This is a genomic window from Pedobacter suwonensis (assembly GCF_900111825.1).
Taxonomy (GTDB): domain Bacteria; phylum Bacteroidota; class Bacteroidia; order Sphingobacteriales; family Sphingobacteriaceae; genus Pedobacter; species Pedobacter suwonensis.
On sequence record NZ_FOJM01000013.1, the window covers coordinates 57672 to 115342 of the forward strand.

Annotated in this window: 37 protein-coding genes (1 of these 37 only partly in view); 29 read left to right on the top strand and 8 right to left on the bottom strand. The window is 41.9% G+C overall.

The window, feature by feature from the left end; genetic code table 11:
* Nucleotides 1–260 precede the first annotated feature (260 nt).
* The gene (locus BM107_RS16770; protein WP_090985437.1) at nucleotides 261–767 is read right to left on the bottom strand and encodes a tetratricopeptide repeat protein; all 507 of its coding nucleotides are present in this window, start codon (nucleotides 765–767) and stop codon (nucleotides 261–263) included.
* A 120-nt stretch (nucleotides 768–887) separates the two neighbouring features.
* Here BM107_RS16770 and BM107_RS16775 point away from each other — a divergent pair, with 120 nt between their 5' ends.
* On the top strand, nucleotides 888–1910 hold the full coding sequence (locus BM107_RS16775; RefSeq protein ID WP_090985439.1) for an LLM class flavin-dependent oxidoreductase: 1023 nt from the start codon (nucleotides 888–890) through the stop codon (nucleotides 1908–1910).
* 275 nt (nucleotides 1911–2185) lie between these two features.
* Here BM107_RS16775 and BM107_RS16780 read toward each other — a convergent pair whose 3' ends face one another.
* Entirely contained in the window at nucleotides 2186–3133 is a 948-nt protein-coding gene (locus tag BM107_RS16780; protein ID WP_090985441.1) for an EamA family transporter, read from the bottom strand.
* A gap of 563 nt (nucleotides 3134–3696) precedes the next feature.
* Between BM107_RS16780 and BM107_RS16785 the strand changes: the two genes are divergently transcribed.
* Both BM107_RS16785 and BM107_RS16790 read left to right on the top strand, forming a co-directional pair.
* Nucleotides 3697–4059 carry a response regulator transcription factor gene (locus BM107_RS16785; RefSeq protein ID WP_090985444.1) on the top strand — a complete coding sequence of 121 codons (363 nt, stop codon included), beginning with the start codon at nucleotides 3697–3699 and terminating at the stop codon, nucleotides 4057–4059.
* Nucleotides 4060–4267: 208 nt separating this feature from the next.
* The gene (locus tag BM107_RS16790; protein ID WP_090985446.1) at nucleotides 4268–5353 is read left to right on the top strand and encodes a PAS domain-containing sensor histidine kinase; all 1086 of its coding nucleotides are present in this window, start codon (nucleotides 4268–4270) and stop codon (nucleotides 5351–5353) included.
* A 242-nt stretch (nucleotides 5354–5595) separates the two neighbouring features.
* Here BM107_RS16790 and BM107_RS16795 read toward each other — a convergent pair whose 3' ends face one another.
* Together BM107_RS16795 and BM107_RS16800 are read right to left on the bottom strand one after the other, a co-directional pair.
* Nucleotides 5596–6042: a hypothetical protein gene (locus BM107_RS16795; RefSeq protein ID WP_090985448.1), complete on the bottom strand. Its 447-nt coding sequence runs from the start codon at nucleotides 6040–6042 to the stop codon at nucleotides 5596–5598.
* Nucleotides 6043–6187: 145 nt separating this feature from the next.
* Complete coding sequence (locus BM107_RS16800) at nucleotides 6188–7525, bottom strand: gliding motility protein GldB-related protein (RefSeq protein ID WP_090985450.1); 1338 nt, start codon at nucleotides 7523–7525, stop codon at nucleotides 6188–6190.
* 241 nt (nucleotides 7526–7766) lie between these two features.
* Between BM107_RS16800 and BM107_RS16805 the strand changes: the two genes are divergently transcribed.
* Together BM107_RS16805 and BM107_RS16810 are read left to right on the top strand one after the other, a co-directional pair.
* Complete coding sequence (locus tag BM107_RS16805; protein ID WP_090985452.1) at nucleotides 7767–8957, top strand: aspartyl protease family protein; 1191 nt, start codon at nucleotides 7767–7769, stop codon at nucleotides 8955–8957.
* Nucleotides 8958–9224: 267 nt separating this feature from the next.
* Nucleotides 9225–10754 carry a DEAD/DEAH box helicase gene (locus tag BM107_RS16810; RefSeq protein ID WP_090985454.1) on the top strand — a complete coding sequence of 510 codons (1530 nt, stop codon included), beginning with the start codon at nucleotides 9225–9227 and terminating at the stop codon, nucleotides 10752–10754.
* A 409-nt stretch (nucleotides 10755–11163) separates the two neighbouring features.
* Here BM107_RS16810 and BM107_RS16815 read toward each other — a convergent pair whose 3' ends face one another.
* Nucleotides 11164–12438 carry a PepSY-associated TM helix domain-containing protein gene (locus BM107_RS16815; protein ID WP_090985456.1) on the bottom strand — a complete coding sequence of 425 codons (1275 nt, stop codon included), beginning with the start codon at nucleotides 12436–12438 and terminating at the stop codon, nucleotides 11164–11166.
* Between the two features lie 27 nt (nucleotides 12439–12465).
* Complete coding sequence (locus BM107_RS16820) at nucleotides 12466–14955, bottom strand: TonB-dependent receptor (RefSeq protein ID WP_090985458.1); 2490 nt, start codon at nucleotides 14953–14955, stop codon at nucleotides 12466–12468.
* Between the two features lie 421 nt (nucleotides 14956–15376).
* Here BM107_RS16820 and BM107_RS16825 point away from each other — a divergent pair, with 421 nt between their 5' ends.
* From BM107_RS16825 to BM107_RS16945, 23 genes are all read left to right on the top strand, one after another.
* Nucleotides 15377–17551: an alpha-galactosidase gene (locus BM107_RS16825; RefSeq protein ID WP_244278841.1), complete on the top strand. Its 2175-nt coding sequence runs from the start codon at nucleotides 15377–15379 to the stop codon at nucleotides 17549–17551.
* Between the two features lie 4 nt (nucleotides 17552–17555).
* Complete coding sequence (locus BM107_RS16830) at nucleotides 17556–19556, top strand: glycoside hydrolase family 97 protein (protein WP_090985460.1); 2001 nt, start codon at nucleotides 17556–17558, stop codon at nucleotides 19554–19556.
* A gap of 5 nt (nucleotides 19557–19561) precedes the next feature.
* The gene (locus BM107_RS16835) at nucleotides 19562–21352 is read left to right on the top strand and encodes a glycoside hydrolase family 2 protein (RefSeq protein WP_090985462.1); all 1791 of its coding nucleotides are present in this window, start codon (nucleotides 19562–19564) and stop codon (nucleotides 21350–21352) included.
* Between the two features lie 5 nt (nucleotides 21353–21357).
* A complete protein-coding gene (locus BM107_RS16840) occupies nucleotides 21358–22539 on the top strand; it encodes a glycoside hydrolase family 88 protein (protein WP_090985465.1) in 1182 nt (393 codons plus the stop codon).
* A gap of 406 nt (nucleotides 22540–22945) precedes the next feature.
* On the top strand, nucleotides 22946–27043 hold the full coding sequence (locus BM107_RS16845; protein WP_208864401.1) for a hybrid sensor histidine kinase/response regulator transcription factor: 4098 nt from the start codon (nucleotides 22946–22948) through the stop codon (nucleotides 27041–27043).
* A 65-nt stretch (nucleotides 27044–27108) separates the two neighbouring features.
* Nucleotides 27109–28221: an alginate lyase family protein gene (locus BM107_RS16850; protein ID WP_208864402.1), complete on the top strand. Its 1113-nt coding sequence runs from the start codon at nucleotides 27109–27111 to the stop codon at nucleotides 28219–28221.
* A gap of 10 nt (nucleotides 28222–28231) precedes the next feature.
* Nucleotides 28232–29095, top strand: coding sequence for a glycoside hydrolase family 16 protein (locus BM107_RS16855; protein WP_090985469.1), 864 nt, complete (start codon nucleotides 28232–28234; stop codon nucleotides 29093–29095).
* Between the two features lie 11 nt (nucleotides 29096–29106).
* Entirely contained in the window at nucleotides 29107–30249 is a 1143-nt protein-coding gene (locus BM107_RS16860; protein WP_090985471.1) for a glycoside hydrolase family 88/105 protein, read from the top strand.
* A 6-nt stretch (nucleotides 30250–30255) separates the two neighbouring features.
* Complete coding sequence (locus BM107_RS16865; RefSeq protein ID WP_244278842.1) at nucleotides 30256–31194, top strand: DUF4886 domain-containing protein; 939 nt, start codon at nucleotides 30256–30258, stop codon at nucleotides 31192–31194.
* 482 nt (nucleotides 31195–31676) lie between these two features.
* Complete coding sequence (locus tag BM107_RS16870; RefSeq protein ID WP_090985473.1) at nucleotides 31677–34847, top strand: SusC/RagA family TonB-linked outer membrane protein; 3171 nt, start codon at nucleotides 31677–31679, stop codon at nucleotides 34845–34847.
* 15 nt (nucleotides 34848–34862) lie between these two features.
* The gene (locus BM107_RS16875; protein ID WP_208864403.1) at nucleotides 34863–36536 is read left to right on the top strand and encodes a RagB/SusD family nutrient uptake outer membrane protein; all 1674 of its coding nucleotides are present in this window, start codon (nucleotides 34863–34865) and stop codon (nucleotides 36534–36536) included.
* 35 nt (nucleotides 36537–36571) lie between these two features.
* Nucleotides 36572–39394: a SusC/RagA family TonB-linked outer membrane protein gene (locus tag BM107_RS16880; RefSeq protein WP_090985475.1), complete on the top strand. Its 2823-nt coding sequence runs from the start codon at nucleotides 36572–36574 to the stop codon at nucleotides 39392–39394.
* A 12-nt stretch (nucleotides 39395–39406) separates the two neighbouring features.
* Nucleotides 39407–41062: a RagB/SusD family nutrient uptake outer membrane protein gene (locus BM107_RS16885; protein ID WP_208864404.1), complete on the top strand. Its 1656-nt coding sequence runs from the start codon at nucleotides 39407–39409 to the stop codon at nucleotides 41060–41062.
* Entirely contained in the window at nucleotides 41062–42336 is a 1275-nt protein-coding gene (locus tag BM107_RS16890) for a glucuronyl esterase domain-containing protein (protein WP_208864405.1), read from the top strand. Before BM107_RS16885 ends, BM107_RS16890 begins: the two co-directional genes overlap by 1 nt.
* Nucleotides 42337–42491: 155 nt before the next feature.
* Nucleotides 42492–44474 (top strand): fascin domain-containing protein, encoded by a 1983-nt coding sequence (locus tag BM107_RS16895; protein WP_208864406.1) that lies wholly within the window; start codon nucleotides 42492–42494, stop codon nucleotides 44472–44474.
* Between the two features lie 490 nt (nucleotides 44475–44964).
* Nucleotides 44965–45516 carry a hypothetical protein gene (locus tag BM107_RS16910; protein WP_090985481.1) on the top strand — a complete coding sequence of 184 codons (552 nt, stop codon included), beginning with the start codon at nucleotides 44965–44967 and terminating at the stop codon, nucleotides 45514–45516.
* 724 nt (nucleotides 45517–46240) lie between these two features.
* On the top strand, nucleotides 46241–47488 hold the full coding sequence (locus BM107_RS16915; protein WP_090985483.1) for an efflux RND transporter periplasmic adaptor subunit: 1248 nt from the start codon (nucleotides 46241–46243) through the stop codon (nucleotides 47486–47488).
* A 1-nt stretch (nucleotide 47489) separates the two neighbouring features.
* Nucleotides 47490–48950, top strand: a complete 1461-nt coding sequence (locus tag BM107_RS16920) for a TolC family protein (protein ID WP_090985484.1) — start codon at nucleotides 47490–47492, stop codon at nucleotides 48948–48950.
* Nucleotides 48951–48973: 23 nt separating this feature from the next.
* Nucleotides 48974–49642: an ABC transporter ATP-binding protein gene (locus tag BM107_RS16925; protein WP_450091366.1), complete on the top strand. Its 669-nt coding sequence runs from the start codon at nucleotides 48974–48976 to the stop codon at nucleotides 49640–49642.
* 8 nt (nucleotides 49643–49650) lie between these two features.
* The gene (locus tag BM107_RS16930) at nucleotides 49651–50880 is read left to right on the top strand and encodes an ABC transporter permease (protein WP_090985485.1); all 1230 of its coding nucleotides are present in this window, start codon (nucleotides 49651–49653) and stop codon (nucleotides 50878–50880) included.
* A gap of 18 nt (nucleotides 50881–50898) precedes the next feature.
* Nucleotides 50899–52080, top strand: coding sequence for an ABC transporter permease (locus BM107_RS16935; protein ID WP_090985487.1), 1182 nt, complete (start codon nucleotides 50899–50901; stop codon nucleotides 52078–52080).
* Between the two features lie 16 nt (nucleotides 52081–52096).
* A complete protein-coding gene (locus tag BM107_RS16940) occupies nucleotides 52097–53470 on the top strand; it encodes a sigma-54-dependent transcriptional regulator (protein ID WP_090985660.1) in 1374 nt (457 codons plus the stop codon).
* A complete protein-coding gene (locus BM107_RS16945; protein ID WP_090985489.1) occupies nucleotides 53454–54719 on the top strand; it encodes a sensor histidine kinase in 1266 nt (421 codons plus the stop codon). Before BM107_RS16940 ends, BM107_RS16945 begins: the two co-directional genes overlap by 17 nt.
* 235 nt (nucleotides 54720–54954) lie before the next feature.
* On the opposite strand, the gene BM107_RS16950 is transcribed toward BM107_RS16945, so the two are convergent.
* Together BM107_RS16950 and BM107_RS16955 are read right to left on the bottom strand one after the other, a co-directional pair.
* Complete coding sequence (locus BM107_RS16950) at nucleotides 54955–55542, bottom strand: arylesterase (RefSeq protein ID WP_090985491.1); 588 nt, start codon at nucleotides 55540–55542, stop codon at nucleotides 54955–54957.
* Nucleotides 55543–56523, bottom strand: coding sequence for an SDR family oxidoreductase (locus BM107_RS16955; protein ID WP_090985493.1), 981 nt, complete (start codon nucleotides 56521–56523; stop codon nucleotides 55543–55545).
* Between the two features lie 466 nt (nucleotides 56524–56989).
* On the opposite strand from BM107_RS16955, the gene BM107_RS16960 reads away from it, so the two are divergent.
* A protein-coding gene (locus BM107_RS16960; RefSeq protein ID WP_090985495.1) for a lipase family protein crosses the window boundary here: on the top strand, nucleotides 56990–57671 show its 5' portion. It continues 692 nt past the right edge of the window; only the first 682 of its 1374 coding nucleotides appear in the window; the start codon lies at nucleotides 56990–56992; the stop codon falls past the right edge of the window.

Sequence of the window (57671 nt, forward strand, 5' to 3'; positions counted from 1 at the left end):
CCGCTTATGGTTATGTTTTTATTCCTGTGAAATTACGATAAAGACAGCTATTGGATAATCAATGATAACAAGAAGAATTAGGAGATCTTCAAACTTAAGGCGCTATTATCCACCAGCGATGGCAGAAAAAAATAATTTAGGGTACGAGAGAAGCATTTTGAACAAATCCGGACATTTGAGCTATTAAAAAATCAGTTTTAAATATTGTTGGTTTAGGGCTATTAGCCCTATTCATATCGGACTGACCTTATTGCTTTTTGTTAAGCCTGGGTTTGTGCGTTTTGCTTAGGCTTTTTCGTCGCAGCAGTTGTGCTTTTTGATGATTTGCTTACAGGCTTTTTTGACGAAGTTTTCTTCTTTCGGGCATTTTTGACCCGGTATTCAAGTAAGTAGAGCCTGGTCTGCCATTTTTCGATGGTGGTATCTATGTTTTTTGGAAAGCCTGTTGATTCTAGCAGACCAAGTACATGCGCCAGCTCACGTGTGCTCTCTGCTTTGGCCTTGTTTTCTTTCATCCAGTCTTGTTGTTTGGTTTCGTAGGCTTTCCGGTATTCGGCTATGGCCTTTTGAATGAGCTTGATCTCATCCTCTTTTGATTTAGCTTTGCGCAACAATACCATCTGCCTGTTCCATGCATGGGAATTGGTTGGATCTGTCCGTGAAGCTTGCTGGTAGCGTTTTAGTGCGGCAGCGCTATCGCCCGCTCTTTCCAGTTCGAACCCAGCATCCAACTGCTCCTTTGACTGTATCTGTTTTCGTCTAGACATAACTGATTTGGGAACAATTAGCCAGGGCTATTGTTTGATAAAAGACAGTAGCGGTTATGACTACATGATGACCCTCTGGCAATGAGCGTAATGCTAACTTTGAATTTAGCAATTAATGAAATGAAGAAAATCGGATTTTTATCTTTCGGGCATTGGTCCGAACATCCCTCATATCAGGCGCGTACCGCCAGTGATACTTTGCTGCAGTCTATCGATTTGGCTGTTGCGGCCGAAGAGATCGGGCTCGACGGCGCGTATTTCAGGGTACACCATTTTGCGAGGCAATTGGCATCGCCCTTTCCGCTGCTTTCGGCAATTGGTGCAAAAACTTCAAAGATCGAAATCGGAACGGGGGTTATCGATATGCGCTATGAAAACCCTTTATATATGGTTGAGGATGCGGGTGCGGCCGACCTGATCTCTGGTGGCAGGTTACAACTGGGCATCAGCCGGGGTTCGCCCGAGCAGGTGATTGAAGGCTGGCGGTATTTCGGTTTTTCACCAAAGGATGGCGAGAACGATGCGGATATGGGCAGGCAAAAGGCTTTGGAGTTTCTGGAAAGACTGAATGGCGAAGGTTTCGCAAGGCCGAATCCAAATCCAATGTTTCCCAATCCTCCGGGACTGTTGAGGTTAGAACCCTATTCTGAGGGGCTGCGCGAACGCATCTGGTGGGGAGCGGCTTCCAATGCCACTGCGGTGTGGGCGGCGGAGCAGGGCATGTACCTGCAGAGTTCTACATTGAAGTTTGATGAAAATGGCAAGCCCTTCAGCGTTCAGCAGGCTGAGCAGATCAGGTTGTATAAGGAAGCCTGGAAAAGGGCTGGACATGACCGCAAGCCAAGGGTGTCTGTCAGCCGTTCTATATTTGCATTGATGAACGATCAGGACAGGTATTATTTCGGACAGCAGGGGAAGGCGGCAGATAGTTTTGGTTATATTGAGCCCACTCAACGGGCAGTTTTCGGCAGGGGATATGCCGCTGAACCCGATCAGCTGATAAAGGAACTGGCAGCAGATGAGGCAATACAGGAAGCAGATACGGTATTATTGACCATTCCAAACACGCTGGGTGTAGATTACAACATTCATATTTTATCTGCCATTCTGGAGCATGTTGCGCCAGGACTTGGTTGGAGATAGCCGAAATTGATCTTTTTTTAAATCACAGCAAACATATTGGCGACAATGATGTTTATATAATGAGAGCGTTAATTTAGATAAGCGGGAAGAGCCTTGGTTTTTTCCGCTTTCTTGTTTTTGTATGATATACAAACGATTTAAGGAGTCAAATTTTTGGAGATAATGATGGCCATCAAAGGTGGAGCAATTAATTTAAACGATTAAAGGCTACCCTACGGAAGTTGTATATATGGCCGGCCTGCTTGATGCGGTTACATCTAAAAGCAGCAATATCTTTATGCCTCTGAGTAGCCTGAATCTTTGCCAAAAGAAGGCTGATCTCTGCCATGCATCTGCTTTTGCTTATTTTTTAAAAGGTAATGCGCATTAAAAACGATAACCGATAGGAAGATAATACTGTAGGCCGCCATTTGTAAGGGACTGATAGGCTCAAGATATACCAGAGCTGCTATAGCAAATGCAATAATGGGGTTGATGTTAAGCAACATGCCCACTGTTGATGAATTTAAACCCTTTAAGGCATACAAATTCAGAAATAATGGAATTACTGTAAAGCCAAGTGCTATCACTTCTATCAGTACCCAAAATGTCGTCGTGCCAGGTATACGCCCGCTGTAAGCAGGGTAAAAGGGAAGCAGCAGCAAGGCAGAAAGCACGATATGAAAGGTGAGGGTGATGAACTTATCAAACCCAATATTTTTACGCTGGCTTACCAGGTACGCGGCATAACTTGACCCAATAATGATACCATAAACCATATCCATAATATTGGCATAGGATAGGAGTAAACATCCAATTATACTCAATGCAACAGCCGCCCATTGTATCTTATTGAGCTTTTCGTGCAAAAGCCAGTAAGCAAGCAATGTCGTAATAATCGGGCACACAAGATAGGCAAGTGAGGTGGCCTTAATGCTTACGTGGTTGAGCACGTAAATAAATGAGAACCAGTTGATATTTAAAAGAATACTTCCACCTACATTCAGTAAAAGCATATTTCGTTTTTGTTTAGCAGGTAAGGCTTTAATATCTGAGAAAGCTTTAAGCAAATCGGCACGCTTAAATAAGGCGGTAATGAAAACCATTAATATGGCGCAGCTAAAAATGCGGTAAAATAAAATATCTACCGAAGCATATCCGCTCAGCGGTTTTAAAACTAAGCTAAAAAAGCCCCAGGTCGCATACGCGAATATAGCAGCAAGGTAATATTTTGCGGTTTTCAATTTGTCAGAATGTTGATCTTATAATATCCATAAACATGTAAAGCACATTTATGACATGAAATACAAATTAACATATATTTATTGATCTTTTAACTGCCTATTGTATCATACCCGACGTTCGGCTTTACGGGACTTGCCATCCCGGCAGATGCAGATGATGCCCCGGCAAGCATTAAAAAATATATTAAGTTGGTTTGGTACTAAATGATCATTTTTTTAAGATCTACCGTTCGCTCAACCTGCTCAACAAGAAATTGATATGGTGGAAGAAATGAGCTACCAGTTTGTTGTTGACAGTTGGATAAGCTTGCGGGAAATCTTAACAGACTACTGGTTGCACAATTCATCAGATACCCGGCAGATTTGAAGTAATGTCAATAAGGAGCAACAGTGGACCGGGAAGGCGGCAGCTCTATTAAAAACATACACTGAAGAGATTCTCAACAGATTGGTAGAAAAATCAAAACTTTCAACGCTGTTATACGTTAACAAACGCAGATACTACTATCGCCATCGAAAATCGATCGCTGTGACCGTATTGGAATCACTTAAAATCGATACCTATGGAAAAACACATACTCATCATTGAAGATGATCAAGAAATCAGTGAATTATTTCAAATGATCTTTGAAGCGGTAGGTTATCATACTACTGTACTAAACATTGCACCTAATCCCGAATTTATCGATAAGGGAGGCTTTCATTTGATTGTAATGGATATCAGGCTCATCGGATCACGATATAATGGTAATGAATTATGCAGATTGTTCAAATCGAGCTATCCTAACAATAAAACACCTGTTTTATTGATGTCGGCTGAGTCTAACGGAGATATTTTAGCGCAGGAATGCGGAGCAGACGGCTTTATGGGTAAACCTTTTGATGTTGATAATCTGCTGACACGTGCTTTTGAAATGATGGCTTAGCGTTTATGGTTTTACAACGAGTCATGATCGCCCTGTAAAACCGGTCTTTTATTGAGCCAATCAGTTACCGTTAAGAAACATCGCAGCATCATTTCTTTATACAGATCAATACAATAAAATTAATCAAGATATATCATTTCACATACACCGCTGTGGAAATTCACATTATTTATGTTAATTTTGCTAAAAATATTCGCAAAGAGATCGTATGAGTTCGAAACTTCCTAACGCTGATCAAACGTTTAATATCTCTGACGAGCATCTTGATATTGCACTTGAACAGGTTTCCATGGGTTTTTGGAGAGTCAACCTGGTTAACAGCAACTTTATGGCCTGCACCCCGCAGTGCAAAAAGAATTTTGGCTGGGATCCGTCCAAAGCATTTAGTTATGCTGACATGCTAAGTTGTATACTTCCTGAAGATCTGCCGGAAATGCAGGCCAAGGTTTCAGCTGCGATAGAACATCAACAGCTTTATAAGGCTCAGTACCGGGTAAAACATCCGGATGGCAGTATCCACTGGATAGACGCAAATGGTAAAGTGTTGTACAAAAACGGCATCCCCTATGAGCTATTGGGAACAACGCTGGACATTACCGAAAAGAAAGATCTAGAAGTACTGCGCGATGAACTTTTGAATGTGGCCATGCATGAACTGAAAACGCCACTGTCGGCTGTAATGGCATCTTTACAATTGCTTGAGCGTATGTTGCAGCCGCGGAGTGAGGAAAAAGCCCTGAATATTGTGACCAGGGCGCTGGGATCAACCGAAAGGATTAATCGTCTTTTAGGCGAGATGGCCCTACCGGTAAATGCAAAGTTAAAAGAAATCAGCCTGGCAAAAACAACGTTTGATATTCGCAGACTTGCCGATGAGATTGCAGACAATGCCAGGGTTATTCATGCCCTTGCGAAGATCGAAGTGCGGGCAGATGCGGATGAAATTTTGGTACATGGCGATCGTCATCGGATTGCCCAAGTCATCACCAATCTGATCAACAATGGAATCAAGTATTCTGAAAATGATCCAAATCTCGAAATTACCATTACATCAGATCATGATCAGGTCAACTTCAGCGTCAGGGATTATGGAATCGGGATAGCGCCGGGAGATCGTAAGAAAATATTTCAAAAATTTTACAGGGCCAATACGAAGTTGCAGGTGGATGGCCTGGGAATAGGATTGTATCTGTGTGCAGAGGTGATTCTTCGCCATGGGGGCAGCATTCAGGTTGCAGATATCGAGCAGACGGGCACAACGGTTATATTCTCTATACCAACAGGCAATATTTAACAGCACTTTTAGGGCTGTCTACCTTATTATAATATCCTTGAAAGATAGCCAACTAAATTTCACATTTCAGGAGATGGGTAAGTTAACGTAAACACTAATACAACTGAACATCACGAGCGGAACTCATGCTGAACTTAGCACGAGTTAACATCTGACATTTACTTTGCTTTCTCTTAATGATTGTTTTCGAACATGATTGATATGCTAATCATTAAAGGATAAGCAGATCAGTTCTCGACTTATTACTGATCAAACTCAAAATCCATTTCTTTTCCGGATATAAGGTTATACACTACATTCCCATTGTTAATAATATAAAAAATATCCATATGCCCTCGTTTATACCGGATATACGCAACCAGGTTTTTGTTTTGTCCATCGAAAGTATTAATACCCCCTCCATCTTTTTTATTTGGAAGATCTAAATCGCGGTAAACATAAACGGAATAGAAATCATAGTCTGGTAAAATCGCAGAATTGATTTTCCTATTGACTTTATCCCCAAGCAGTGCATAGGTTGATTTTTTATAGAAAAAGTTTCCCCTGATATAAAAATAGTCAATGCGATTGTTATTCGTTCCTGATTTAAATTGTTGAACATCTGGATTTAAGGGCTTGAGCTCAAAATTTTGCTGTTTGCTGTTGTTGCAGGCGGTGAGTACCAAAAGTAAAATAATCAAATGTTTCATGGTCCGTTTAATTCGTATTGGTCTTTACAATCCTGCCTTGGTCTCAGGTAATATTACTGAACAATATCTTTCTCTTGTAAACCGTTATTTCCGGTTTTAAAAATGAGGATTGACGCGTTATTGATGACAGAGCAAGCTTTACAGCTTATCGAAATTTTAAATCATATTCACTTTTGTTCAAAAAGACAAGCGGATTATCGGTCTCAATCATTTCTTTAATGGCCATCTTTTTATCGTCAGACTTGTGATAAAAAGATTCCGCTATTTTATATCCGATCCTATAACCCAGATCGCCAGGCCTATTCTTGCTACTTGCCGCATTGAATAACCAATTCTGGAGATTTTTGGTGCAGAGTTCGCTCTTCATTTCCTGCCACAGTTCCTTTTCGTGTGCAGTTGCATACAGCGAAGCGCGGCTACCGGTTTCCTGGTTTCTCTTCATAATCAACACCTCAGAAATAAAACTGGCAACACCCTCTTTAATCACATTCTTAAGTAGAACACACTCACAGGCTGTCGGATTCATTTTTCGCTGTTGGGTATGGATATATTCGTGGGCAATGGTCTCCCTTACAAAATTTAAAACATCTGCCTGATCTGATCGCGCTAATATATCTGATCTTAAATTTTCATTGGTGATTTCTGAAACATCACAATTCTTATCCCCGGCGATCATCTCCAGCCCTATTAAAACATAATTGTTGGAAATGGTCCCTCCAGAAGACATTGGTCCGATAGTGATGGCTATCCTGGCCTCCTTTCCATTGGGATATAACGAACGGGTCTGCCTGATGATATCCGATAAGCGCTCCGAATCTGAAAATAACAAGGTGTTTTGACGTACGCTTTCATAAAACTTTTTATATTTTTTAATCCTGTCAGTATAAAATTCGGGCGAAAAATACCTGACTTTCGCAAATTCCTTCAAACCGTTTGTAGCCCGGTCAAGATATTTACTTTGAATAGTATTAACGCTGTCGCTATAGGTTTTAGCAGCTTTTAAGGCATCAAATGCTTCCCAGAAGTGCTTGATGTCAATAGTTGAAACATCTTTTGCATTTTCGGGTTCAAGGGCTTTAGCAATCTTTCTTCTCCGCTCCAGCACACTTTTACTTAGCCGGGCAAAATTCATACTGATCACCCCATCTGGTGAAGGTTTTGGAGAGACTGATTTGATGTTGATTTTATAAAGTCCGCCTTTTGCGGGTTCATACTCCAACTTATCGGTTCCTTTATTACCGTCGGCAAGATCTGTCGATAAGATTTTTTCACCAGCTTCATCATAGAGATTAATTTCAATATCAATATTTTCCTGATAAACCTTAATCAGATAAACTTCACCCTTCTTAAGCCGTACATTATAGTTTAATTCATTTCTGCCACTAAATGCAGTCTTTTTATCATTCTGCTTAAAATCAACAAAATTCTGAGCATAGGAAACAGCGTGCAGTAAAATAAATAGAACGGTAAATAATTTAAACATGTTTTTATTTTAATAGACACTTTAAAATGTATATCGTTGCAATATTTAGAAATTACCCGTAAAATTACTTCGGTAATATGCTTCATCGTTCAATTTAAAATTTATTTATTTTAGCATTAATTAAATAATTTGCGCTGCTGAGTTCAGCTATAAATTAGTTTTTCAATATTATAAATAAAATGATTTATTTATATAAATTACGCAAAACTGATCTTCTACAATTCACTTAAACTCCCCGGAAATGCCGTCGAAATTTAATGCAGCCCTTATTTTTTTTCTCCTGTTCAATTTAGTGCATTCAGTAACTTTTTCACAGATTATACTTCCTTTTGAATTATATGATAATAAAAGTATTCTGATCAAACTGCCTGCATTGAACGGCAAGGATTCGTTAACTTTCTTTTTTGATACAGGTGCCTCGACCATTTTACTCGATAGCCATGTAGCCGAAAAATTTAATATTAAGGCAGATCTTCATCAGGAGATCCGCGGGGCAGGGGGCATTAAAATGTACCGCTATACTACGGGACAAAAAATTTTTCTAAATGAATCAGTAAGTATTGATCATTTAAATTTTGTTCTTGATGATCTTTCCAGACTTAATGCAACGGTTGGTAGAAAGTTTGATGGTATTATTGGGAATGATATCCTGAGCAATTATTTAACTGTCGTAAATATTACAAAAAGACAAATATTGCTGTATCCTTTTAAAACACAATTAAACATGGCTGATTATAAGGCCATAGATTTTATTCTGGATGATGGAATACCTATCCCACGTTTTGGCATTGATGTGCATTTATTGAATGGGGAAAAGCTTTCCGGAGATATATTGTTTGATAGCGGCGCGGGCCTGGCACTGCTTTTTAATACCCCTTTTCAGCAACAACATGATTTATTAACAAAAATAGGCAAAACTGTTTCGAGTACGCAGAACAGTTTAACCACCAAAAGTGCCACTACACTTGCAGCCATTGCTTCTCTTTCTATTGGTCCATATATTTTCAAAGGGAAACTGCCTGTAAGTATATCGTCAGACGGGGAGGGGGTGAGTGCTTCTAAAAAGTACCTGGGTATATTGGGCAGCCAGATTATACACCGTTTTGATTTTATTCTGGACTATAGTGCCAGGAAACTCTACCTGAAACCAAATTTTTTATATCAACAGGATTTTACTACCGCTGTTGCGCCTTTTAAAATTATTCTGCAGGGAGGGAAGGTGATGATAGACGAAATCATAGAGCAATCTGCAGCCTACCGTTGCGGCCTTCGGAAGGGCCAGGTAATTACTGCAATCAATAAATTGGAATCCAAAGATTTAAAGGACTATCGGAAAATGCTGTTGAATGAAAATAAAGAGGTTGAAGTAAACTATATTGACAGCGACGGACAAGCCAAAAAATGCGTGTTTAAGATAGAGAAATTATTATAAAGGTTCTTATCCAAAAGGAGTTCCAGACGAAGATATCGGGTTAAGCGCAAATTTTTGCTGCTATCCGTTATGCAAAGGTTTATCCGCTCTATCGGCGTGGCCCCCCAATAAGACAGCTACCGGAAACTTCACCGCTGGTTTGGATGAGATTCCAGGTCATTGCCGAAATAAGATGTGAGGTTATGCTGAAAATGCTTCCGCGATAAAGGTTTTCGAAAAGGCAGGCTTGGCTTAAAACTTTCAGCCGGTTTCAATGGTTGTAACACCATGCAGATTTTATCCTCAACCGCTGCGCATGGGTCAGCAACAAAATTATATCCCTATCAGCAGTATGCGATAGAAACCCTGTTTGAAAAAATGCAGTCAGGCACTGAGCAGCTACGTCTGCTCTTCCAGTTGCCTACAGGCGGCGGTAAAACGGTTATCTTTTCTGAAATTGCCAATCGTTTTATAAACCAATACGGAAAAAAGGTGATTGTGCTTACACACCGGCAAGAGTTATGCAAACAGACTTCGCTTGCCATGAAAAATGCTGGTGTTTTTAATAAAGTAGTCGACAGCAAAGTTAAACGGATAGCCAAAAAAGATTATTATTACTGTTATGTAGCCATGGTCGAAACCCTTAAACACCGGATCGATGATGGTCTGATCGATACTAAAGGGGTAGGTCTCGTAATTGTTGATGAGGCCCATCACAATTCTTTCCATAAACTGCTTAAAAAATTTCCGTTTGCCAGGATAATAGGGGTTACAGCCACACCTTTTTCGGCAGATGCAGCGCTCCCGATGAAGAGCTTTTATACTGAGTTGGTGCTTGGAGAGCAGATCAATTCGCTGATCGAAAAGGGCTTTCTGGCCAAACCAAAGAGTTATGCTTATGAAGTAGAACTCAACACGCTGAACAGGGGTATACATGGCGATTTCACGGTGAGCAGCTCTGATGAGCTATATTCATCGAAAGTAATGCTCGATCTTCTGGTTCATGCCTACGGGGAACATGCCCTTGGGAAAAAGACGTTAATTTTCAATAACGGCATATTTACCTCCCGAAAGGTATTGGAAGTTTTTGAGCAGGCGGGTTATCCCATCCGACATCTGGATAACCATACCGAAAATGCAGAAAGGATTGAAATATTAAAATGGTTTAAAAAGACAAAAGGTGCGATATTAACATCGGTATCTATATTAACTACCGGTTTTGATGAACCGTCTGTGCAGTCGGTTATCCTGAACCGTGCTACCACCTCACTTACGCTTTATCACCAGATGATTGGCAGGGGAGCAAGGCGTTTGTCCGGTAAAAAGACTTTTAATATTATCGACCTGGGCAATAATGCAGAAAGGTTTGGAGAATGGGATGCTCCGGTGGATTGGCAGCATGTATTCGAAAACCCCGAAATCTATCACCAGATCCTGGCAAAAGCCAGCGACGATATCCATCAGATGCCTGCCGAAATGAGAAACAGGTTTCCCAATAGTACGGAGATTGCATTCGACGTGCTTGCCGCCTATCAAGCCGCCATGGATAAAGGGGAAAAATCAAAAACCGTGCTCCGCAATTCCATCAGGCAACATGCGTTGATGTGCACTGACAATGCTGACACGGTGAGCAAGGCATTTGAATTGGTAACCGAACTCGAGAAAGAAATCGACTGGAGGATAAAACAATATGCGAAATGCCTGGGTTCGGTAACCAAAAACTATATCAAATGGTTGGGCAGCGATTACCGGAGCCGTTTGCATGGCCTGATCGAGAAAATAATGTCGAGGCGGGCGGCAATGCGCACAGCGGTTTAGTCTGTACATGATGAAATGTTTTAAACGATGAAAATTATCATTGCTTTTTTGTTTTTAAGTCTACCCTGGCTAACATTTGGCCAAACAGGCAAATGCTACAAGGACACCATTAATCACAAAATAAAAGTCACCTTCTATTTGGAAGGATTAAATGAAGTGTTTATTAATGGTAAACACGCGCTGTGTTCATGATGCTGTTGCACACAGAAAGGCTGTTTCTACATGCCTGCCCTTTTACCCGGACGACTGCTGTTGAAATAGGCTCAATTTGGCCTGTCGCTGTTCGTAACAGGCTTGATTTAACCTAAATGAGGCCAAAATTATTGCTGTCGCTTTAAAGCGTTAAGTTTTAAGTATGGATTTTGTATAAAAAACGAAGCCCTGGCTTTTCAAATCCGGGGCTTCCTATTTATATTTTCGCAAGTAGTTGTTCCGCTGGTCCCTGATGGATGGCGTTAGGCTGTTTCACCACAATTTTCCCAGGTTTCTTTTTCTTAAACTTCCGGCCATACCATACCAGGAATCCGGTAATCGGTAAACTGGCGCCGATGAGTGAGGCCAGAAAGGCCAGCACCTTGCCAGGGAAGCCTAAAATACTGCCTACATGGATATCGTAATTCATCTTTCTCAGTTTCTGTCCAAAAGAGGCTTGCGCATAAGTTATAGAATAGGCATCTTTCCGCTTCAATTCGTTCAGGCTATGCTGGTCAAACGTGTAACCCTGGCTATTGTAAAACTGTCCTTTATTTGGGTACACGGTAATGTTGATGGCAGCCTTTGCATCTGTGGTATCTGCAAAATTATAATAGAATCCCATCGATTTAGGGTGTCGTGTGATCACCTGCTTCCAGGCCATGTCCATCGCTTTTTCCGGTGTATAGCCTTTTCCTTTTAGCGTAGAGTCTGAATCCAGGCGTTTATATTCTGCCAGCTTATCGCCACCAGATGTAACCCAATAGATGCCCTCACTATACCATTTAATGCCGTATACCATTCCGGTAAGGGCTATGGCCAACAGAAACAACAAAGCATAAAAGCCGAGTACGTTGTGCAGGTCTAGGTTTACCCTTTTAAAAGAGGCACCCCATTTGATTTTAAAACTTTTATCACGCGTGGACTGATTCCATTTTTTAGGATACCACCAGATCAGCCCGGTAATCAGCAAGACAACGAAAATCAGGGTACCATAGTTCACAATAGGCCGGCCTATTTTAGCCGGCATCCAAAGAAAACGGTGTCCGTTTAAAATAAACCTGAAGAAATCCGATTCGCCGGGTTTATGCACTTCGGTACTGATCACTTCGCCCGTATAAGGGTTCACTTTCAGGATGGTATTGCCCGTACGGCGATCTTTCGGACCAGCATTGGCGGCCCTCAAATTTAAGTTAATGGCTCTGCCCTGCTGGTAATTGGCGTATGAAGGCACTTTCTCCGGGTAAAGTTTCGCGGCAATCTGCATCAGTTCAGATGGTTTAACCACGGGCTTATCCTGCCAGGCTACTTTTGTTTCCGGTTCCAGCAGCCCGGTAATTTCTTCATTAAACACCCAGATACAACCGGTGAGGCACACGATAAGTACAATGATGCCAGATATTAAACCTAACCACAAATGCAGCCAATTGTTGATGCGCTTTAAAAGCGTGTCTTTTTGCTTTTTCTTTCCTTGATTTCGTGTCTTGCTCATAGTGCCTGTTTATTGGTCGGATGTAGATTATTTAAACCGGTAGGTAATACTTAATCTTGCATTGCGTGGAACCTCATAGATATAGGTATAGTACGATACGGATGTTGCCGTTTCGGTAGCCAGTTTGGTATATGATCCCTGCGTCAGCAGCCTGCGGTCCAACAGATTATTCACTAACGCGGCAATTGTTATTTTACCCTTTTCGTATGAAACGCCTGCATCAAAACGATAATAGGCAGGTAACATTAATGGAACCGAAGTAGATCCGGCATAACGATCCAATTGGATCTGGTATCCCGCACTCAATCCAAAACCGTTCAACAAAGCGCCTTGCTTCTGGTAGCGGTAAGATAACCAGCCATTGGTAATGTGTTTAGCCGAGTTAGGAGTATGCCTGCCTACCAGTTCTGGTTTAGCATCTTCACTTACGGTGGCATCTGTTAGCGCATAATTTAATACCACGTTTAACCCAGGGGTAATTTCTCCATTGATATCCAGTTCAATACCTTTCGATATGATACCACCTAATTGGATCTGGGCATTTGGATTCATCGCCAGGTGTGCCGGATCAAGATCGGCAGTTAATACATTTTTCTTCTTAATGCGGAAGGCAGCAGCAGTTACGTTCCATTTACCGTCAAAAAAATCTTTTTTAAGGCCCAGTTCGATGTTATTGCCACGGATCGGTTTAAATGGGTTTCCGGCATAATCCTGACCGGCAACAGGCAGAAAACTTTGGTCGTAGAGGGTATAGGCACTAAAATCTTTTGCAAGGGTTACGCTCAAACCGGCCCTTGGGCTAAAAACATTATCAGAAAGCTGCGTGAGGTTGGTTTTGCCAACCGTTACGGCATGTGTAAAACGGCCGGCCAATGTTAAACGGACTCTTCCATCCAGCATGCGGAGTTCATCCTGCAGGTAGGCACCGGTATAGGTGAGGTTAGTGGCATATACATTTGATCCCGAACGGTTCTGAATGCTGCGCGAACGATCGAAGACAGGAATCTTGTCAAAAGGAATACCATAAACCGGGTTATAAATATTAAAGGTAGCATTGTTTGCCAACTGCAGATCAGGCTCCTGTTTGCTGGAAAAATCGCCCCAGGTTTTCAGGTTGCCCATATCAAGTCCGGCCAAAATACGGTGTACAATGGGGCCGGTAGTCAGGTCGCCCATCAGGCTTACCTGGATATTTTTATTAATGGCCAGTTCTTCGCTAATGTTCAGGTAGCGGCGCATATCGCCATTGGCTGCTATTTTGGACGGCCAGGGGGTACCGCCATCTAAACCATAACGCAGATAGGCCGCCTGGGCATTAATCTTCCAGTCATTATTTAAACGGTGGCTCACATAAACAGTGGCATTGTGGTCATAAAGTTTTGCAGGATCAAGCGCCGGATCGCCAAGAAAGAAACTAGGGTCTGTATCACCAAATCCTTTTGGCGAAAAACCGTAAGAACCTAACGCCTGTGCTTCCACATGCTGCGTCGTATATTCAGCAGTGATCAAGGTATTGCTATCCACCTGGTAGCTAATTACGGGAGCAATAATGTATTTATCTGTGTAGTTGTATTTGTTGTAACTATCTTTGGTTTGTGCGGCCACGTTCAGGCGGAACAGTAAACGGCCGTCTCGGCTTAACTTACCGTCCAAATCGGCAGCTACGCGGCCCAGGTTGTAACCTCCGCCGGCCACGCTTACGGAACTGCGGTTTTGACCGGTAGGCTTCTTGGTTACCACATTGTAAATACCTCCAGGTTCGCCGTTAGCCATCATAAAGCCAGATGGACCTTTTACAAATTCGATGCGATCGATAGTTGCAGCGTCATCAGCTAATGGCCCCCATGGCATTTTTTGGTTCATGCCGTTCCGGAAAGCCGGAATACTGGTGCCACGCATGAAAATATTGGCATATTGGGCATCCCAATGACCTACCCGTAAGGTACCGCTCACATTCCTGGTTACCCCATCAACAATATCAAATACCTGTTGGTCTGCCATTATTTTGCTGGTCACAACCTGGATATTCTGCGGTACCTCAATCAGCGGAGATTGTAAGCGCAGTGAAGGGGATACTTTATCTACTTTATATCTTTTTTTGTTCGTACTGATCTGTACCTCGTCTAATTCGGAACGGTTTTCTTTCAAAGAGAAATCAGCAATTACGGTACCACGTGAGGAAACCTGTATCTCTTTTTCCTTTGGATACAGGCCAACCGCCGAAACGACCAGGGTATAATTACCAACCGGCACACGCCTGATCTGGTAAAAGCCATCCTCGTCAGTTACCGAGCCATAACGGGTGCCTTTCAACACCACGCTTACATTGGCAGCCACACTACCATCGGCAGTAGTGATCCTTCCTCTTACCAAACCGGTTTGTTCATCATTGCGGTTTTCAACAAGGCTATCTGTAGGAATTACGCAATATCCTGTCAGTGGATTACCAGAACTGGCATGAGCTGCAAATATTCCGGTGCAGCACATCCCTAAGAATAAAATTTTCTTAAATTGCATTTACTTTTAATTAGATGTTAAAGGTATCCGGGTTAAAATCCGGTAATGCCACACGGAGTTCAGGTCCGCTGTGGCATTTTTTTTGCAAAGGTATATTTATTTAGAATAAATCCAAATAGATTTGACGTTTAGGACTAAATCGTTTAAGTCCGCTTTATAGTTTTCGCATGCCTGACAATATCGGTATGGATTGATGGTAGCAACCCGTTAGTAAAAACCTTCAGTTTCGTCTGGTCTCTTTAATGGATTATCCTAAAACTTAATTTTAATAATTAATCATATTTTTAAAAGACATAGGTGTACCCATAAGCGCCAGCGTTAAAAAAGGCGCATATTGGTTACTTTGTACAAAACTGAACCATTTCCGTACAAAACTGAACCCCTCTTTATGCACAAGTAGCTAGTTTTGGAATCTCCAAATATGACAGCTATAAATTATGAGATCGGCAGGCGGGGTTTTCTGCAGCGTTTCGGTAATCTCCGACCGCAGGTGATATTGATGCCGTTTTTTGCAAAGATTAAAAGCAATTTAACAGTGAGACTTTATATTTTTTCACTGCTGCTTTTGCTTTTGGTGGGCTGTTTGCCTTGCGCTGCCCAGGATGGTTGCTACAGTCGCCTGGACCAAGATACCCTGACGATCGGCAATCAATTTATTGAGCGTAAGTTTCTTTGGAACAAGGGAAATGTGATTACGCATAGCTTAAGCGACAAAAAAGGCCGAAAAGTTTGGCTTAACAAGCTTAAGAGTCCCGATTTTTACATTCAAGCTGGTACTGCAACTCAAAATGGGCATTATGAAGTGTTAATGAGAAAAGAGAATGCCATTCACATCTCTGCACAGGAAACTATTATTTCTTTTACTATAGGCAGGCTTGATATCAAGCGGGTTTACCGGATCAATGCGCAAAGCGCTTCAATTGCCTGCGAAACGTATCTAAGAGGGCAGCTAGCCGGTATAGCAGGGGGACAAGGCATCAATGCTGCTGATCAAAAAAATATTGAATTTACAGAAGACATGAAGGTGAATGGTTATACCGCCATTATAGATCAGTTAAAGCTAGACGGTTTCCATTGGCAGGTTAAGGCGGTCGAATTTTTTGATGTAACCGACTGGAACAACAATTTTGTACAGGAGAATAAGTTTATTCCTTATAGGAAAAAAAGTTACCGGGGCAACCTGCTTTTTGCGCATAACCAGGAAAAAGAGGCCGGTTTTTTCTTCTTAAAGGAAGCCCCGGGGGCTGCTACGCAACTTGCTTACGGCGGTCAGGATTTTACGAATGAATTTGGACATTTTGCCGTAAACGGATTGGGGCTTAATGCAAGCGATGTTCGTCAGGATGAGTGGCGAAAAGCTTATACGGTGGTGTTAGGCGTTTACAGCGGCCAGGAGTTTAACCAACTACAGGCCTTACGTGGCTATCAGAAAACCATCCGTAAAAATGAGCCACAGCGGGACGAAATGGTGATGATGAATACCTGGGGTGATCGGAGCCAGGATGCTAAAGTGAATGAAAAGTTTAGCCTGCTGGAACTGGACGCTGCAGCCAAATTGGGTATCACCCATTTTCAGATCGATGACGGATGGCAGCAGGGAAAAAGCCCGAATTCTGCCCTGGCTAAAGGATCTTTTAAAAACATTTGGGACAACCCCAATTATTGGAAACCTGATGCGGCAAAATATCCGAATGGACTAGGTCCAGTCGTAAAAAGAGGTAAAGCGTTAGGTATCGAGATTTGCTTATGGTTTAACCCCAGTATTCAGCATGACTATGCAGACTGGGAGAAAGATGCTTCAGCAATGGCCGAACTGTACCGGATGTACGGAATCAGGACATTTAAGATTGATGGGCTCTCCATTCCCAACAAACAATCAGAAATTAATCTAACCAAAATGTTTAATAAGGTGTTGAGCGAAACAGAGAACCAGGCTGTTTTCAATCTCGATGCTACTGCGGGTCGCAGGGGCGGTTATCATCTTTTTACTGAATATGGCAATATTTTTTTGGAGAACCGTTATACCGACTGGCAAAACTACTATCCTTACTGGACGCTCCGCAACTTATGGCAACTTTCTAAATATGTACCACCAGAGAAGTTGCAGATCGAATTTTTAAACAAATGGAGGAATGCAGATAAGTATGGCAGCGATCCATTCGCGCCATCCAGCTATACTTTCGAATATCTATTTGCCATTACCATGGCCGCCCAGCCACTGGCCTGGTTTGAAGGTACGGGTTTGCCCAAAGAAGCATTGCAACTGGGGGAATCGGTTGCGAAGTATAAAAAGCTGCAGCACGATTTTCATCAGGGAACCATTTTACCGATTGGTGAGGAACCTTCGGGCAAATCATGGACGGGTTTTCAGTCGATTCATCAAGACAGGGGATATTTTATCGTGTTCAGGGAAAATACACCTGAAGGAACAGGCATACTGGAAACCTGGTTACCCGAAAAAGTTAAAATACAATTAAAGCCGCTGCTGGGTAACGGGAAGCCGGTGATTCAAACCACTGGTAGAAAAGGTGCTTTGAAAGTAACATTGCCTGCTGTAAATGATTTCGTGATGTACAGCTATACCATTTTAAAATAAACCAATGAAAAACATATTAAATCTTTTCCTTTTAACGTTCCTAAGCATTCCGGCAATCGCCCAAAAGAGGCTTGGTCTCAATTCTCCCAACGGGCGGTTGCAGGTGGATGTAAGCATTACCGATAGTATTCGTTTTCAGCTGGCGCATGATGAAGAAATTGTTCTGAATTCTGGTGCCATAGCCATGAAACTTGGCAATGGAAAAACCTTCGGCATCAAATCTCATTTGAAACAAAGCAAAACCATTACCGTTAAACAGGAAATCCCTGCCTATTTTTATAAAAGAAACCGTATCAATGATGAATATGCAGAATTGACGCTGGAATTTAAGGAAGATTACAAACTGATTTTTCGACTTTACAATGAAGGCATGGCTTACCGTTTTGTATCTACGGCTAAGCAGGATTTTATTGTGAATGAAGAACTGGCTGCTTTCCAATTCCAAAAAGATTACAAGGCCTACATTCCATATGTAAAAACTAAAGAGAAGACCATTGAGGGCCAATATTTCAATTCGTTTGAAAATACTTACACCTACAGCTCTTTGAGTAAAATGGATAAGCTGAAGCTTGCTTTTTCTCCTTTGGTGGTAGAACTGGATCACGGTAAAAAAGTGTGTCTGGCCGAAGCTGATCTGCAAAGCTACCCGGGTATGTTTCTTTTTAATCCTACCGGAAGAACTGCTCTCGAAGCCAACTTTGCACCTTATCCAAAATCTATCGTGCAGGGCGGACATAACCAGCTGCAGCAAATCGTCACCGCGCGCCAGCCTTATCTTGCTAAAAGTAAGGCAAAAACAAAATTTCCCTGGCGTATAGCCATTGTCTCCACCAGCGATAAAAATTTAGCTGACAATGATATGGTTTACAAACTGGCCGAGCCCAGCCGGTTAAAGGATATTTCATGGATAAAACCAGGCAAAGTAGCCTGGGAATGGTGGAATAATTGGGGACTGAGCAAGGTAGACTTTGTTTCAGGTGTGAATACAGAAACCTATAAGGCCTATATCGACTTTGCTGCCAAAAATAAAATTGAATATGTGATCCTGGACGAAGGCTGGGCAGTAAATCTGAAGGCGAGTTTATTTGACGTTGTACCGGAAATCAATCTGAAAGAACTGGTTGCCTATGGGAAAACCAAAAATGTAGATATTATTCTCTGGGCAGGATATTATGCCTTTGCGCGGGATCTCGAGGAGGCTTGTAAGCATTATTCCCAGCTCGGCATAAAAGGTTTTAAGATCGATTTCATGGACCGCGATGATCAGGAAATGGTTGATTTTCATTACCGGGCGGCAGAAACGGCAGCAAAATATAAGTTGATGGTTGATTTTCACGGTACCTATAAACCTACCGGGCTAAACCGTACTTTTCCGAATGTAATTAATTATGAAGCTGTGAACGGTCTGGAACAGATGAAATGGACCGGGCCAGAGATGGATATGGTTACCTATGATGTAACGATGCCTTTTATCAGGATGATTGCCGGCCCGGTAGATTACACGCAGGGTGCCATGCGTAATGCTACTAAAAGTAGCCATAGGGGAATAAATGATGAACCCATGAGTCAGGGAACCCGCTGCAGGCAACTGGCAGAATATGTGGTTTTTGAATCGCCTTTAAATATGCTTTGCGATAGTCCGGACAATTATGCGAAGGAGCAGGAATGTACCGATTTCATCAGCGCTATTCCTACGGTTTGGGACCGTACCATCGTACTTAATGGTGAGATTGGGCAATACATTACCACTGCCCGCCAAAAAGGCAACACCTGGTACCTGGGCGCTTTAACCAATTGGGAGGCACGCAAACTTGATCTTGACCTCAGCTTTCTCGGTAGCGGAGACTATGCTGCAGAAATTTACCAGGATGGAGTTAACGCCAATAAAATCGCCTCTGACTACAAAAAGCAGCGGATGGAGATTCCGTCCGATCGAAAATTATCCATTAACATGGCGCAGGGCGGTGGTTTCGCGATTAAGATTTTTAAAAAACAAACACCGTGATTTTTATGAAAGCAAGCAGAACCATTTTTAATTTGCTATTACTGTTGTGTTGCTTTTTCTTTAAGCTTTCGGCGCAGGAGACCCTGGTTAATGTATACGGCAGAACAACGCAATCCCTTAACGGTAAATGGGAAGCAATTATAGACCAATACGATCAGGGAAGGAAAAACAAAATATACCTCAATAAAAAACCAGCCGGAAAGACAGATTTTTACGAATATGCCTTTGATGGTGGTTTAAAACTGAATGTGCCTTCAGACTGGAACAGTCAATTACCCGAACTCAAATATTATGAAGGTACGGTTTGGTACGCCAGGCATTTTGATGCACCCAAAACACATCGGGAAAGGTTATTTATTTACTTTGCTGCAGTAAGTTATCGTTGTAAGGTTTACTTGAATGGAAAGGAAATTGCCGAACATGAAGGTGGTTTTACACCTTTTCAGGTGGAGATAACAGGTCTGGTGAAACCATCAGACAACTTTTTAGCCCTGGAGGTAAACAATACCCGAACTGCTGATGCCATTCCCGCCAAATCATTCGATTGGTGGAATTATGGTGGCATCACCCGCGATGTGATGCTGGTATCGACTCCGAAAATTTTTATTCAGGATTATTTTATTCAATTGGATAAAAATCATCCGGATCAGATTAATGTGAAGGTTAAAGTTGTTGATAAACAAAAAAATGTAGCGGTAAAAGTCGAGATTCCCGAACTGAATATCAGGCAAAACCTCGTTACCGATGATCAGGGGATTGCGAGCATTTCAATGGCCAATTTAAAAAAAATACAGCGCTGGTCGCCGGCATCACCCAAACTGTACCAGGTGTTGGTATCTACAAAAGAAGATCGGGCAGCAGAATGGATTGGCTTTAGAAACCTGGCGGTAAAAGGAACACAGATATACCTGAATGAGGAGCCGGTCTTTCTAAAATCGATCAGTTTTCACGAGGAAATTCCACAACGCAAAGGTAGAGCTTTCTCTGAGGCAGATGCCATGATGCTTTTGTCTGAAGCGAAAGCTTTGGGCTGCAATATGATCCGTTTGGCACATTATCCTCAAAATGAATATACGGTACGTGCAGCTGAAAAAATGGGTTTTTTGTTGTGGGAGGAGACACCAATCTGGCAAGGGATTGATTTTGAAAACCAGGAAACCAAAAAGAAAGCCGGAAAGATGATTAGCGAAATGGTGATGAGGGATAAAAACCGATGCGCCATCTCTTTCTGGGGTATGGCCAATGAAACCCAGCCATCTGCTGCGCGGAATGAATTTCTTAAATACCTGATCAAATGCACGAAAGATATCGATAGTACCCGTTTAATTACGGCTGCATTTGATCTGGTTCGGTTTAATCCGGATAAACAACGTTTCGTAATGGACGACCCTTTTATAAATGAAATAGATGTGGTAGCCATTAATAAATATATGGGCTGGTATCATCCCTGGCCGGTTGCGCCAAAAAAGGCCATTTGGGATGTGGCCAGCAACAAACCGCTGATCATTTCAGAATTTGGTGCTGAGGCTTTGTACGGTAAAACCGGTGACGCTGATGTAGCAAGTTCATGGAGCGAAGACTACCAGGCCCAGCTTTACAAGGATAACCTGGAAATGTTTAAAAATATTCCGAATCTCAATGGCATTTCGCCCTGGGTATTGTTTGATTTTCGGTCGCCATTTCGCTTTCACCCCACTTATCAGGATGGCTGGAACAGAAAAGGACTGGTTTCTGATCAGGGGTTTCGTAAAAAAGCCTGGTATGTTATTGCAGATTATTATAAAAACATCAAATAGAGTTTATGAGGAGATATTTTTTAGCGCTGTTGTTAACGGGGTTATTATGGAACAACCTTGCACATGCGCAAAATTTTAAAACCGTTGTTGATCAAGCCCTGGATTTTGCTGAACGGCAAAGCCTGTTAATGGCCAGGAAATATGAGCATCAACCAGGCGTATTACCGCGTTCGTTCGAAGCAGGGAAAAGCACCATATCTGATTCGCGCTGGTGGTGTAGCGGATTTTTTCCCGGTTCGCTATGGTATGTTTATGAGCATAGTAAAAATCCAGCGCTGTTAGCGTTTGCTAAATTGTATACGGCCAGGGTAGAACGTGAAAAATTCACCACCGATAACCACGATGTAGGTTTTATGCTGTATTGTAGTTTTGGCAACGGCTTACGTTTAACCAACGATACATCTTACAAGGCAGTTTTGCTGAAGGGCGCACAATCGCTGGCTACCCGCTATGATCCTAAAGTTGGTCTCATCAGGTCATGGGACCATAATAAAGCCATCTGGCAATATCCGGTTATTATTGATAATATCATGAATCTGGAATTGTTGTTATGGGCCAGCAAGCAATCAGTAAATGAGCAACTGAAAAAAATAGTGCTTTCGCATGCCGATAAAACGATGGAGCATCATTTCAGGCCCGATTTCAGCTCTTATCATGTGGTTTCATATAACCGGCAGACTGGTCTGCCACATAAAAAGCAAACCCACCAGGGATATGCTGATGATTCTGCATGGAGCCGTGGACAAGCCTGGGGCCTTTACGGTTATACTTATCTCTATCGCGAAACTAGAGAAAAACGCTACCTGGATCAGGCGATGCATATCGCTGATTTTCTGATCAATCATCCTAAAATGCCCAAAGACTTTATTCCTTACTGGGATTACGATGTTCCTGTACAGACTAATACGCCAAGAGATGCTTCAGCTGCCTGTATTATGGCTTCTGCATTAACCGAATTAAGCGATTTTGTAGATGCCGATACTAAAAAGAAATATATGGAAGTGGTAGAAAAGCAAATCCGGACACTCGCTTCTGATGAATACACGGCAAAGTTGGGCGAAAACGGAAATTTTATCCTGATGCACAGCACCGGAGCATTTCCCTTTAAATCAGAAGTAGATGTGCCCTTAACCTACGCAGATTATTATTATGTGGAGGCGCTGAGTCGTTTGAAGAAGAGATTGTAGGATGGGATAGTCGTCATTGCAAGAAGGCTTTTCAGCCGACGAAGCAATCTTTATAGTAAAAATCATTAGCCTGATAGATTGCTTCGTCGTTCCTCCTCGCAATGACGATTTTTTAAGGATGCTGGCAATGATAGTTTCCCGGAGTTTGTGGCCAAGTAGTCAAGGTACTTGTTTCAAACGGCTTACAAGACGTTTGGATACTTCGTCAAGTTTAATACAAGCTAATCTTCAACGTAACAAATCCGAAAGGAATTACAATTTATGATATACACAGTTAACCGTGGCGATGATAACACTTATTTTAGCTGCATCCCTTCGCTATTGATATCTGTCAGCTGAAAATGGAAAGAAATTGATAGATGGGAAATTTAAACGATCATTAGAAAACCAAAAAGAATACCTGCGTATGCATTTCGACCTTAAGGATATACGGAAAATCTTCTGTTTGCTGCTTTTTTTTTCAGCCTTTTTGCTGAAAAGTGCCGCTGCAATTGATATTTCCAGGTATCGGTTCCATGTCATGCCCGAAACATCATATTACAGTGGTATTCAGAGCATCACCAAAGATAGCTTGGGACGCATGTGGTATACTGGTCCGGATGCTGTTTTTATGTATGACGGGAACAGTTTTTATCAGTTAAATGACCTGGCCTCGAAGAGCAATCCAAAGGTGAAATGGGCTTACGGTTCTTTGGTGACCGATAAAAAGGGCGGATTATTTTTGGGCACTAATCATGGTTTATTGAAGTTTAACTATGGGCAATTTAATTTTGAACTGGTTCTGCCTGGAAAAATCCGCTCTATATGTCTCCATAATGATGGCAATTTATACATGCTCTCTGGCGACAGTTTATATATATCTGGCCTGGAGAAAAAGGTTTTTAAGAAAATCAAACTTCCTACCAACAGGTATTTTGACAGTGTGATCAGCCTGAAAGGAAATATTTATCTCTCTCAGGAGAATTTACTTTACAGATTTGATACCAGAACGGCGCACTTTTCAGTTTTTACCAATTTGGGTCAAACCTCCTTTGTGGTGAATGATGCTGTAGCCTATGGGGGCGACTATTATTTTCTTACCCAGCGGGGTGGTATTTTCGTGACCGACGCCAATGGGGTAATCAAAAAAAACATTCCGGTTACAGGACCGGGTTTCCAGACCACGATTGCCAAAAAAATCTTTATCGATCAGGTGGGCATTATGTGGGTAGCCACACAAGCCGGACTGCTGCTTTATGATCCGCAAACACAGACCAGCAAGCTGCTCAAAATGAATCCGAACGATGCTTTTTCATTGCCCAATAACTCGATATGGACCATTTACGGAGACCCTGACCAGGGGGCATGGATTGGCACTTATGGTGGCAAAATTGCTTATTGTTCACTTTATGATGCTTATGTCCGTTATTTCACCACCAGCCCGGGCGGGCTCAACCATCCCATCGTAAGTGGTTTTCAGGAAGACGATATGGGCAATGTATGGATTGCTACAGAGGGCGGTGGACTCAACTATTGGAACCGGAAGGATGACAGCTTCCGCCATTTTACCAAGGCCGAAGCCAATTCCATCAACTCCAACATGGTTAAGCGCTTAAAATTTGATTCCGATCGAAAAAAACTGTTTATTTCCTCTTTCAATGGAGGTATTTCTGCCTATGAAATAGCGACAAAGCGTTTTAGTAACCTCAACATCCTTTTACCCGGAAGCCGGCAGCCTTTAACCGTGTATGATTTTGTACGGGATGCCGGGGGAACCTGGTGGATGACCGATCCGGATAAAAACTTTTTCCACCGCAAAAAAAACGAGGCAACAGAAACGGAGATGGTTAAATTAATCGCTGCAAACGGAAATGCACTGGATGTAGAGATTGAGGCCATTTCGATCGATCAGCAGCAACAGCTTCGTCTGGTTACTCATCAAGGGCTTTATATTGCAGATCCTAATACGCTTAAAGTGCTGCGTCACTATGTCATCAAAGATGGTCCTTACGCGGTGAATCACCTGGGTTGCTACTATGAAGCATCAAATGGAGACCTCTGGTTGGGTACTTCGGGAAGAGGTGTAAATCTTTTAAAGAAAGACGGACGCTATCTTAACTTTAACAGTACCAATGGCTTTTCTCCTAAAATTGTTTTTGGTATTCTGGAAGACGATATTTCCGGAAATATCTGGTTTAGCACAAACGATGGGCTGTACTTTTTTGAGCAGAAAGCGCAGAAGTTTGAAAAAGCCAGATTTTATAAAGCAAATAGTTGCGGTTCTTTCTATCTAAGGTCGGCCTATAAGACCAAAAAAGGAGAACTGTTATTTGGGGGGACCAACGGATTTGTACTTTTTGATCCGCAATACCTCAATAAAAACATTCAGAAACCGAGGGTATTTTTTACCAGCTTATTAGTTAATAATCAACTGGTAAACAATGTAACGCAAGATTCACCTTTAAGCAAAGATATTTCCACATTAAGCAATCACGATGATGAAAAAATCAAACTTTCCAGTCACCAGTCTAATATAGAAATCCGTTTTTCGTCAAACAGCTATTTATCGGCAGATAAAAATCAGTTTTCTTATCGCATGCTTGGCTTAAACGATAAATGGATGAAGCTGAATCCTAATCAACAAGCTGTTCAGTTCTTTAATTTACCAGGCGGAGATTATGTTTTTGAGATCAAGGCCTCCAACAATGACGGGCTTTGGGGCGACGAAATTTCAAGGCTTTATTTCCATGTCAACCCGCCGTTTTTCCTCTCCTGGTGGGCTTACTCCATTTACACTTTAATTGTGCTGGGCCTCTTATTCTTCATCATGCGGTATTATACCAATAAAAAGGTCTTTAAGGAACGATTGGCTTTAGAAGCAATTAAAGAACAGAACATGCGGGATTTGAACCAGGCGAGAACCGATTTTTTTACCAATATTTCGCACGATCTTAAAACTCCGCTTACCCTGGTGCTCGAACCATTGAAGCAGTTAAAAGAAACCGTTCAGAAAAATGACCATGCAGCGGGCTATATGCAATTAATTGAGAAAAATGTGGCGCGCATACAGCGTTCAATTAGTCAGTTACTTCGTTTTCGGGAAATAGAAAGCCAGAAAATAACCCTAAATCCACAGCTTGGCGATTTCGTCAGTTTTGTACACGATGTTTTTGGTCTTTTTGAACTCTATGCAAACAAAAAAGAAATAGAAACCAATTTTACTGCTCATGCAGACCATTTGTTTGTGGCTTTCGATTATGATATTATTGAAAAAATCCTGACCAATCTTTTCTCTAATGCCTTAAAGTACACCTCTGGTAAAGGCTATGTAGGCGTAAGGATTTATCAATCTACAGCCGAGGAACAGTCGAGGTTAGCTATTGAGCCGGATCTCCTTGAAAGAGAATACATATCTGTTGAAGTGTTAAATACCAGTATAGGCTTTTCGGAAGAGCAGATTGCTACACTATTTACCTCCTTTAACCGCTTGTCATCTTATCGCCCTACTTTTGAAGAAAGTTCGGGTCTTGGCCTGGCCATTGTAAAAGAACTGGTTGATGCCATTGGGGGAAAAATCTGGATGGTAAATAAAACCAATAAAGTTTCATTTACGATGATGCTCCCGCTTAAAAAAGAAGCAGGATCTGGCGATATGCAGTCGAACGTGTACGATTATACCATCTCCGAAATTGATGAAATCCTTTTAGGAGCCGAAGAACCTGATCTATCTCCAAAGCATGCCAGGAAATCGACCAGTATTTTGTTGATCGACGATGATCCTAATTTGCGGAACTACCTGGAACGCCGCTTGTCTGAAAAATACAATGTCTATCTGGCCAGCGATGGTCATGAGGGTATTGTTAAAGCTGAAAAAATATACCCTCAACTCATTATTACCGACCTGATGATGCCAAACACCAATGGATTTGAGGTATGTAACCACTTGCGGCAGAACTTTAAAACCAGCCACATACCCATCATCATGATTTCGGGTATGGGTGATGTAAACCAGAATAAAACCAAAGCGCTTGAACATGGCGCAACCGTTTTTATTGATAAACCTTTTGAAGTGGAATACCTGGTTCAGCAGATGGATACCATTTTGAAAAACCAGCAGGAAATGAGGGAAATGTACAGCAAGCGGCTGGTCGTAGATCCGGCTAAAGTAACTATTACTTCAATGGATGAGGAATTGCTGGTTAAGGCCATGAAGTTTATTGAGCAGCATATGGCCAATCCCAATTACTCTGTAGATGATTTTGTTTCGGATATGAATACCGGAAGAACAATCCTGTATCAAAAGATCAATGACATTGTTGGCATGTCGATCAAAGAATTTATTCTAAACATCCGGCTTAAAAGAAGTGCCTACTTATTGGAACATGCAGATTTGACCGTGGCAGAAGTGGCTTATCAAACCGGATTCAACAACGCCAAGTATTTTAGTGTATGCTTTAAAAAACAATTTGAAACCAGTCCGTCTGAATATAAAAAACGCTTTAGTACAGAGAATAATGCCGTTTAAGAAATTATTGCCGAGCATGCAGACAATTACACTGTTAAAGCACTCTCATTAACCAAATAAAACCTATGAAGCACTTGAAATTTTTTCTTATTATTTTATCTACAACCACGCTATTATGCACACTGCAGGGTCAGGAAGCTTTTGCGCAACATCGGCTAAAGGGGATGCATCCGCAACAGCAGATCGATTTTGTTAAAAAACAGCTCAAAGCCAGAAAAGAACCTTATTTATCAGCCTATAAGGCATTGCTGATTAAAGCAGATTCGGCTTTGCTGGTCACGCAACATGCGGTAGAAGATTTCAGTATTCCGGGTTTTTATGTTGACAAGGAAACCCACCGCCGAACTTCACGGGCACTTCAGGTAGATGGTTTTTCGGCATATAGTTGTGCCTTAGCTTATCAGCTGAGTGGAAAAATAAAATATGCAGACAAAGCCGTTTACTTTCTGAATGCCTGGGCAGCGGTCAATAAAAAATATTCTCAGCTGGATGGTTCACTGGTGATGTCGTATTCTGGTACTGCCTTGATGATCAGTGCCGATTTGCTCAAAGATTATAAAAGATGGCAGCCTAAAGAGGTAACACAATTTCAATGGTGGACTAAAAATGTATTTCGTGCTGCAGCAAACAGCATCCGGTACCGGAACAACAATTCTGGCGATTGGTCTCGTTTGGCTTCTATCCTGGCAGACACCTACCTGGAAGACCGGGAAGATATGCAGCAAAACATAACCTTAATCAAAAAAGACCTTTTCGATAAAATTGCTCCGGATGGACATTTGGTGGAGGAAGTAAAACGACAGGGAAAAGGCATTTGGTATACCTATTTTTCTCTGGCACCGCTTACCGCATCCAGCTGGATCATTTATAATCAGACAGGTGAGAATCTCTTTGAAGCATCGCGCGATGGGGCATCATTCAAAAAAGCACTTGATTATCTTTTTTACTACAATCAACACCCCGAAGAATGGAAATTTTTTAAAAATCCGGATACGGGTAGTGTGCATACTATAACAGGTTTCTGGCCGGCCAACTTACTGGAAGCGATGAATGGCATTTATCCTTCGCCGCAATTTGATGATTATCTTGCACCATATCGCCCCATTATGTATACCACACACGATTATGCCTGGACATTTCCAACCCTTATGCCCTTACGATTAAACGGATACCAATAAATTATTCCCCATGAAAAAATATCTAATTAAATTATTATTGCCGGCCTGTGCCTTATGCATCAGCTTATCGGGAGTAGCCCAACAATCAAAAAATCCTAAGCCCCCAGCGCTCCATTCAGGGGGTTACAAACTGGTATGGGCCGAAGAATTTAATAATAACGGCGCACCTGATCCGGCTAACTGGACTTACGAACTCGGATTTGAACGCAATGAAGAATACCAATGGTACCAAAAGGAAAATGCAAGGTGTGAAAACGGCAAACTAATTCTGGAGGCCAAAAGAGAAAAAAAGGCAAACCCCGATTTTAAGGAAGGAAACAGCGACTGGAGAAAGCATAGGCGGGAAGCGGATTACACTTCAGCCAGCATCAAAACCCAGGGGTTACATAGCTGGCTTTATGGCCGGTTTGTTATGCGCGGTAAAATAGATATCCGGGACGGCATCTGGCCAGCCTGGTGGACGCTGGGAACAAAAGGATTCTGGCCTGCAACCGGTGAAATCGATATGATGGAATATTACCGGAAAAAACTGCTCGCCAATATTGCCTTTATGGATGCAAACCGAAAAGATGCCTGGTTTAGTACAGAGAAAAATATCGATTCCCTTGGCGGTCAGGCATGGGCAGATCGCTTTCATATCTGGCGAATGGATTGGGATGAAAACAGCATCGCACTTTATGTAGATAACCAGCTTTTAAATAAAGTGTCATTAGACCGGTTGGTCAACCAGGATGGTACCAATATCAATCCTTTTAAACAACCGCATTATATGCTGCTCGATTTGGCGATAGGGGGTAAACAAGGTGGAGATCCTTCTCAAACCACCTTCCCGGCCAGGTTTGAAGTGGATTATATAAGGGTTTATCAAAAATAATCAATTAAGAAATGAAAAATATGAATTTAAAACGACTGCTTCTGATCCTGGTATTTAGCTGTTACGGCGGATTTAGTGCTTTTTCAGGTGAAACACCTTTAAAAACTGATTCTATTCTGGAAACCGCAAACATTTTTAAAACGATGCAGCGGGTGGCAGACTGGCAATTAAATACCTGGAAGAACAAAGGGTTTAATCATAGAAAAGCAGATTGGACCAATGGTGCCTGCTATACCGGTATTTTTGCTTTCGGCAACCTGCGGGGCAACGAACGCTACTTGCAGACGCTGGTTGATATTGGAAATGATTTGGGCTGGAATACCGGACATTTGCGCTTTTATGCAGATGATTATTGTATAGGACAAACTTATGCGCAGCTTTACAGCAAATTTAAGCAGAAAAAGATGATTGCTCCTTTTATTTTACAGGCCGATAGTATCATCAGCCAGCCACACGACGAACCTTTGAACTGGAAAAATAATATCCAGAAAAGGGAGTGGGCCTGGTGCGATGCCCTCTTTATGGGGCCGCCTTCGCTTGCTTATTTAAGTACGGCTACCCGAGATGAAAAGTATCTTAATACAGCTGTTAAATTGTGGTGGAAGACAACCGGATTTTTATATGACCCTTCGGAGAAGCTATTTTTCAGAGATGAGAGTTTCTTTAATAAAAGAGAGAAAAACGGGCAAAAAATATTCTGGTCAAGAGGCAATGGATGGGTATTGGCCGGCCTGGTAAGGGTGTTGGAGAATATGCCAAAAAATCATCCGGATAGAAATAAAATGATTCAGCTTTATAAGGATATGGTATCCAGAGTAGCAGGATTACAGCAGCCGGACGGCAGCTGGCATGCTTCGTTATTGGATCCTGCAAGTTTTCCGGTTAAAGAGATGAGCGGGACCGGCTTTTTTTGCTATGCCATTGCCTGGGGTTTAAATCACGGTGTTTTGAAAAAACAACAATATCTTCCTGTGGTCGAAAAGTCATGGAAAGCCATGGTTTCTGCCGTACATGAAGATGGGATGCTGGGTTATGTACAACCCATTGGCGCAAGTCCGGATGCCGTAAATGCCGGTAGTACTGAGGTGTATGGCGTTGGTGCATTTTTGCTGGCGGGAACACAATTGTATGAATATATGAAGAAGGTAAAATAGACGATTATGATTATTAATATGAAACTACAGTTCTCGACTTTAACTAAGTTGAGCATGTCTTCCCTTTTGCTGGTTTGCCTGGCCGCAAATGTTTTTGCGCAAAGCCGGCAAGATACCTTACGTTTATTTATTATAGGGAACAGTTTTTCTCAAAATGCATCTGCCTTTTTGCCGCAACTGGCAAAAGAAGGCGGAAAAACGCTCATTATAGGGCGCGCAGAACTTGGTGGACATTCACTTGAGCAGCATTGGAGTTATGTAGAAAAAGCAGAAGCCAATGCTGATGACCCCAAGGGAAAACCTTACGGCGGGAAATCATTAAAAATGTTGTTGGGGCAAGGAAAATGGGACATGGTTACGATTCAGCAGTATTCTTATCTTTCGGCAGACTCCTCAACCTACTATCCCTATGCCAGTAAACTTATTGCTTATGTGAAAGCATTGCAACCCCATGTGCGTATTGTTATCCATCAAACCTGGGCTTACCGTACCGATGCAAAAAAATTTGGGCGTATAGCCGAAGGTAAAACTGCGATGAACCAGCGGGAAATGTGGCAGAAATCACGGGCGGCTTATCATCTCCTGGCTAAGCGGATCAATGCTCCGATTTTACCGGTAGGTGATGCTTTCCAAATTGTAGCCAATGACAGGAAATATGGTTTTAAGCCTGATCTTTCATTTAATTATGAGCATCCGACAGCCCCAAGTCTGCCTGATCAAACCCATTCGATCAATGTGGGGTACTATTGGAATAAAAAAGAGCTCGTATTCGATCCGAACCATGCCAATGATGCGGGGAAATACCTTGGCGGATTAATCTGGTATGGGATGTTGTTTAATGATTCGGTTAAATATATCAAATTTAAGCCTGAAAATGTTTCTGAAGAATTTGCGCAGTATCTTCGTAAAGTGGCAGCTGAAATCATCGCAAAAACGAATCGATAAAATAATTGCAGATACTAAACTTTAGTCCGCTTGGGTTATTTTGATTTGTAAAACACAAACTTTCTAAAAATAAACTGCAAATATTACTCCTGCGTACAAAAACAAACCATTTCCGTACAAAAGTGAACCCTCCAAAGCAGATAAGCATATAGATTTGTGTTAACCAAATAATAAACCTAAATATTATGACAACCTATTTCTTAACTATTCCCCTTGTTGAAATTGAGGAAAACACAAAATCTGAATTACGGGCGATACTATTAAAGATGCTTTTCAACCTGATTGGCATTTCCTGACCCGAGGTTTAGCATAAAAGCTGGAATCAACCCTTTTAATGCTTTTCCATCTCCATTTTTAATTCGGCGATAAACCTGCACCCTTTTGGGGAATTGATGAGGACGCATCTGCGTGTCCTGGAGATTTGTATTGCGCAAAAAAGCAGAAATATTAAAAAAAGATAATTCTAACCATATCCAAGATAGATGATAAAAAACATAAACCTAAGGTCCAAAGGCTGGCTTCTTTTGGTTGCTGCATTTTGGTGTAAGGCCCAGGCATTGCCGGCCAGGCCCATAAAAATTGCCGTCAGCTTCGTTGCTAAACGCCCTGCAATGCGGTTTCAGGAAATAACCGGAACCGTTAAAGATGAGAAAAACCAGCCTATTCCAGGTGCAACCATCAGAATAAAGGGTACCACTACGGGTGTCCAGACCGATCTGGATGGAAAATATAAAATCAATGTTAATCCTGGGCAGGTACTTGTGTTTTCAACCATTGGGTTCGAAAGCAAAGAAGTTACCATAGGGGCTGCTGGTGTAATCAACATCACGCTGGTTTCCGCAAGCAGTTCGCTAAGTGAAGTAGTGGTGAATGGTTATTCTACACAAAGAAGATCAGCCGTTACTGCTGCCATCAGTACCGTTTCGGGCCAGGATTTATTGAAGGCGCCGGTAACGAATGTGAACAATGCTTTGGCAGGTCGCGTGCCGGGTCTTGTGGTGCAGCAAACTTCCGGACGTCCGGGAATTAACGGTGCTGCTTTGTATATCCGCGGACAGGTTTCGCCCTCAGCTACAGCGCTTATCATTGTGGATGGTGTGGAAAGGACCTCTTTCGGTGATATTGATCCCAATGAAATTGAAAGCATAAACATACTGAAAGATGCCTCATCTACCGCGCTATATGGTTTGAAAGGTGCTAACGGCGTGTTTGTAGTGACTACCAAAAAGGGAGTGGAGGGGCCGGCAAGGGTCACATTTTCGGGTAATCTGGGCATCATCAGTGCAACCTCTCGTCCTGAAATTCTTGGCGCTTATGAAAGTGCTATGCTGTTAAGTGAGGGGCAACGCAACGTGGGTGAATCCAGAACCTTTACCGATGAGGATTTAGCGATTTTTAAGGCCGGAAACGGTAATCCATTACTTTATCCGGATGTGCAATGGTACGATGAACTGGTTAAAGACCATTGGATGCAGAACCAGCAAAACCTCACGATATCAGGTGGCAGTGAAAAGGTAAAATACTTTACCTCATTTAGCCATATGCGCGAAGAAGGAAATTTTAAGGAATTTAAAACACCATTGGATTATTCAACTTCCCCGAGCTACAGCCGTTACAATTTCAGGGCCAGGGTAGGCATAGACCTCACCAAAACCACCAATTTTGAGGTGAACCTTGCCGGCAGGAACGAACACCGTTATAGTCCGGCGGGTATGAGCGAATACAATGATCCTGCAGGGGTAGTGAGTAACGGTATTGAAGGACTTGTGGGCCGGGCTTTGAAAATGCCTTCATGGGCAGCTCCGTTCTTTAAGGAATACATCAACTCCGATGATCCCCGGATTATTGCCCTGGATGGAAACTATAACCATATCGTAAATTATGGATTGGGCGGGGTAAATGCTTTCAATCCTTACGCCTTACTCACTTATGGTGGATATGCCTTTACCGATAACAATATTGCCGAATCGATTTTCACCGTAAAGCAAAAACTTGATTTCTTAACACAGGGCCTGAGTTTTAAGGCCCAGTTTGGCTACGATGCCACCCAATTATCAGGAAAGTTGCAGCGTGGAAGTATCGGCTATCTGGAACTCAACAGGGCCACTTTGGCATTAACACCCGTGGGTGGTACCTATAATGATTTTTTTGGGGCGCCTGCCTATTCAAGAAGTGGTTTTACCAAAACGAATCTGCAGTTGTTTTTAACCTATGGCAGATCGTTTGGCAAGCATAACATCAGTGCCAATCTAATCGGTCAGCGCGAACTACAGGGCTCAGCTGCGGCTGCCGCGCCTTATGCCAACCAGGGAATCATTTCGGAGGCTACTTATAACTATGGAAATAAATACTTTCTAACAGCCAGTGCAACCTACAATGGTTCAGAGAATTATGCCAAGGGTTATCGCTACGGATTTTTTCCGGCAGCAACCTTAGGTTATAATCTGGCCAATGAGGAATGGATGAAAAAATTTACCTGGATCAGCATGTTTAAAATCAGAGGTTCGATTGGAAGGGTAGGGATTCCAAGTCCCGGTACAAGCCGTTTCTATTATCAGAACAGGTTTGGCGCCGGATCAAACGTGGTATTTGGAAATCCGAACAGTAACTTTAGCGCGCCTACCTATACCCAGTTACAATATGGCAATCCGTTTATCACCTTTGAGGTGTCTTTAAAACGAAATATCGGACTTGATCTTTCTTTATTCAAGGATAAACTGAACATCACTGCTGACCTTTTTGATGATGAGCGTTCGGATATTTTAACCACCCGTTCGGCAACCAGTTTTGCAACTTATGGTGCCACCGTGCCAAGTACCAATTATGGTGTCAATTACAACCACGGATATGAATTATCAGCAACTTACCGGGATAAGATCAAGGACTTTACCTATTCCTTTACGGCCAACCTGAGTTATGCCAGAAATGAGCGCAGGGTATTGGATGAAGCACCTGGTCTTGCCGAAAATCTGCGGGTGTCGGGCAAGCCGATCGGTACCTATTTTGGATACCATGTACTCGGTTTTTATGCAGATCAACAGGATATTGATAGCAGTCCCTTGAACAAAATTACAGCCTATCCTTCTATACCCGGCGATTTTAAATATCAGGATGTTAACGGCGACGGAATCATTAATAACCAGGATGTAATCGCCATCGGGCATCCTAATATTCCGGAATACAATGCCAGTCTGAATATGCAATTTGGGTATAAGGGATTTCAATTATCGGCACTTTTTAATGGGGTAACGAATGTGAGTTCAAACGTGGTGTTTCAAAGTGGCGGCCTTAACCAGTATTACGCACCAATGTTAAACAGATGGACGCCTGGCAATACCAATGCCAGCTGGCCGGTAATCCGTCCGGGCCTGAATGCAAATCCCAATGAAAGCTTAAACGACTTTATACTGCAAGACGCTTCTTACATCAAATTACGAAATGTGCAGTTCAGTTACAGTTTGCCTAAAAAATGGGTCAATAGAATTCGCCTGAATGGCCTTACCGTATTCGTTAGCGGCCAGAACTTAATCACCTGGACAAATTTTTATGGTATCGATCCTGAAAACAGCTTATCGGGAAATGCCTATGCCTCTTCTATTGCCACTATTCCCACCACCAAGGTTTTCAATTTTGGCCTCAATTTATCACTCTAATCAAAGGTTACCATCATGAAAAAAATCATATATCTTTTGTTTTCATTTATGCTCTGCATTGCTTATTCCTGCAAAAAGGATTTTTTACAGCGTGATGTGGGCATCCAGAGCGACCTTGAAGAGGTTTTTAAAGACCCCTTAACGGCTTCCCGCTTTGGCGATTTTACCTATACTTTTTCTATTTCGGATTATGGCCGCCTGAGCGGATATAAAGGAATGACCTCACAATTTACAGATGAGTCTATTGCCAATAATGGTCAGATAGAGGTGGCGGCAATGAACAGTGGCCAATTTCTGGATCCGGGAGCTTCTGATGTGACAGGCATTTACGCTCAAATGTACCGTGGAATCAGAAATGCAAACCTGATGCTGGCCAATATGGATAAAGTTCCCTGGACCGATCTTTATAATCCTAATTATATCAAGGGTGAGCAACTATATCTCCGCGCTTACTTCTATTTCGAGTTGTTAAGGCGTTTTGGAGGGGTCGTGATATTAACCCAGCCACAAGATTTTACAGAAGCTTCTACAGATCTTCCGCGCAGCAGTTATGCAGAAACCTTTGCATTGATTTTAAGTGATCTGGAACAGGCCCTTACGCTGTTGCCACTAACCAATGCCGACTGGCCCAATCCGGCAGCACAATCTAACCGGGCTACGGGGGCTGCGGTTATGGCACTTAAAGCAAGAGCCCTGCTCTTCGATGCCAGTCCGTTAAATAATCCGGAAAATGATTTGGCGAAATGGAAAAAAGCCACAGAGGCATCAAAGGCAATTATGGACCTGAACAAATTTTCACTGGAGCCCAATTACGCCAATGTGCTTACGGTAGCAAACTCTAACGAATACATCCGGATCTGGCCCCGTGGCGGCCGTGGATTTATTGGGACTTATCTGAGCGATTTTTTGATTCCTACAAGTTATGGAGGTGCACAATCTAACCTTTCACCTGTTCAGAATCATGTTGATCTGTACGAAATGGCCAATGGCAAACCCATTACCGACGCCACCTCAGGATACAATCCTCAAAATCCTTACCTCAACAGAGATCCGCGGTTTTATGTAAACATCCTTTATAACAATGCAACCTGGCAGGGACGGGCGGTGCAAACCTGGCAATCTGAACCCAATGCCCAGGGTATTATTACCTATGGAACCGATATCAGCACGGCAACTTCAATAACCAAAACCAGTTACTACCTGAAAAGGCTATGGCCGGAGGCTTCACGTTCGGGCTCAACCGCATCAGCATTACTGAATTATGTTTTTTACAGATATGCAGAAGTCCTGATCAATTATGCAGAAGCTTTAAATGAAGAATCAGGGCCAAGCGCAGAAGTATACAATGCGGTAAATGCCATTCGCCTGCGCGCTAAAATGCCGGTTTTACCAGCTGGTCTCAGCCAGGCTGAAATGCGCGAACGCATCAGAAACGAAAGGGCCATCGAGTTCGCTTTCGAAGATATGCGCTGGTGGGATATCCTTCGCTGGAAAAAAGGGACTGAAATTGTGGCCCAGCCAATGAAGGCCATGAAAGTGGTTAAAAATGCTAATGACTCTTTCAGCTATAGTGTGATCGAATTGCCTGCATTTAAAAAGGTATTTAATAACAATATGTATTTATATCCTATTCCCCGGGCAGAAATGAATAAGACCAGTGGTGCATTGAAACAGAATCCGGGATGGTAGTGATTGGGTTGTACATCAATTTTAAAAGTTAAGAAATGACAAGATATATTAAATGTTCGGGCGTTATGCTGTGCATCATCAGCTATCTGCTTACCTGCACAGCCTTTGCACAGACTAACGGTAAGCAGGATACCATCAGGGTTAGGAAAGCTAACTACACAGACTCGACAGATAAATTAATAGAAATTCCGTTTGCTACACGCAGCCGGGAAGAATTGAATTATGCCCAGAGCTCGCTGCGCTATAATCAGCTTACCCAAGTACCGATCAGTAACCTTTCTGGTTTACTAGCGGGGAGGTTAAGTGGCTTTTTATTCAGGTGGACAGGTAATCAGCCGGGCGGTGGAAACGTGTCCTATCAAATCCGTGGAAAATCATCGTATGCGCAAGGCGCTACGCCAGCTTTTCTGGTTGATGGAATTGAACGTGATTTCGAAGATATGGATATCAGCGAAATAGAAAGTGTAACCGTATTAAAAGATGCTGCTGGTTTAAACTGGTATGGCCTAAATGGAGGTAATGGCGCAATTTTGGTCACCACAAAAAGAGGTAAAATAGGAGAGAACCTGATTTCTTTTGATGCTCAGGGCGGTTTTCAATCTGCCGGTAACCTCATCAAACCCTTAAATTCGTATGATTTTGCTACTTTATACAATCGGGGCTTAACCAATGTGGGGCAGGTACCGGCCTATAATGATGCAGCGCTTGACGGTTATAAAAACCATACCAACCCCTACCTCTATCCGGACAATAACCACTTAGAACGCTTTCTGGGCAAAAGAGCAGCTACACAAAGGTACGCGCTTACCTTTAGCGGAGGGAGCAACAGGGTACGTTATTTCAGTTCTGTGAGTTACTTTAACCAGCAAGGCCTTTTGAAGGAAACGGAAACGCCCAATTACGATTCTAATTATGGCTATAAACGTTATAATTTCCGCATCAATTTAGATTACGATGTAACCAAAACACTTACACTTACGTTGTTGGCAGGCGTAAGGAGTGAAGTGCGTAATGATGTTGGCGATGGCACCAGCACGGTTTTAAGTAACCTGTATAATTTGCCCCCAAACGCCTTTCCAATTTTAAATGCAGATGGATCTTACGGCGGAACCTCCCTCTTTCAAAGTAATCCCCTGGGCCAGTTACAGTCTACAGGATTTTCAAGAACCACCACCAATATTTTGCTCGCCAGCATCATGGCCGATCAGAAAATGGATTTTATCACCAAAGGCCTTTCGGCTAACCTTTTCTTTTCTTATGATGGTTATGGTAATTATGGCGACGGGTTATCTCAGAATTATGCAGTTTTCAATCAAACCGTCACGCCTGTACAAACTTATCGTACGCCGGCAGTTATTGCTTACCGTACTGCAGCTTTCCAAACCAATACCAAAAACAATGAACTCTGGTTTGGCTTAGATTACAACAGAACCTTTGCTACAGATCATCAGGTAAAGGCAAATGTAAGGGCGCAACAATATGTAAGCGCTGCGGTAGACCGTTTGGATTACCGTTCACGGATGATTGTAGGGCGGGCAGATTACAGTTTTAAGCAACGTTACCAGTTGGGATTTACAGGAAGTTACTCCGGATCTGAAAACTATGCGCCTGGAAGACGTTTTGGCTTTTTTCCGGCAGTATCAGCCGGCTGGTTAATATCCAAAGAAGATTTCATGAAAGATGCTTCCGTAATCAGTTACCTGAAACTGCGCGGATCTTATGGTCGCTCGGGTAATATCGGCCCAACTTATGATGCCAATGGCAATGTGGTCAGACTGCCATACCGTACGCTCTTTACCAGAGATGCAGGGCCATTTCTGGGGTCTACTTTTTCTACGTCAACCACGGCCAGGCTGGTAAGCCCTGCAGGTAACCCCTTAACCACCTGGGAAAAAATTGACCGCTTGAACCTGGGTACAGACGTAGATTTTTTTAAAGGCGCACTTTCCTTCTCTGTTGATTATTTTGATGAAAAACGAACGGATATCCTTGGTCCTGCAAACTTACCTGGGATCCTTGGGATAGCTATTGCGCAGGTAAATTCAGGCAAGGTAAGCAGTAAAGGATTCGATGCCAGCGGAACTTTCCATAAAAAAATTGGTGAAGTGCAAATCAGTACCAACGCCAACTTTACCTATGCTAAAAATATCATTTTGGAAAGAACGGAAAACGTACTCCCTAACCAGTCTACTATAGGCCGGTATGTGAATGGCGGAAATTATTACATCGCTGAAGGTATTTTTCAGAGCCAGGCAGAGATTAATACCAGTCCGAAGCAAACCCTTTCGAGCCTTGTGGTGCCCGGCGATTTGAAATACAGGGATGTGAACAATGATAACGTCATCGATGCCAACGATGCCATTTCCAGCGACTATACCGATATTCCGAAAATATATTATGGCTTCGGTTTTAATATCCGATATAAACAGTTTGATTTAGGCGCACAGTTCCAGGGCGTTGCTGGCAGAACTGTGGATGTCTCTGACATTGTATATGCAGGTCCGAATGGCTTGAATCAGCTCAGTTTAGATAGCTGGACTCCGGCCACAGCGGCCACGGCAAAATATCCCCGTATCGCAATATCAGACAATGGGAACAACACGGCCAACTCCACCTTTTGGTTGTATTCAGGGAATTTTTTAAAACTCAGGTCTGCTGAAATTGGATACAGTACGCCACAAAGCCTTAACCAGCGCTTACGTTTTAAAGGCGCGAGGATCTTTGTAAGTGGTAATAATATTTTCTCAATTTCCAAACTCGGAGAACTGGGTATTGATCCCGAAACCCCCAATGCAGGTCGTTTTTCGTCTTACCCTTACGTAAAAACCTTTGCGGTAGGCTTAACTGTTAAATTTTAACTCAAAATGAGTATGAAAAAGAAAATATATGTAATGCAAATGGTACTGGCGGTTTTGCTAATGAGCTTTACTGCCTGCAAGGATGAATTTTTTGAACCCTCGTACAGTGAGGGGCCTGTTAATGAAGACGCGATCTGGAATACCGACAGACGTGTGCGGGAGTATTTAAACAACGGTTATAATTACATGCTTGCCCGATACAATGTTGATGGCTCAGGAGCCTTAATGGCCAGCGGAAGTGATGAAGCAGTTAACTCAAACTTAAACAGCAATGTAAACATTTTTAATAATGGTAACTGGAGCAGTTTAAGGACTTTTGATGAGCAATATACCAATCTTTATAACGGTTTATGGGTAGTCAATACTTTCCTGGAGCGATCGCCCACAGCAGTGATTTTTCCCGCAAGCGATCTTCGCGGACTAAGGGGAGAAGCTTTTTTTCTGAGGGGCTTATTACATCATGAGTTGTTTAAAAGATATGGGGGCATTGTTCTTGCCACCCGGTCCTTTTCACCGGTAGAAGACCTGAATATTCCACGCAATTCAGTTGATGATGTAGTCAGACAGATTGTTAAGGATTGCGACTCAGCTATCAGCCAGATTCCGGCAGCCTCCACAAAAGATTGGGATGCGGCCAATTACGGACGTGCCACAAAAGCTGCGGGAATGGCGCTGAAAGCCAAAACCCTGCTGGTTTATGCAAGCCCTTTATACAACACCGGCAATGATCTGCAACGCTGGCAGAATGCGGCCAATGCAGCAAAGGATTTAATCGACTTAAATAAACACAGCCTGTTAAGTACGGCTTCATTTCCAAACTTATGGGATTACACCAATACAGCAACCTCTTATAATAACGAGGTGATCTTCGCTACGCCAGCAAGCAATACGAATGCCATTGAAGCCAATAATGCACCCATTAGCTTTACCGGTGGGTTGGGCAGAACAAACCCTACCCAGAATTTAGTTGATGCTTTTGAAATGACCAATGGCAAAACCATAACCGACCCTACATCAGGCTATGATCCACAAAATCCTTATGCAAACAGAGATCCGCGTTTAAACCAGTTTATTGTAGTTAATGGCGCAAATTTTAAAACAGGAAGCTTAACACGAGCCGTAGAGACTTATGAAGGTGGACGTGATAACGTTCCTTCTAATGTAAACAGTACAAAATCTGGTTATTACCTGCGCAAATTTTTAAGTGGTAACGCTACTTACAACATTACGGGTACAACGAGCGTAAGAAGGCCCTGGGTATTGTTTCGTTATGCAGAAATTTTACTGATCTATGCAGAAGCGCTGAACGAATTTGGAGGTCCGAATGCGGAGGTTTACAATGCGATAAATGCGGTACGTAACCGTGCCGGAATGCCTGCACTTGCCGGGTTAACACAATCGCAAATGCGCGACAGGATTAAAAATGAACGGAGAGTGGAATTATGTTTTGAAGAACAACGGTTTTTTGATGTGCGCCGGTGGAAGGATGGGGAAAGTAATTTTAACGGACCGGTTAGGGGAATGAAAATTACCAAGGTAGGCACTGCGTTAACCTATAACCCATTTGTAATTGAAAACAGAACCTTTACCAGTAAAAATTATTGGTATCCTTTTCAGCAATCTGAAATTAATAAGGCCAGTAAACTTATTCAAAACCCAGGGTATTGATGATGTTGAACAGAATCAAATTTCCGGCTAATCAAGGCAATTGGCGCATCAATAATTGGATGAAAAAAGCATTGGGCTGCTTTATTGCTCCGGTGTTTTTATCGGCTGGAGTGTATGCGCAGAAAACAGATCGGTTTATGGGAGAAATCGTTAACTATGACGAAAGTACAGTTCCAGCCTATACTTTACCTGATATACTGGTTACCGCAAAGGGCAAAAAGATTAAAAACGTCGCCATGTGGGAAAAGCAGCGCAGACCAGAACTTTTAGCCCTGTTTGAAGAACACATTTACGGAAAAACACCAGACGGTTTTGATAGTTTGAAATTTGTGGTGGCCAATGAAAAAGCTGATGCTATGGATGGAAAAGCCCATTTGAAAGAAATAACAATTACAGCGTGGAATGATGGTCGTTCAGTATCGTTTCCTGTTATACTCTTTATTCCCAATAAGCGGATAAAACCTGCTCCGGTGTTTTTACTGATTAACAACCGCAGTAGCAGGAATACAGATCCGGCGAGGATTGAAAAGAGTACTTTCTGGCCAGCCGAAATGGTCATAGACAGCGGTTACGCCATAGCGGCTTTCCATCATTCAGATGTAGCGCCTGATCGGAAGGATAGTTATCAGAACGGTGTATTAAAACAGTTGTTTCCTGCAGAGCTGGAAAAAGATAATGGCATGAAAGCCATTGGCGTGTGGGCCTGGGCAGCAAGCAGGGTAATGGATTACTTTAAAACGGATAAAGATATCGACTTTAACAAGGTTGCGCTGGTAGGGCATTCAAGGGGTGGTAAAACCGCCTTATGGTCTGCAGCCCAGGATCAACGCTTCGCCATGGTGTTTAGCAGTTGCTCAGGAAGTACCGGTGCAGCGCTGGCCAGGCGTAAATATGGAGAAACCATCAGCCTGATCAATAAACAGTTTGGTTACTGGTTCAACAATAATTACAAAAACTATAGCAATGATGTAAACAGCTTACCTGTAGATCAGCATATGCTCATCGGCTTAATTGCACCGAGGCCAGTGTACACCACGAACGCTACGGAGGATCGCTGGGCAGACCCTTATGGTTCTTATTTATCATTGGTACATGCCAAACCTGTTTATGATTTATACGGCAGGAAAGTGACGCTTCCTGAAAATATGCCCGATGTGAACAAGCCAATCATCCATTCGGCTATAGGTTACCATTTCAGGGAAGGAAAACACGACCTCAATGTTTTTGATTGGACAAATTTTATCCGCTTTGCCAATCACCATTTTAATCGATAAGGTTTACGCTTAACTTCCTTTTTATAAATGATTGGCATTTTTCCTCAATTCCTACAGAGAAAAAAAGTTTAGTGTAAAGAAAATTTAGTCTCAGGTTCAAAATAGGTGCCGAATTAATAGCAAAACCTCTAATCTAAAATTTAATATTTATTACTATGAAAAAACTCATTTTTGGGTGGACAGGAAAGGTAACGCTGCTTGCTCTTCTGGGGCTGCATTCGCTTTCCTGTTCCAAAATGGTGGAAGAAAACCTTTCACAAACTTTTGATAAGGGACCACAAAAATTGGCTGTTATTGCCAATAATGTGCTGATTAACCCGGTTTATAATAGTACTTCGGTGTTACGGAATCCATTAAATGGATGGGTAATGTATGGCAAACGAGATGCTAGCGAAACGTATTGGGACAGTCAGTTTTTCGTGCCAGAACTGGGTGCCAATGTAAAGGCGATAGATTATGCCTCAGCCTGTTACATCCGGACCAGCTGGCGATCACTTAATCCAAGTCCGGGTGTTTATGCCTGGAGAGACCCCAACTCGCAGATCGGTAAACTCATCAACGGTGTTAAAACCAGAGGTTTGCCCATTGCATTCCGGATTGTGGTAGACGGGCGCGACCAGGGAGAAAATACCCCTTCTTTCGTATTCACGGCGGGTGCTCAATATTGGTTATCAAATCCTGCAGTACCAGCACAGAAAACGCCCTTTCCCCAGGATCCAATTTTCAGGCAATATTACGCCACATTTATTGAAGAGCTTGCCAAGGACTTTAACGATCCGGTTCGCACCTCTTTTATTGATGCCTATGGTTTAGGTAAATGGGGCGAAGCCCATAATACGGTGTATGCCGCTCCAGGAGTATTAACAGCCGCACAAACAGAAACTGTGAAGGAAGAGGTACTGGACTGGATTATGGCGCTTTACAACAGGACTTTCACCAAAGTACCGCTGGTAATTAACTATCACCGGCTAATAGGTCATCCAACAAGCTGGGGCGCAGCAAACCCAAACAGCAACCAGTTACTGGTGAAAGCGATAAATCAAGGGTATAGTCTGCGGCATGATGCTTTTGCCATGACTGATTATTACCAAAGCTGGGAGAAAAACTTCGCAGCCACCTGGAAACATAAACGACCGATTATTATGGAGGGGGGATGGATTGTGACCGGCACACACCGCTATTGGATCGACTCAAGCGGACAATATCGCGAAGGGCATCCTGAAGATGTAAGAAAGGCTGAATTTGAAAGATCGGCAGAAGCTGCTGTAAATATGATGGATTTTAGGGTTGGCGAAGTGGCTTCCTGGTTTCAAACGAGTTTTCCGTTGGTACAGCGCTTCAATGCAGAAGGAGGCTACCGGCTGTATCCTGATCAGGTATCTTTACCAAATGAAATTGCCAACGGGGCTACCGCTACAATAGGCCATCGCTGGAGAAATATGGGTTGGGGTTACTGCCCAAATAATATTCCGCAGTGGAGTTATAAGTACAAAGTGGCTTTTGCCATTCTGGATACCGCTGGTGTGGTTAAAAAACTTTTTATAGATGAAAATGGTGAGCCTTCTAAGTGGCTGAAAGATAAACCTATGAGTTACAATTTTACCACAACGGCAATTAACCTGCCGGCTGGGAGTTATAAATGGGGGGTAGCCATCATCGATAAAACGAATGCCAACAAGCCTGGTATTGCGCTTGCCGTAACCGGAACTTTTACAAACGGTTGGCTGGAATTGGGCAATCTGCAAATACAGTCCGAACCTCCCATAGGTCAGACGGTTAAACTAAAAGGTTCTAATAACCTGTTTGTTTCCGGTGAAAACGGTGAAGTAGCCATGAGGTGCAACCGGGCGACTGCCTCTGACTGGGAAAGCTTTACCATTGTTGATGCTGGTGGAGGAAAAATCGCCCTGAAAAGCATGAACAAATATGTATCTTCAGAAAATGGTGCTACAACCGGGATCACCTGCACCCGCACAAGCATTAGTGATTGGGAAAAATTTGATTGGGTGGTAAACGCAAATGGAAAAATCTCCCTTAAAGGGAATAATGGCAAATACATTTCTTCAGAAAACGGCCAATCGGCAATGAAATGCAACCGGGCTACTATTTCTGGCTGGGAAATGTTTTCACTGGAATAATTGCTGAGGGAAAATTTTTAAGCATATTAAAGTTTAAGATAATGGGTTGCTCTTGATGGGGCAGCCCTAATTTTTTTGGGAGTTTGAAAAATTGCCTGTTTAAATCAATTCATCAGAAAAAATGGTTCGAATTATGTGATATGTTGACTCATAACGCGCAATATTTAATTAATAAAACATCTATAATAACGCATAGGTCAGTGTCATTTTTTTATAGTAAAAGCATAAAATGGAAAGATTGTTGTGATGCTTAAATAAATAGATTTATATTTGTATAATAGCAAATTATCATGGCGATTTATCAGAAGCAGGTACCAAAAGGGGTTAGATTAAAATGGGCTCCGCTGAATGAAGCAAGAAATGTGAGCGTTTCCCGTAATGCTGTGCAAGGCACTTGGGTGCTGCGATCTGAAATCGGTCGTCCTGTAGAGCCATCGGATATAGCTAAACATTCGGTAACAGGGTTATCAAATAAAAATTATTTGATTCCTTGAGATTTGATGTTCCTGGATATCCATTAAATTTTATTCAAAAGGAACCATGTAAAGACTCCTCGGCTCACCAATTCACATACATTTATAAATTTCGTTCACCCGTTACAGGGTATAATTATATCCTTCGTGCAGATTATCATAAAGAAGATGTGTTTGGTATTAAATTTTATGCACAACACCATAAGCACAGTGATCTGAAATATTCAAAGATTACCAATAGAGGTGATGTTCAGAATATCTTAGTGAGTTGCCTAAGTGTAGTACCTATTTTGTTAGCCCAACATTCAACAGCTTCCTTTGGCTTCATTGGCTCCAGGACTGTTGATAAGGCGTCACAACGTGTTGAAGGGCATCAAAATACACAACGCTATCGAATCTATAAAGAATTGATCAAGGAGAAAATTGGAGAAATAACTTTTGAGCATGTCGATTATAAGCAGCTTAGCGGTTACTTACTACTAAACAGAGCGGCAGGAAATCCAAAAATAAAAGAATCAGCTATAGTTGATATGTTTACTGAAACATATAACAATCTATTAAACGTTTGATTATGATCAATAACTTATAGGAGGTTGAACAATCCAAATTATTGAGATAGTGAAGCTATCTTGCATCTAATATTTTAGAAGAAACGAATATTACAATCCATTTATCCGCAAAATAGCTCGAACTACGCACTGCCATTAACCCGTAATTGGGTTGAAGGTTTTGTAGTTTTTTACTTTATAATTTATTGTCAAATATAAACGTTGGGATGTTTCGCTCGTTAACGCGATTCGATGTTGTCGGCTTTCAAAATCGAATTTTTGGGGAATGCCGAACCAATTTGTCCCCGCTTATCATTAATGGCCCATTTGGCGAAAATTGGAAATAATCGGGTTAATGTGAAAATCGCATCATTTAGGACTGGCTATACCGTGCTATCGTATATTCTTTTTCGTGATTTCCACTAATTTTGCCTCTGCTCTTAAGATATTTCTCTTCGCATTCCAATTTTAGGGTTTTATAATCGTTTCCATCAATATCACCCAACAATAACAGTTACCCAACTGTAAGCTTATTATTATCGGTTAGCTGTTTGGTCAGGCAGATCAGAACCTTTAGGAAAAATTGTATTTCTATCATCATCAGGACACAGACCTTATCCGTTCGATAACAGGCAAAACGTTCGATATCGGGCATTTTTATATTTGTATAAAATCATAAATAATTGATTATTAGTTTTTTAATATTGGCATCCCGCTTGTAAAAGCTTGTCCAAAAAATGTTTAAATGGACAAACTCATTGAAGAAGAAGTTTTAGCTAAAAACAAGAAAAAAAATTACTTGCTGGTTTCTATCATCCTTATTTTGCTAATAGCCAGTATCTGGTTTGTACGGTTTTATTTTAAAGCTGCACTTACGGAAGCTAATATCACGACGGCAAAAGTGGAGAACGGAATAATCGAAAATACGATTAATGCCACCGGTGAAGTGCTACCTGAATTTGAAGAAGTATTAACCAGCCCGATAAGTGCATCGATAAAAAATGTTTTGATGGATGCCGGAAAAAAAGTGAATAAAGGGCAATCTATTCTATTGCTGGATAAATCAGTAAGCCAAACCGATTATGGAAAGCTGCAATTTCAGATGGAGTCCAAACAAAATGAAATTAGTAAGCTAAAGCTTGATTTAGAAAAAAGTTTTTTTGATGTTAAATCAAGCAACGCCATAAAACAGTTGCGGATCAGTAACCTTAAAGATGCTGTTTCATCGGCGAAACGATTACTTAAAGCCGGTGGGGGAACCAAAGAGGATGTGGAGCGGGCCGAGCTTGATCTGAAGGTTGCCGAGCTGGAGAAGCTACAGCTCGAAAATGAAATTAAAAGTAAGCAGCAAACCATGAAAATCGAAATCAGGGAGGCTGAAATTGCACTGGCCATTCAAAAAAATGATTTGGATGCATTGAAACGGAAACTTGATCTGGCCGATGTAACGGCAACCAGGCCCGGGGTAATTACCTGGGTAAATAAAAATATCGGCTCCAGTGTACACGAAGGCGATGCGTTGGTACGTATAGCCGATTTAAGCGGCTTTAAAGTTGCAGGTAGCATGTCTGATAATCTACTGGATAAAATCCACAATAACATGGCTGCTATCATCAGAATTGGTGATACGCAACTAAGAGGTTCAGTTGTAAATATCTCACCGGCAGTAACCAATGCCACCGTATCGTTCGATATCCAGTTAAATCAAAAAGACAGTAAAGTATTAAGGCCCAATCAAAAAGTTGATGTTTTTTTGGTTACTGATACCCGAAATGGTGTTTTAAGGGTGGCAAACGGACCAGCTTTTAACGGTTCAAATTTACAGGAGATCTTTGTGTTGAAAAACGGTATAGCCGAAAAGCGCACGGTGAAAACAGGTTTAAGCAACTTTGATTATGTTGAAATTTTAAGTGGGTTAAAAGCTGGAGACGAAATCATTACTTCGGATATGGCTGATTTCAAAAACTCTGAAAAAGTAACAATAAGCCGTTAAGATGATGAAGAAAATTGTACTTATTGGATTAGCTGTTTTATTTAGCTCAATACATGCAGTATTCGCGGTTACCGATACGCTTAAACTTAACCTGCTGCAGGTAGTTGAAATGGCCAGGGCCAATTCTATTGCGGCAAAACAGGCTGCAACGGTTAAAGAGACGAAATACTGGGAGTGGCGCACTTTCAAATCAAATTACCAGCCACAGTTGGCTTTAGAGGGTATTTTACCCGGCTATACCAAAACTTATACCCAGGTACAGCAACCCAACGGAAGCATTCTTTTCCAGCCCGTACATTATGATAATTCCTCACTGACACTAAATTTTAGTCAAAGTATTGCCGCAACTGGCGGCACCATTTATGGAACTACCCAACTGCAGCGGTTTGACGATTTTGACAGAAAAAGTGTGCTCTATAATGGTATTCCTTACGGAGTTGGTTACACACAACCGCTATTACAGTTTAACAGCTTAAAATGGGACAAGAAAATTGAACCTTTAAAATACAGTGAGAGTAAACAGGTTTTTATCGAAACACAGGAGAAAATATCAATTACCGTTACCGAATATTTTTTCGATTTACTGCTGGCGCAGGTTAACCTCGATATTGCTGAATTAAATTATGCGAACACCAAAAGGATCCTGAGTATTGCCAATACTAAATTTGAATTGGGCAAGATTTCAAAAAATGAGATTCTCCAACTTCAGCTGGAGGTACTTAATGCCCAAAAAGCCGTTGGAACGGCTAAGAGAGATGTAGAGGTGGCCACACTGAACCTTCGCAGTTACGCGGGCATTGAGGGCGACGACAGGATAAAATTGGATATGCCGCAAGCCGTTGCTCAAATGACTGTGGCTACTGAAAAAGTTTTGGCCGAAGCCTTTGCAAACCGTTCGGATGCAATTGGTTTTGCCCGCCGGTTGGCAGAAGCCAGAAGAGATGTGGCCAAAGCAAAGGGGGAAAATGGGCTTAAGGCTACATTAAGGGCAAATCTGGGTTTCTCCAATGCCGGCTTAAGTGCTTTTGATGTTTACCGGAATCCGAAAAATCAGCAAACCGTTGAACTACAGTTGTCTATTCCGGTTATGGATTGGGGCAGGTCTAAATCAAGAACAAAAACAGCACAAGCAAATGAGCAACTGGTAACTTATGCTGTTGAGCAGGATAAGCAAACTTTTAAACAGCAGATCGTAACGCAGGTAACGCTTTTTAATATGATGAAAGAACAGACCAAGCTTACAGATACGGCTGCAAAAATTGCCGCAGAAAAATATAAGATAGCCAGCGAGCGCTATGTTTTAGGCAACCTGAGCATTACCGATTTAAGTATTGCTTTTCAGGAAAATGATGCAGCAAAACGCGATTACGTTTCTTCGCTCCGCGATTTTTGGGGTGCTTATTATCAGCTTCGCTATCTTTCTCTTTACGATTTTGAAAAAAACATTAAAATAACTTATTAATAAATCTTAATTACTAATTATACATGATGATACGCTTAAAAAATATTGAAAAAGTTTACCGTACGGCTACTGTGGAAACCCTGGCAATAAACGGTATTAACCTCGACATTGCAAAGGGAGAATTTCTTTCCATTATGGGGCCATCGGGCTGCGGAAAAAGTACTTTGCTGAACATTATGGGCTTGCTTGATGAGCCATCGAAGGGAGATATCAAAATAGATGACCAGGACATTCGCAGTTTTTCTGATAAAAAACTGGCCCATTTCAGAAATGAGAAGCTTGGATTTATTTTTCAGAGTTACCACCTGATTAATGATTTGCAGGTATTGGATAATGTAGAATTACCTTTATTGTACCGCGATTCATCTGCTAAGGAAAGAAAGGCCCTGGCTACTGAAGCACTGGAAAAAGTTGGCCTGAGCAACCGTTTAAAACATTTCCCTACGCAGCTTTCGGGTGGGCAACGCCAGCGTGTTGCCATTGCCAGGGCTATTGTTGGCCGCCCTCAGATTATCCTTGCGGATGAGCCAACAGGAAACCTTGATAGCGCTATGGGAAATGAGATCATGAATATCCTCATCAATCTGAACAAAAATGAAGGTACAACAATCGTGATGGTGACACATGACGAAAGCATGGCGCAAAAAACACACAGATTGGTTCGTCTTTTTGATGGTTCACAGGTTCAATAATTTCAGCTATGTTAAAAAATTATTTCAAAATCGCCATAGCTGTTTTAAAAAGAAGGAAATTTTTCACCTTCATCAGTTTGTTTGGCATCAGTCTTACACTAACCATCTTAATGGTAGCCACTGCGCTTGCAGATAAAATGTTTAATCCGGGATATCCTGATTACAATCAACATCGTTCGCTTTATGTTGAACGTATAGAAATAAAAAATACCAAGGAAGGTTGGGTGAATATGAGCAACCTGTCGTTTTATTTCTTTGAACATTATGTTTCCAGGTTGAAAACGGTTTATAAAATGGCCATTTCATCGGATCAGAGATCATCTAATGCTTATCTGAACAATAAAAAGCTGGTAATAGGTTACAAATACACCAATGCAGATTACTGGAATGTTTTATCGTACCGGTTTTTGGAAGGTAAACCTTATGGTGAAAGGGAAATTAAAAGTGCAGAACGTGTTGCCGTGATTTCTAAAAAAACAAAAGAAGCTTATTTCGGTGATCAAAAATCGGTAATTGGCCAATACATTTCTGCAGATAACATTAACTACCGGGTAATTGGAGTGGTTGATAATGTTTCAGGTGCTGTACGCAATTTTGCCGGCGATATGTATCTGCCTTATACGCTTGCAAAAGATATTAAAGATACAAGACTAATGGGGTCATATAATGCCGTGCTTTTAGGCCGTACAGAAACTGATGTGCCCAGGATGAAAAAAGAGTTTGCCCAAATGGTTGATAAACTGCCAATCCCGCCAGATTTTAATAAGATTTATTGCAATGCAGATGGATTTAAAACCAGTGTTGCCCGTAGAATAGCAGGAGATTCGACCAGTAACGGGATCACAAAAGTAATCACAATAGGCGGAATTTTTGTACTCCTTTTTTTATTGCTTCCAACCATGAATTTAGTCAATATCAATATTACCCGGATCATGGAGCGCTCATCAGAAATTGGCGTACGCAAGGCTTTTGGTGCTTCATCAAAAACACTGGTTTACCAGTTTATTGTAGAGAACCTGATTCTCACTTTTATTGGAGGCATTATAGGGGTCTTTTTATCCGTGCTGGTTATTTACCTCATCAACGAATCAGATTACATATCAAGCTTTAATCTCACCATGAATTTAACGGTATTGTTTTTTAGTCTGATTACCTGTTTTTGCTTTGGATTGATCTCAGGCGTATACCCGGCATGGAGAATGTCGAAATTAAATATTGTTAAAGCATTAAAGGCTTAATGCCTCAAAATAAAATATATGTATAAACATCTGTTTAAATTAATATGGAACAAAAGGAGACAAAACTTCCTTTTTCTGTCTGAAATTCTGATTTCCTTTCTAGTTGTGTTTGCTGTTTTTTCATATTTAACCTATTACTATAAGAATTATATCAAGCCACTTGGCTTTGATTATAATAGGGTTTGGTCAGTTAGCTATAATGGTGACCGGTTATCGAAAAATGCTGATTCGCTTGGTATTTTTTATACCAATCTAAACAAAGCACTACAAGCAATGCCAGAAATTGAAGCGGTAAGTTTTTCGAGCTCGAATTATCCCTATTCATCCAGTTTTATAAGTACCGGATTAACGCAAGGAGGAAAGAAATTCAATAACATTAGCGATTTTAATGTGGGAAATGATTATCAAAAAGTTTGGAGTGTTAAACTCGTTGACGGGAGATGGTTTACTCCGGAAGACCTGATCAGCAAAAATAAAGGAATTGTTATTAACGAGACCTTTAGCAAAGAGCTGTTCGGAACCGCAAAGGCTGCTGGAAAGCTAATTGGCGATTTTGATGATAAAAATAAATTCAAAATCATAGGTGTTGTTAACGATTTTAAGGCAAATGGTGATTTCTTGCCTGCGAACAATGTCATGTTTAGTCAGTTGGATACAACAAATTTGAAGTGGGCGAGTACCCTTTTAATAAAGGTACGGGAAACTGCCGGTGCCAGTTTTGAAAGCAAGCTATATAAGTTTATGGCCACAACGATGCGCAGTGCAGTCGAAATTCAGCATGTTGATGAAATGCGCAATGCCAAAAACAAGGAAACCATTATCCCGATGTTATTGTTCATCATCGTTGCGGGTTTCCTGATTATTAATGTTGCCCTTGGTCTTTTCGGCGTGTTGTGGTATAACATTAATAAACGGAAAGGCGAAATTGGCCTGAGGCGGGCAATTGGTGCAAGCGGCGTTTCCGTGTCAACTCAAATGGTACTCGAATCATTAATCTTAGCTACAATATCTGTTCTGATCGGCTGTTTCTTTGCTGTTCAGTTTCCGCTGTTAAACGTATTTGATATAGCTTCGAGCGTTTACCTTATTGCCATTTTACTCTCTGTTTTATTTATTTATACATTGGTTATCGCATGCTCCTTATATCCGGGCAGGCAAGCTGCTGCAATTCATCCGGCCGTTGCACTGCATGAAGACTAAATGGTTAACTTCGTATATGATTTTAGTAGTTGATGATGATATTGCCGTTAGAACTTCCATTTCACTTCTCTTAAAAGGGGCGGGCTACGAGGTTATTCCTGTTGATAACGCTTTGCAGGCTTTTGAGGTGGTAAAAACCCAAAAGCCTGCACTTGTGGTACTTGATTTAAATTTTTCTATTGATACCTCGGGAGAAGAAGGCATGAGTTTGCTGAAAAAAATCAGAACTGTTGATGCTGGTGTTCCGATTATCTTAATTACCGGCTGGGCAAGTATAGAACTTGCTGTGCAGGGGATGAAATTCGGCGCAAACGATTTTATTAATAAACCATGGAATAATGAACACCTGCTGCAGTCGGTAGCTACCTTATTAGAAATTAATGGTAAAAAACCGCGCTCGCGAAGCAGAAAGGAACTGGATAAGAAATATAATTTTAAACAGATTATAGGTGAAGATCCAACCTTGCTGAATATTCTGGAAACCATTGGTCGCGTAGCTTCAACCAATGCGTCAATATTGATTACAGGCGAAAGCGGAACGGGTAAGGAGCTGATAGCAGAGGCCATTCACGAAAACAGCAACCGCTCGGGCAAGCCTTTTGTAAAAGTTAATCTGGGCGGAATTTCATCTTCGTTGTTTGAGAGCGAAATGTTTGGCCATGTTCGCGGAGCTTTTACTGATGCCCGTTTCGATAGGACGGGCAGGTTTGAAATGGCAAATAAAGGAACCATTTTCCTGGATGAGATAGGCGATCTGGATGCAGCAGGTCAGGTGAAGTTATTAAGGGTTTTACAAGACCGTACGTATGAAGTTTTAGGCAGCAGCCGAACTAAAACAGTTGATACCAGGGTAGTTTGTGCAACAAACAAAAATTTAAACGAAAGGGTAGCGTCAGGCTTGTTCAGGGAGGATTTGTTATACCGTATTAACCTGATCACTATTCATCTACCCGCGTTAAGGGAAAGACCATCTGATATTCCCTTGCTGGTTAACTTCTTTATCAATAATCTGAAAGAAATTTACGGTAGGGAAGCGTTATCAATAGCACCCGGTGCCTTACGCTGGTTACAGCAACTGCCTTTGCCCGGTAACATCCGCCAACTTAAAAACCTGGTTGAGCGAACGGTACTGATCAGCAGTACAAATGAATTAACGATTGATGATTTTCAATCACAGTTAAATTTGTCACCATTAAAAAGCGATAATGTCAGATTGCCCGGAGTAGGTACCATGACTTTAGACCAGATGGAGGCAGAAATGGTTAAGCAGGCCATGAATTTCCATAAAAACAGAATTACAAAAGCCGCGGCATCATTGGGGATTACCAGGAATGCCCTTTATCGCCGTTTGGAAAAATATCAAATTCCATTTCATGAAACTGAAGACTAAGTATATTCTGTTTATCGTTATTCTTCACCTCATCTGCCTGATGATGAGCTATTTCATTTTTGAGAAAAACAAACTCGTATTTATGCTGGCAGAGGCATTTGTACTGGTTTCTGTTGTTATATCAATCAGCCTTTATAAGCAGCTAGTCAGTCCGCTTACCTATTTAAAACAAGGCATTGCAGCCATAAAGGACCGTGATTTTAACGTTAAATTTTTATTGACCGGAAAAAAAGAGGTAGATGAGCTTGTGGATGTCTATAACCGCATGATTGACGAATTGAGAACTGAGCGAACAAAGCAGGAAGAACAGCATTTTTTTCTCGAAAAGCTTATTCAGACTTCCCCTACGGGAATTATTATTCTTGACTATGATGGGCAGTTAAAGCAGATTAATCCAAAAGCGTTGGAAATTACAAAAGCGAATCCTGATATGCTCGAAAATCAGATCCAAGGTATGAAAACCGGAACATCAAAAATGCTCCGTACAGATGGATTGCATACCTACAAAATTCAAAAGTCGAGATTTATGGACAGGGGTTTTGAGCGGATTTTTATCATGATGGAGGAAGTAACGGCAGAAATTTTTGCAGCCGAAAAAAGTGTTTACAGTAAGGTGATCAGGATGATGGCGCATGAGGTGAACAATACAGTTGGTCCCGTAAATTCAATTATTAATACGGCATTGGTACAAGATCATTTATGGCTGGAAGAGGAAGAGCAGCTATTAAAAAATGCCATGAAAATTGCTGTTGAGCGTAACCAGAACCTAAATGTATTTATGCGGAATTTTGCCGATCTGGTTAAACTTCCGGCAGCGAACAGAAAGAAAACAGATCTGGTAGAACTCCTCAAATCGGTGTCAGCATTAATGTATTTCGCTGCAAACGAAAAAGAAATCAGGTTTGAACTGGACTTACCAACCTCATCATATTTTATTGTCGCCGATGTTGAACAAATGGAACAGGCCCTGATAAACATTCTTAAAAATTCAATTCAAGCGATAGAAAGCAACGGCGTTATCCAGATAGAACTAAATTCTGCTAAACACCAGCTCAATATTTACGACAATGGAAAAGGTATTTCTGAGGAAAATGCAGCGCAACTTTTTAGCCCGTTTTTCAGTACGAAAAAAGATGGACAAGGGATTGGGCTAACCCTGGTTAGAGAAATACTGCTCAACCACGGTTTCGATTTTTCTTTGAAAACGGTCAGGCCGCTTACCGTATTTACCATTCAACTGGCTGGATAATTATATCCAAAAATAATTACATTCCCCCCGAATAAGTTTTGCTGATTCCTAAATGAAAAATAGCCAGGCTACATAAGTATGTAGAAAGATAAACAAGGTCATTGCAGCCATTAACAAATCGCGTGCTGTGAGCACCTATATAAATCTTAACTGGTCCTGGCGTCTCGCTAATACCCGAATATAACATCCATCTGTCCGTAGTCTTGTCTGGAAGCGATCATGAGGTGACTGCGGTTTACAATAAGTCAGTGAGGCTACCACGCTCCTGAATAATTCTGTACAATTCCGGCCAGATATTTTCCGCCGCGATCTCGTATCCTTCTTTAAGCGGGTGAACACCATCGTACATATTCAGTTCCCGTATGCCTGCTACATTTTTTAAAAATGACGGTACCATCGAAAGGCCGTTTTTTTCAGCCAGTGCCGGAAATATACCAGAATAATCACTTTGATGCCAGCCGGTTGCCCAGTCTGGTAATTCGATGCCCAACAAGAGTATGGATGCCGACGGACAGCTAGTTTTAACTTTGTTGATGATGAGCTGCAGGTTGGATCGGATCAGCACAGAACTAATGCCGCGTAAAAAGTCATTGGCGCCAAGTTCAAGGACAAAAATCGCTGGGTTTTCATTCAGGACCTGGCCAAGTCTGGATAGGGCAGAAGCCGTAGTATCACCGCTTAGGCCTGCGTTAATTACAGTGTATTTTAGTCCGAGCTCTTTTAGTTTTGCATTGGTGAGGGCTGGGATGGATTCAGAGAAAGGGTCTTTGAGACCGTATCCCGCCACCAGGCTATCGCCAAAAAAAACAATTTTGTTCTCCATTTACCATTTCCTTTTGATGAGTAATGCACCGAGTAATAGCCCAGCCCCCAGAGCCACATACTTACGGTGCGCTTTTGGTTTTCCCGGAATTCCCCATCCGCCATGTACCGAATTGCCATAGGCTACAGGACTGAAAATATTACCATTTGTTGGCGCAATGGTTTTGGCATGTTTAAGGTAGGTACGGATCACGCTTCCGGCGATGGCAGTGGTCAGGCTTGGGAACAGGACACGGGATAAGCGCATCAATATGGAGAAACTGCCTACCATTTTTTCAGATCTGGGATTGAGCGAAAGTTTGAATACCTCATGGGCCAGGCGGTTAGGGTCATAAACTACCGGGCCGGGTTTGAGCACTTTGCCGGTATAATTGGCCGCATGCTGTATGCCGGGCGTATCAAGAAAGCCGGGAAAGGCATCACAGACATGGATATTAGGATATTCCCTCAGTTCAGATTTTAATGATGCGGAAAAGCCGCGAAGTCCGAACTTAGCAGCAGAATAACCTGCACCAAAAGGTACAGGCAGGAACCCGCCGATGGAGATATTGTTGATCAGGATTCCGAATCCCTGTTTTTTAAAATAGGGCATAACAGCGTGGGCACCATGCATATAACCTAAAAGATTGGTTTTGATTACCTGCTCACTGACCTCCATGGGTGTCTGGTCGAAACTGCCAATAGCAAGTACACCTGCATTATTAATCCATACATCAATACCTGTACCGATCTTTACTGCTGTTGCCGCCAGGTTGAGCACCTGGTGATAATCAGCGGTATCGCAGGCGACGCATTCTGTCGCACCACCAGCATTTTCACATTCAACAGCGAGGTCTTTTAACGCATCGATATTCCTCGCAGCAATCACCACCCGATCGCCATTTGCCGCAAAAGCCAGGGCGATGGCCCGCCCTGCACCGCTGGATGCGCCGGTAACAACTACGGTTCTGATGTTTGCTTTTATGTTTTGATCCTGTTCCATATCTACCAAAACCGCCTTTAAAAGGTGAATGTTTGCGTAGACCTCATTTTGTTGCGAAGTTTTTTGATATTATCCTTCTCGCGGGTAATACTTAAGTTAGTTGGAAATGGTTGGTTTGAATGTACTTCTTTCGTTTTTCTGCATATATATTCCATAGCTTATAACTTGCTGATACCTGGCTAAGTAAATAATTCCGGTTTGACAAGATTTTAAATGGTTAAGATGAATAGTATATTGATTGTAGTTTTAAAATTACATACTTACATTTAAGTATTTTTAATTTATGTATTATTAATCATTTTTAAATACTCCTTAAAATTGTAGATTTACTTATTCGCAAAAGCTTTTCATCATATTTAGTGCTGATCCAGATCGCAGATAGATGTCCTTTATGCCAGTTGCAAAAGCTTTAGTTTGTGTAGTGAGTGGTAATATTTACATTTTCAATTTATAAATTCTCAAATTCATGGAAAATCCATCTCTTGATGCTTATCAACAGGTCTTTGGACTTGCGTGCATCGCTAACCGGGCCGGGGGCTACCACGGTACCGGTACCGATTTACAGCTGCAATTGCAGTATGAATTATCTTTTTACTTAAATGGTGTTCCGCCTGTTGAGGTAATGGGGCAAACCAAACCTTCTGTAGCCGATAAATCGGTGACTTCGACACTTGGCGACTGGAGATTGGTATGGGGACCCGCACTCATTGAGGAGACGGATCAAAATGGAAAGCCTACTGGTGTTGCTGATAATGCCTTATTTGTTGCGCATTGCGATGCGGTTGCTTACCCAGGTGGCCCGACTTTGCCAACTTACGTTGTAGCCATAGCAGCAACTAATCCGGCTTCGCTTTACGACTGGGAAACCGAGGATTTTTCGGTAGCTCAAGTGGTAAACTGGAAAAATTACAATCCGGCACAGTTTTCGCCATCGGCTTATAATGGAACTGATCCCTATATCTCCAATGGAACTGCAACAGGTATTAAAATACTGCTCGGACTCATTAGTCCCTCCAATGCAGCATCTCCTGATACCACACTTGAGGCCTTTATTGCGAGTTTGAATCCCGACCGGAAAAGTGCAATCGTATTTTGTGGACATAGCCTGGCAGGTGCACTTTCACCAACGCTGGCCCTTTATTTAAAGG

What these genes read in the sequence shown, in the direction of transcription:
- BM107_RS16955 (WP_090985493.1), bottom strand. Translation starts at nt 56,523, where the DNA reads ATGGAACAGGATCAAAACATAAAAGCAAACATCAGAACCGTAGTTGTT.
- BM107_RS16835 (WP_090985462.1), top strand. Translation starts at nt 19,562, where the DNA reads ATGAAAGCAAGCAGAACCATTTTTAATTTGCTATTACTGTTGTGTTGC.
- BM107_RS16845 (WP_208864401.1), top strand. Translation starts at nt 22,946, where the DNA reads ATGCATTTCGACCTTAAGGATATACGGAAAATCTTCTGTTTGCTGCTT.
- BM107_RS16950 (WP_090985491.1), bottom strand. Translation starts at nt 55,542, where the DNA reads ATGGAGAACAAAATTGTTTTTTTTGGCGATAGCCTGGTGGCGGGATAC.
- BM107_RS16940 (WP_090985660.1), top strand. Translation starts at nt 52,097, where the DNA reads ATGATTTTAGTAGTTGATGATGATATTGCCGTTAGAACTTCCATTTCA.
- BM107_RS16810 (WP_090985454.1), top strand. Translation starts at nt 9,225, where the DNA reads ATGCAGATTTTATCCTCAACCGCTGCGCATGGGTCAGCAACAAAATTA.
- BM107_RS16830 (WP_090985460.1), top strand. Translation starts at nt 17,556, where the DNA reads ATGAAAAACATATTAAATCTTTTCCTTTTAACGTTCCTAAGCATTCCG.
- BM107_RS16895 (WP_208864406.1), top strand. Translation starts at nt 42,492, where the DNA reads ATGAAAAAACTCATTTTTGGGTGGACAGGAAAGGTAACGCTGCTTGCT.
- BM107_RS16850 (WP_208864402.1), top strand. Translation starts at nt 27,109, where the DNA reads ATGAAGCACTTGAAATTTTTTCTTATTATTTTATCTACAACCACGCTA.
- BM107_RS16785 (WP_090985444.1), top strand. Translation starts at nt 3,697, where the DNA reads ATGGAAAAACACATACTCATCATTGAAGATGATCAAGAAATCAGTGAA.
- BM107_RS16820 (WP_090985458.1), bottom strand. Translation starts at nt 14,955, where the DNA reads ATGCAATTTAAGAAAATTTTATTCTTAGGGATGTGCTGCACCGGAATA.
- BM107_RS16790 (WP_090985446.1), top strand. Translation starts at nt 4,268, where the DNA reads ATGAGTTCGAAACTTCCTAACGCTGATCAAACGTTTAATATCTCTGAC.
- BM107_RS16935 (WP_090985487.1), top strand. Translation starts at nt 50,899, where the DNA reads ATGTATAAACATCTGTTTAAATTAATATGGAACAAAAGGAGACAAAAC.
- BM107_RS16770 (WP_090985437.1), bottom strand. Translation starts at nt 767, where the DNA reads ATGTCTAGACGAAAACAGATACAGTCAAAGGAGCAGTTGGATGCTGGG.
- BM107_RS16795 (WP_090985448.1), bottom strand. Translation starts at nt 6,042, where the DNA reads ATGAAACATTTGATTATTTTACTTTTGGTACTCACCGCCTGCAACAAC.
- BM107_RS16775 (WP_090985439.1), top strand. Translation starts at nt 888, where the DNA reads ATGAAGAAAATCGGATTTTTATCTTTCGGGCATTGGTCCGAACATCCC.
- BM107_RS16815 (WP_090985456.1), bottom strand. Translation starts at nt 12,438, where the DNA reads ATGAGCAAGACACGAAATCAAGGAAAGAAAAAGCAAAAAGACACGCTT.
- BM107_RS16930 (WP_090985485.1), top strand. Translation starts at nt 49,651, where the DNA reads ATGTTAAAAAATTATTTCAAAATCGCCATAGCTGTTTTAAAAAGAAGG.
- BM107_RS16855 (WP_090985469.1), top strand. Translation starts at nt 28,232, where the DNA reads ATGAAAAAATATCTAATTAAATTATTATTGCCGGCCTGTGCCTTATGC.
- BM107_RS16865 (WP_244278842.1), top strand. Translation starts at nt 30,256, where the DNA reads ATGATTATTAATATGAAACTACAGTTCTCGACTTTAACTAAGTTGAGC.
- BM107_RS16875 (WP_208864403.1), top strand. Translation starts at nt 34,863, where the DNA reads ATGAAAAAAATCATATATCTTTTGTTTTCATTTATGCTCTGCATTGCT.
- BM107_RS16920 (WP_090985484.1), top strand. Translation starts at nt 47,490, where the DNA reads ATGATGAAGAAAATTGTACTTATTGGATTAGCTGTTTTATTTAGCTCA.
- BM107_RS16870 (WP_090985473.1), top strand. Translation starts at nt 31,677, where the DNA reads ATGATAAAAAACATAAACCTAAGGTCCAAAGGCTGGCTTCTTTTGGTT.
- BM107_RS16860 (WP_090985471.1), top strand. Translation starts at nt 29,107, where the DNA reads ATGAAAAATATGAATTTAAAACGACTGCTTCTGATCCTGGTATTTAGC.
- BM107_RS16825 (WP_244278841.1), top strand. Translation starts at nt 15,377, where the DNA reads ATGACAGCTATAAATTATGAGATCGGCAGGCGGGGTTTTCTGCAGCGT.
- BM107_RS16890 (WP_208864405.1), top strand. Translation starts at nt 41,062, where the DNA reads ATGATGTTGAACAGAATCAAATTTCCGGCTAATCAAGGCAATTGGCGC.
- BM107_RS16800 (WP_090985450.1), bottom strand. Translation starts at nt 7,525, where the DNA reads ATGTTTAAATTATTTACCGTTCTATTTATTTTACTGCACGCTGTTTCC.
- BM107_RS16885 (WP_208864404.1), top strand. Translation starts at nt 39,407, where the DNA reads ATGAAAAAGAAAATATATGTAATGCAAATGGTACTGGCGGTTTTGCTA.
- BM107_RS16925 (WP_450091366.1), top strand. Translation starts at nt 48,974, where the DNA reads ATGATGATACGCTTAAAAAATATTGAAAAAGTTTACCGTACGGCTACT.
- BM107_RS16880 (WP_090985475.1), top strand. Translation starts at nt 36,572, where the DNA reads ATGACAAGATATATTAAATGTTCGGGCGTTATGCTGTGCATCATCAGC.
- BM107_RS16840 (WP_090985465.1), top strand. Translation starts at nt 21,358, where the DNA reads ATGAGGAGATATTTTTTAGCGCTGTTGTTAACGGGGTTATTATGGAAC.
- BM107_RS16915 (WP_090985483.1), top strand. Translation starts at nt 46,241, where the DNA reads ATGGACAAACTCATTGAAGAAGAAGTTTTAGCTAAAAACAAGAAAAAA.
- BM107_RS16805 (WP_090985452.1), top strand. Translation starts at nt 7,767, where the DNA reads ATGCCGTCGAAATTTAATGCAGCCCTTATTTTTTTTCTCCTGTTCAAT.
- BM107_RS16945 (WP_090985489.1), top strand. Translation starts at nt 53,454, where the DNA reads ATGAAACTGAAGACTAAGTATATTCTGTTTATCGTTATTCTTCACCTC.